General features: G+C 36.6%; 46 protein-coding genes, 2 tRNA genes and 4 pseudogenes (1 of these 52 running past the window's edge). 19 read left to right on the top strand and 33 right to left on the bottom strand.

Annotated features, from left to right (window positions below; translation table 11 throughout):
- Positions 1 to 111 precede the first annotated feature (111 nt).
- Positions 112 to 576, bottom strand: a complete 465-nt coding sequence (locus ACFINR_RS05530) for a hypothetical protein (protein ID WP_375653041.1) — start codon at positions 574 to 576, stop codon at positions 112 to 114.
- Positions 577 to 1065: 489 nt separating this feature from the next.
- Here ACFINR_RS05530 and ACFINR_RS05535 point away from each other — a divergent pair.
- Positions 1066 to 1343, top strand: a pseudogene (locus ACFINR_RS05535) (hypothetical protein).
- A 46-nt stretch (positions 1344 to 1389) separates the two neighbouring features.
- On the opposite strand, the gene ACFINR_RS05540 reads toward ACFINR_RS05535, so the two are convergent.
- Together ACFINR_RS05540 and ACFINR_RS05545 are read right to left on the bottom strand one after the other, a co-directional pair.
- A complete protein-coding gene (locus ACFINR_RS05540) occupies positions 1390 to 1710 on the bottom strand; it encodes an addiction module antidote protein (RefSeq protein WP_006589073.1) in 321 nt (106 codons plus the stop codon).
- Positions 1697 to 1999: a type II toxin-antitoxin system RelE/ParE family toxin gene (locus tag ACFINR_RS05545; RefSeq protein ID WP_006589072.1), complete on the bottom strand. Its 303-nt coding sequence runs from the start codon at positions 1997 to 1999 to the stop codon at positions 1697 to 1699. Before ACFINR_RS05545 ends, ACFINR_RS05540 begins: the two co-directional genes overlap by 14 nt.
- A gap of 159 nt (positions 2000 to 2158) precedes the next feature.
- Between ACFINR_RS05545 and ACFINR_RS05550 the strand changes: the two are divergent.
- From ACFINR_RS05550 to ACFINR_RS05565, 4 genes and pseudogenes are all read left to right on the top strand, one after another.
- A pseudogene (locus ACFINR_RS05550) lies at positions 2159 to 2825 on the top strand (lysozyme).
- Entirely contained in the window at positions 2822 to 3049 is a 228-nt protein-coding gene (locus tag ACFINR_RS05555; protein WP_375653045.1) for a hypothetical protein, read from the top strand. The pseudogene ACFINR_RS05550 and the gene ACFINR_RS05555 overlap by 4 nt, the downstream one beginning before the upstream one ends.
- On the top strand, positions 2982 to 3188 hold the full coding sequence (locus ACFINR_RS05560) for a hypothetical protein (RefSeq protein ID WP_375653049.1): 207 nt from the start codon (positions 2982 to 2984) through the stop codon (positions 3186 to 3188). Before ACFINR_RS05555 ends, ACFINR_RS05560 begins: the two co-directional genes overlap by 68 nt.
- Positions 3181 to 3400: pseudogene (locus ACFINR_RS05565) on the top strand (hypothetical protein). The gene ACFINR_RS05560 and the pseudogene ACFINR_RS05565 overlap by 8 nt, the downstream one beginning before the upstream one ends.
- A 166-nt stretch (positions 3401 to 3566) precedes the next feature.
- Here ACFINR_RS05565 and ACFINR_RS05570 read toward each other — a convergent pair.
- From ACFINR_RS05570 to ACFINR_RS05585, 4 genes and pseudogenes are all read right to left on the bottom strand, one after another.
- Positions 3567 to 4676: pseudogene (locus tag ACFINR_RS05570) on the bottom strand (tyrosine-type recombinase/integrase).
- Between the two features lie 533 nt (positions 4677 to 5209).
- Complete coding sequence (locus ACFINR_RS05575; protein WP_375613489.1) at positions 5210 to 6136, bottom strand: outer membrane protein; 927 nt, start codon at positions 6134 to 6136, stop codon at positions 5210 to 5212.
- Between the two features lie 561 nt (positions 6137 to 6697).
- Entirely contained in the window at positions 6698 to 6970 is a 273-nt protein-coding gene (locus tag ACFINR_RS05580) for a hypothetical protein (RefSeq protein ID WP_375612155.1), read from the bottom strand.
- A complete protein-coding gene (locus ACFINR_RS05585; protein WP_375653053.1) occupies positions 6964 to 9339 on the bottom strand; it encodes a mechanosensitive ion channel domain-containing protein in 2376 nt (791 codons plus the stop codon). Before ACFINR_RS05585 ends, ACFINR_RS05580 begins: the two co-directional genes overlap by 7 nt.
- Positions 9340 to 9519: 180 nt before the next feature.
- Between ACFINR_RS05585 and ACFINR_RS05590 the strand changes: the two genes are divergently transcribed.
- The 4 genes from ACFINR_RS05590 to ACFINR_RS05605 all read left to right on the top strand — a co-directional run bounded on the left by ACFINR_RS05590 (position 9520) and on the right by ACFINR_RS05605 (position 15322).
- Positions 9520 to 9897, top strand: a complete 378-nt coding sequence (locus tag ACFINR_RS05590) for a hypothetical protein (RefSeq protein WP_375613487.1) — start codon at positions 9520 to 9522, stop codon at positions 9895 to 9897.
- 91 nt (positions 9898 to 9988) lie between these two features.
- Positions 9989 to 12502 carry a protein translocase subunit SecD gene (secD, locus tag ACFINR_RS05595; protein WP_375632359.1) on the top strand — a complete coding sequence of 838 codons (2514 nt, stop codon included), beginning with the start codon at positions 9989 to 9991 and terminating at the stop codon, positions 12500 to 12502.
- A gap of 99 nt (positions 12503 to 12601) precedes the next feature.
- The gene (gene ybaL / locus ACFINR_RS05600; RefSeq protein ID WP_375613485.1) at positions 12602 to 14353 is read left to right on the top strand and encodes a YbaL family putative K(+) efflux transporter; all 1752 of its coding nucleotides are present in this window, start codon (positions 12602 to 12604) and stop codon (positions 14351 to 14353) included.
- A gap of 15 nt (positions 14354 to 14368) precedes the next feature.
- Positions 14369 to 15322: a YbhN family protein gene (locus ACFINR_RS05605; protein ID WP_375613484.1), complete on the top strand. Its 954-nt coding sequence runs from the start codon at positions 14369 to 14371 to the stop codon at positions 15320 to 15322.
- A 1099-nt stretch (positions 15323 to 16421) separates the two neighbouring features.
- Here ACFINR_RS05605 and ACFINR_RS05610 read toward each other — a convergent pair.
- Positions 16422 to 16497, bottom strand: a tRNA-Lys gene (locus ACFINR_RS05610).
- Between the two features lie 436 nt (positions 16498 to 16933).
- On the opposite strand from ACFINR_RS05610, the gene ACFINR_RS05615 reads away from it, so the two are divergent.
- Positions 16934 to 18502, top strand: coding sequence for a TerC family protein (locus ACFINR_RS05615; RefSeq protein ID WP_375653058.1), 1569 nt, complete (start codon positions 16934 to 16936; stop codon positions 18500 to 18502).
- 529 nt (positions 18503 to 19031) lie between these two features.
- On the opposite strand, the gene ACFINR_RS05620 is transcribed toward ACFINR_RS05615, so the two are convergent.
- From ACFINR_RS05620 to ACFINR_RS05640, 5 genes are all read right to left on the bottom strand, one after another.
- Positions 19032 to 19316 carry a DUF6990 domain-containing protein gene (locus tag ACFINR_RS05620; protein ID WP_375632360.1) on the bottom strand — a complete coding sequence of 95 codons (285 nt, stop codon included), beginning with the start codon at positions 19314 to 19316 and terminating at the stop codon, positions 19032 to 19034.
- A 250-nt stretch (positions 19317 to 19566) separates the two neighbouring features.
- Positions 19567 to 19713 (bottom strand): hypothetical protein, encoded by a 147-nt coding sequence (locus ACFINR_RS05625; protein WP_375653061.1) that lies wholly within the window; start codon positions 19711 to 19713, stop codon positions 19567 to 19569.
- 1891 nt (positions 19714 to 21604) lie between these two features.
- On the bottom strand, positions 21605 to 21898 hold the full coding sequence (locus tag ACFINR_RS05630) for a hypothetical protein (protein ID WP_375653065.1): 294 nt from the start codon (positions 21896 to 21898) through the stop codon (positions 21605 to 21607).
- Positions 21899 to 22270: 372 nt separating this feature from the next.
- The gene (locus ACFINR_RS05635; protein ID WP_375653070.1) at positions 22271 to 22462 is read right to left on the bottom strand and encodes a hypothetical protein; all 192 of its coding nucleotides are present in this window, start codon (positions 22460 to 22462) and stop codon (positions 22271 to 22273) included.
- 537 nt (positions 22463 to 22999) lie between these two features.
- A tRNA-Arg gene (locus tag ACFINR_RS05640) sits at positions 23000 to 23076 on the bottom strand.
- A gap of 263 nt (positions 23077 to 23339) precedes the next feature.
- Between ACFINR_RS05640 and ACFINR_RS05645 the strand changes: the two genes are divergently transcribed.
- Together ACFINR_RS05645 and ACFINR_RS05650 are read left to right on the top strand one after the other, a co-directional pair.
- Positions 23340 to 24113, top strand: coding sequence for an NAD kinase (locus ACFINR_RS05645; RefSeq protein ID WP_375612145.1), 774 nt, complete (start codon positions 23340 to 23342; stop codon positions 24111 to 24113).
- Between the two features lie 146 nt (positions 24114 to 24259).
- Positions 24260 to 25663, top strand: coding sequence for a DEAD/DEAH box helicase (locus tag ACFINR_RS05650; RefSeq protein ID WP_375620798.1), 1404 nt, complete (start codon positions 24260 to 24262; stop codon positions 25661 to 25663).
- A 59-nt stretch (positions 25664 to 25722) separates the two neighbouring features.
- Here the strand turns inward: ACFINR_RS05650 and gltX (ACFINR_RS05655) are convergent, their stop codons facing one another.
- From gltX (ACFINR_RS05655) to ACFINR_RS05685, 7 genes are all read right to left on the bottom strand, one after another.
- Positions 25723 to 27096 carry a glutamate--tRNA ligase gene (gene gltX, locus ACFINR_RS05655; protein ID WP_375653074.1) on the bottom strand — a complete coding sequence of 458 codons (1374 nt, stop codon included), beginning with the start codon at positions 27094 to 27096 and terminating at the stop codon, positions 25723 to 25725.
- A gap of 10 nt (positions 27097 to 27106) precedes the next feature.
- Positions 27107 to 28768: an NAD+ synthase gene (locus ACFINR_RS05660; RefSeq protein ID WP_375653079.1), complete on the bottom strand. Its 1662-nt coding sequence runs from the start codon at positions 28766 to 28768 to the stop codon at positions 27107 to 27109.
- A 119-nt stretch (positions 28769 to 28887) separates the two neighbouring features.
- Entirely contained in the window at positions 28888 to 30267 is a 1380-nt protein-coding gene (locus ACFINR_RS05665) for a class II 3-deoxy-7-phosphoheptulonate synthase (RefSeq protein WP_375653083.1), read from the bottom strand.
- A gap of 74 nt (positions 30268 to 30341) precedes the next feature.
- Positions 30342 to 31727: a glutathione-disulfide reductase gene (gene gor / locus ACFINR_RS05670; protein ID WP_375653087.1), complete on the bottom strand. Its 1386-nt coding sequence runs from the start codon at positions 31725 to 31727 to the stop codon at positions 30342 to 30344.
- A gap of 203 nt (positions 31728 to 31930) precedes the next feature.
- A complete protein-coding gene (locus ACFINR_RS05675) occupies positions 31931 to 32500 on the bottom strand; it encodes a DUF2059 domain-containing protein (protein ID WP_375612140.1) in 570 nt (189 codons plus the stop codon).
- Between the two features lie 106 nt (positions 32501 to 32606).
- A complete protein-coding gene (gene rpiA, locus ACFINR_RS05680) occupies positions 32607 to 33311 on the bottom strand; it encodes a ribose-5-phosphate isomerase RpiA (protein ID WP_375613478.1) in 705 nt (234 codons plus the stop codon).
- Positions 33312 to 33793: 482 nt separating this feature from the next.
- Complete coding sequence (locus tag ACFINR_RS05685) at positions 33794 to 36052, bottom strand: ComEC/Rec2 family competence protein (protein WP_375653091.1); 2259 nt, start codon at positions 36050 to 36052, stop codon at positions 33794 to 33796.
- 111 nt (positions 36053 to 36163) lie between these two features.
- Here ACFINR_RS05685 and gltX (ACFINR_RS05690) point away from each other — a divergent pair, with 111 nt between their 5' ends.
- From gltX (ACFINR_RS05690) to ACFINR_RS05720, 7 genes are all read left to right on the top strand, one after another.
- Positions 36164 to 37594, top strand: a complete 1431-nt coding sequence (gltX, locus tag ACFINR_RS05690; RefSeq protein ID WP_375653095.1) for a glutamate--tRNA ligase — start codon at positions 36164 to 36166, stop codon at positions 37592 to 37594.
- Positions 37595 to 37855: 261 nt separating this feature from the next.
- Complete coding sequence (gene gltA, locus ACFINR_RS05695; protein ID WP_375632366.1) at positions 37856 to 39151, top strand: citrate synthase; 1296 nt, start codon at positions 37856 to 37858, stop codon at positions 39149 to 39151.
- Between the two features lie 707 nt (positions 39152 to 39858).
- Positions 39859 to 40611: a transporter substrate-binding domain-containing protein gene (locus ACFINR_RS05700; RefSeq protein ID WP_375618360.1), complete on the top strand. Its 753-nt coding sequence runs from the start codon at positions 39859 to 39861 to the stop codon at positions 40609 to 40611.
- Positions 40612 to 41075: 464 nt separating this feature from the next.
- Positions 41076 to 41828, top strand: coding sequence for a transporter substrate-binding domain-containing protein (locus ACFINR_RS05705; protein WP_375612134.1), 753 nt, complete (start codon positions 41076 to 41078; stop codon positions 41826 to 41828).
- 79 nt (positions 41829 to 41907) lie between these two features.
- On the top strand, positions 41908 to 42630 hold the full coding sequence (locus ACFINR_RS05710) for an ABC transporter permease (RefSeq protein ID WP_375612133.1): 723 nt from the start codon (positions 41908 to 41910) through the stop codon (positions 42628 to 42630).
- Positions 42627 to 43334: an ABC transporter permease gene (locus ACFINR_RS05715; RefSeq protein WP_375612132.1), complete on the top strand. Its 708-nt coding sequence runs from the start codon at positions 42627 to 42629 to the stop codon at positions 43332 to 43334. Before ACFINR_RS05710 ends, ACFINR_RS05715 begins: the two co-directional genes overlap by 4 nt.
- Before the next feature lie 79 nt (positions 43335 to 43413).
- Positions 43414 to 44187, top strand: coding sequence for an amino acid ABC transporter ATP-binding protein (locus tag ACFINR_RS05720; RefSeq protein WP_375653099.1), 774 nt, complete (start codon positions 43414 to 43416; stop codon positions 44185 to 44187).
- A gap of 20 nt (positions 44188 to 44207) precedes the next feature.
- Here the strand turns inward: ACFINR_RS05720 and lpxB are convergent, their stop codons facing one another.
- From lpxB to ACFINR_RS05785, 13 genes are all read right to left on the bottom strand, one after another.
- Entirely contained in the window at positions 44208 to 45404 is a 1197-nt protein-coding gene (gene lpxB / locus ACFINR_RS05725) for a lipid-A-disaccharide synthase (RefSeq protein ID WP_375653103.1), read from the bottom strand.
- Positions 45397 to 46269, bottom strand: coding sequence for an LpxI family protein (locus ACFINR_RS05730; RefSeq protein ID WP_375612129.1), 873 nt, complete (start codon positions 46267 to 46269; stop codon positions 45397 to 45399). Before ACFINR_RS05730 ends, lpxB begins: the two co-directional genes overlap by 8 nt.
- Positions 46270 to 46271: 2 nt before the next feature.
- Positions 46272 to 47096: an acyl-ACP--UDP-N-acetylglucosamine O-acyltransferase gene (gene lpxA, locus ACFINR_RS05735; RefSeq protein WP_375609506.1), complete on the bottom strand. Its 825-nt coding sequence runs from the start codon at positions 47094 to 47096 to the stop codon at positions 46272 to 46274.
- Positions 47097 to 47120: 24 nt separating this feature from the next.
- Complete coding sequence (gene fabZ, locus ACFINR_RS05740) at positions 47121 to 47588, bottom strand: 3-hydroxyacyl-ACP dehydratase FabZ (RefSeq protein WP_375632372.1); 468 nt, start codon at positions 47586 to 47588, stop codon at positions 47121 to 47123.
- Position 47589: 1 nt separating this feature from the next.
- The gene (gene lpxD / locus ACFINR_RS05745) at positions 47590 to 48636 is read right to left on the bottom strand and encodes a UDP-3-O-(3-hydroxymyristoyl)glucosamine N-acyltransferase (protein WP_375612127.1); all 1047 of its coding nucleotides are present in this window, start codon (positions 48634 to 48636) and stop codon (positions 47590 to 47592) included.
- Between the two features lie 65 nt (positions 48637 to 48701).
- Positions 48702 to 51098 (bottom strand): outer membrane protein assembly factor BamA, encoded by a 2397-nt coding sequence (gene bamA / locus ACFINR_RS05750; protein ID WP_375653107.1) that lies wholly within the window; start codon positions 51096 to 51098, stop codon positions 48702 to 48704.
- A gap of 202 nt (positions 51099 to 51300) precedes the next feature.
- Positions 51301 to 52449, bottom strand: a complete 1149-nt coding sequence (locus ACFINR_RS05755) for an RIP metalloprotease (RefSeq protein WP_375613470.1) — start codon at positions 52447 to 52449, stop codon at positions 51301 to 51303.
- A 15-nt stretch (positions 52450 to 52464) separates the two neighbouring features.
- Complete coding sequence (locus tag ACFINR_RS05760; RefSeq protein WP_375613469.1) at positions 52465 to 53280, bottom strand: phosphatidate cytidylyltransferase; 816 nt, start codon at positions 53278 to 53280, stop codon at positions 52465 to 52467.
- A 752-nt stretch (positions 53281 to 54032) separates the two neighbouring features.
- Positions 54033 to 54593 (bottom strand): ribosome recycling factor, encoded by a 561-nt coding sequence (gene frr / locus ACFINR_RS05765; protein WP_375653110.1) that lies wholly within the window; start codon positions 54591 to 54593, stop codon positions 54033 to 54035.
- A gap of 37 nt (positions 54594 to 54630) precedes the next feature.
- Positions 54631 to 55350, bottom strand: coding sequence for a UMP kinase (gene pyrH / locus ACFINR_RS05770; protein WP_273790666.1), 720 nt, complete (start codon positions 55348 to 55350; stop codon positions 54631 to 54633).
- Between the two features lie 157 nt (positions 55351 to 55507).
- Positions 55508 to 56431 (bottom strand): translation elongation factor Ts, encoded by a 924-nt coding sequence (tsf, locus tag ACFINR_RS05775; RefSeq protein WP_375630041.1) that lies wholly within the window; start codon positions 56429 to 56431, stop codon positions 55508 to 55510.
- Between the two features lie 102 nt (positions 56432 to 56533).
- Positions 56534 to 57313: a 30S ribosomal protein S2 gene (rpsB, locus tag ACFINR_RS05780; protein WP_273788135.1), complete on the bottom strand. Its 780-nt coding sequence runs from the start codon at positions 57311 to 57313 to the stop codon at positions 56534 to 56536.
- A gap of 167 nt (positions 57314 to 57480) precedes the next feature.
- A protein-coding gene (locus ACFINR_RS05785) for a cell envelope integrity EipB family protein (RefSeq protein WP_375653115.1) crosses the window boundary here: on the bottom strand, positions 57481 to 57671 show its end. The gene runs 646 nt beyond the window's last position; 191 of the gene's 837 nt are visible here — the last part of the coding sequence; its start codon lies beyond the right edge, outside the window — the gene reads right to left on this strand; it ends in the stop codon at positions 57481 to 57483.

The raw sequence follows: 57671 nt of genomic DNA on the forward strand, positions 1-57671 counted from the left end.
ATTGTTTGATAAGCTCTAATCCTTCTTTCGATATCTTTCTCATCTGACGCTCCATAAAAAAAGCCCCACAAAAGTGGGGCTGGATAAAATGATGTTCTAATCAATCTCGCGTTAATTATAATAAAGTGGCTCGCTACATCCACGGGCGCCTATTTTTTCATCTTCTACATAACGAGAATGCGCAAAATTCCGTACAAGATGATCATTGTTAGAGCCACCAGTCCAATCGCCTCCTCCCAATATAACATTTATGTCTACACGTAAACTGCTTCCTTGTTCCCCTGTATGCCATTTAGTCACTGGATAACAACCAGACAAATATTGCCAAACATAACCGCAACCATCCTCACAACCGATATGCGAAATCATCCGTCTATTGTTTGTATCAACGTGTCCTCCAGACGTCTTAGGAGAAGGCGCTTGATTGCCTACAATACTGGTTGCTTGATTACTTCCATACATGCATGGCGAAAACTCATCACTCGTCAAAAATCTCTTATTAACAGACCAAAAATCAAAGGCATGATTCGCATAGCTACGAGTTGAAAATACCCGTAATTTGGCTTTAGGAGGCAAGCACATTTCATTCGTGAGAATAAGCAAGCCTAGTGAAGAGCAACATAACAGTAGCAATTCAAAGGCGGCTTAAAACGACAAAATAGTGAAAAGTACTGATCATTTTATGATTGTATATGCATTTAAATCGACAAAAAGGCACCGTATAAAGCAATTTGAACTTTTTTGACAGGGGAAAAATCCACTTTAGAAATACAAAACACTTTATACAGTCAAATTTGAGACAATTAGATCTATAGGTAAAATTAAGGTTTTAAACATGCGAATTTTACAACACCTGTTCTTAACAAAACCTAAACAACCCATGCAAAAAAATGGGTTGTAACAGTTGATTATATTCCTTACTGAGGACAAAATCAAAAAAGGTTTCATGGACTGTCCTGCTATCACCATTCAAAGACCAGATGGTACAGAAAGAGTGCTCCCTTCAACAAAAATTACATCCAGAGGATTGGCATGTTTGAGAGAGCAAATCTTTGGGGGTGTGCAATGAATAGCAGTGTCGACTTCTTATGCAATTTGTGGATAGCGTTGGCTCAATTTTCCAATCATCAAAGTGTTGGAGATGAGGATTTAACACGCTGGTGCAGGTCATGGGCGTGGTGGAAAAAGCTTTGATTTTAGAACTTCAAGATGAAGTGCCCAATTTTACAAAGATTCTGGCAGTTCTTACAGATTTCGGAGCTTCAGAGTTTCCCATGGCTATGAATCCTTTTTTGAAAGCTTCCGAACCAGATTTAGAAAGCCCCATTAAAAAGGTTGCTTAACTTAAAAACAGAACTCCCCTCCCCGTTATCAACAATGGGGAGGTAGTCAAGATGCTTCTTCTAAAGCTGCTTGTTCCTTACAATTATTTTGGATAGGTGTTAAGCTAATCTGCAAATTTAAAGCACTCAAAACACTAAGAAAAGTAGAAAGTCGTGGATCACCTTTATCGCTTAAAGAACGATAAAGAGACTCGCGATTTAGTCCTGTCTCTTGAGAAACAGTTGTCATTCCTTGTTTACGCGCAATAATACCTAATACATGTGCAATATAGCCACTATTTTTGGTTTCTAAAGCATCATCTAATAAGATCTTAAAGTCTTCAGGCGTATTAAAATATTCACTTACATCAAATTTAGTAATTTCCATGTTTCATTTCCTTTACTAATTGAAGGGCTTTTTCGATATCTTTTTGTTGTGTGGATTTATCACCAGCATTTAATAACAAAATGATTTGTTTCCCTTGTTTTACAAAATAAATCCTATAGCCTGGTCCATAATTTATTTTTAGTTCACCAATGCCACGGAAATATTTCACGTCTCCTAGAAGCCCATATTCAAGGCGGAAAATACGTGCAGCAATTTTCTTTTGCACTTGTTTGTCTTTTAACGAGTCTAACCACTCTGTAAAATAGTGTGTTTTTTTAACAATAAACATCTGTAGTTTATATGCTACAGAATAAATAATGTCAAATACATTCTTTTGTTCCAATGAACAAGCTACATAGGTTTTAACAAGCCATCCTTTCACATGGGAAAAATATCAATTTTTTAATCCAGCTCTGCTTTTTGCGGAGCTTTTTTTATGGAGAAGCATATGCGAAAAATATCATCAGAAGGACTTGCACTTATTAAACAATGGGAAGGTTTGCGTTTAAACGCCTATAAAGATGCCATTGGGGTATGGACAATAGGTTATGGACATACAAACAGTGCTGGAAAGCCTTTTATTTACGAAGGCATGACAATCACTGAAAAGCAAGCAGAAGAACTTCTTTGCCAAGACTTAAGACAATTTGAAAATGTCGTTGAACGCGCTGTTACAGTTTCATTAACGGATGAACAATTCGCGGCGTTAGTCTCCTTTTGCTATAATGTAGGAACAGGAGCCTTTTGTAACTCGACACTGTTAAAAAAGATCAATCAAGGTGAATATGAAGCTGTCCCTGCCGAGCTACAGAAATGGACCAAAGCAGGCCGGTAAGCGTCTTGAAGGTCTCGCACACCGGCGTGTGCCGGCAGAAACAGGCTTATGGGCGAAAGGGGCTTTTGTTTCCTCCAATTATCAAACAGTAGAAACGCAAGCACCAACGGGGGTTTTCAAAGCCGAAGCCCTTGCACCGATTATTGGTTCTTTTTCTGGGCTTGGAGGCTTATTAGCAGGAAATGGACCAATCCAATGGGCTTTGGCCACCATTATGGTTTTAGCCGCATGTGCTGGTATTTTCTTTGTTGCTAAACGCTTTCAGGAGCATCGTCTATGATCTTATGGATGAAAAGAAATCTGATGGTGACAGGCGCGGCTTTAGCCGCTTTTTTTATGATTTTAGCAAGAGCTTTTAATCTTGGGAAAAAAGCAGAGCAACAAAAGCAAACAGAAAAAGCTTTAAAAGCAGCCACAACCCGTCTTGAGGTAGAAAATGAAATTAATCAAAAAAGTGATGCTGATGTGCGTGCTGCTCTCTCTCGTTGGTTGCACGACAAATAAATATGCTTCTTCTTGTGTTGGCTGGTTGCCAATTTATTTAGACAAGAAAGATCTGAACGCCATCAGTTCCAATTTAGCAAGAGAGATCTTAAAGCACAATAATCTAGGTGAACGCTTGTGTGGGTGGAAACATAGCTAGAAAAAAATCCAAAAAACACACAGAGCTTACAGAAGCAGAAAAAGAAATCCTTCAAGAAATCATCATCACCTACAAAAGCGTAAAAATGATGTCTCGTTTGATGAAGTGGATAGCATTCATCCTCTTTTTGCTTATCCTTGATTTTGCACACCTTATGGATGCGATAGACAATATCTTTGCACATTATAAAACAGTGGCTAACCAAAAACTGAAAGCTTTACCCCCTCCCCGCTTTTAAAGCGAGGAAAGAGAGATTATATCGTAATCTATCCGCTAATCGCTTAAATGTTTCTTAGACACCTGACGCGACAATAGACATAACAATTATCAAGCCTCTCCAGATATAAAAGACGCCCATTGTTCTAAGAGGACACGGCGCTATTCTAAAAAATCCGTCCGCATGTAAGCCTTTGTCACTGAATTCCCAACTGAATACGCAAGAACAGATTCTGCAATTTCAAATGGTGTTGACGTTGTCTCTGCTATCCAGTCCCGCAGAATCGATCTGAAACCATGAAGTCTATAATCAAAACCTTTGTCTTTCATGAATTTAGGAAGTGCTACATCAGATATAGGCTTTCCAAAACTCTCAACAAATAAAAAACCATTTTTTTGCTTTTTCAATAACAGCAAGCGCTTCAGCTGTAAGCGGCACATGAAAATCAGAAACCTTTCCAACAATTATCTTCATATTTTCTTTTGGGATAATCCATATTGATCCATAAATCTCTAAATATGCCTGATTGGTATAAAAAAAACCGTCAAAATAAGAAGTTTTAAAGCTAGATGTGATACAAGCTCATCATTTTAAGATTGAAAAAACTTAGGCATTTCTTTCCATGGCATAGCTGGAATATTTGGGGTATTTTGAATAAACTTTTCTAATAAAGCTTTTGCTTTTAATTTCATATCCACATCTATACTAAGTGCCACCGCATGTTTTATAGCTATATTCAAGCGGGATAAAGCTTTACTTGCTGTTTCGTTTTTTGTCTTCCAAATGGGAGAAATGCATCCTTTTATATCAATTTGCGTCAGTTCAATGATTGGCGTATCACCAAGTTTAGGAAAAACATGTAACTCAAGAGGTGTTAACCAGTTTGCTGCTTTTACTTCATTTTTCAATTCGTTTTTTTTCGCTTCAAAAGTACTAGAGGCAATTTCTCGTAAAGAAATACCCCCTGCCCGACGCAAATTTTCTTTTTGTTTTCGGCGAATCGGGTCAATTCTTTGATCTAAAAGATCACGACAAGCTAAAGCTTTGAACAGTGCTTCTTTTAAAGATACATTGCGACAAGAGCCTAATCCCATTTCTCGTCGTCTTTTATTGAGGTCAAACCTAAAAACCCATCATCCTTGATCTGGTGTAGTTTTGATAAGCCATAAACCAGCTCTGTCAGCATATTTTCCTTTAGATAGATTTTTTACAGATAAGATAGACAGTCTATCACGTTCTTCGAACCACCTTTTAAAAACCACCTTTTGAATTGCACTTGGAGCACTTTCATCTGGTACCAAGATTATATATAAAAGGCAATTTAATAAATAAAATAAAATAAAAACAATTAGTTATTAAACAGAAAAAAGATAAACTGTGCTATCAGGTGATATTGTAGAGAGTTCTAAGGGAAGAAAAAATTGTTGCACAAACGTACACGCCGTCCGCACCACTCTATGTAAATTTTCTTTATTTTCTCATTACTTAGATAGTAAAAACTCTCTTTAAGTTTACTGTTTGCAACTCTATAACGGTATTATAAAGTGATAACTGTAATAATATGAAAGACGAAGCAATCCTTCTTTGCCAACAAATGTTTCAACCACACCTCGTGAACTAAAAATTTTTTATTCTTAACAATTAAGAATCTGAGTAACTCTTCCTTACCTCCTCATTCTCACTCAAAGTCAAAGCCCCCTTTTTTTTCACCATAAAATAGTGTTTACAATGCATAAAATTAAAAAATAAAGGCCCTATCAAAGAAATAGGACCTCTTAAATTTAAGCTCCTTTATCCTACAAAATTAGAATTTGTAAGCTATTCCTGCGCGAAAATCATTCGTCTTATACTTAACTTCAATCTCGTCTTTAAATTTCCTTTTACCAAAATCTGAGTAACGATATTCCGCACGCACAACAAGATGGTCTGTCATTGCAAAATCAACACCACCACCGAGAGTATAACCAATCATCGTTTTTGTTACATCCGATGTCCTATTAAATGGCTCACCTCCCGTAATTACTGTCGACAAAATATCCTGAAACTGTCCATAAGCAACACCACCAGCAATATAAGGCATCACACGCCCTGCAGAAAACCCAACACGCACCCGTGTAGCACCTGTCCATTTTTGTTTTAACGTATGATTAAAAGTTAAACTGTCTTTCTCTTCTTTATCCTCTGCAGAAGAGCGAGAAAAGCCTCTGCCCTGTCTCCTGACAATTTTTGCCTTTTTTCGACTTTTTTCTTCTGTATCTAATTCCTCAGTATCACTACCCGATCCTTCAGTGCCCAATCCTTCAGTTCCACCAGCACTCGATTCATCTGCATGAAATCTTGTTTTTGTATCCTTTTTTTCCGTTAAAATGATATCCGTATCAATCCCCATAATAAAATTATTACCGAGATCAAAATTAACACCCGCATAAAAACCACCTATAAACCCAGAAAGATCGGGCATATGCTGTTTCTCGACAGGTATCCATGGTTTACTTTTACTACCCTCATCAGGATAGAGAGGAATATTAACATCAGGCGCTGTTGCAGAAATCTTACTTGAAAAGCCACCAACTTGCCCCCCGAAATAAACACCTCCCCAAGAAAAAGGTGAAGAAGCAACAACTTCTGAGGCAACATGTACTGGCTCTTCGTGAGCCACCACATCTGCAGCCTGTACTATAGAAGGTGAAATCAAAGAAAAAACAGATGCTGTTATAAATTTTGTATTCATAAAATTATACCCCATTGCTAAATTTAAATATAATCAAAAATCACATTTAGAAAAACAAAGTTTTATAAAATCTTATGCTGCAAAATCGCATGTACTCCTTTATAGTTACATTTAAATCTATTACTATATTAATATATCATTACATCAAAATTTAATATTATCAAATAAATTTTAAAATATTATAATAATGATTACTTCAAATAATAAATATTTAATAAAAATACATATTATCTTGTCAAAAGGAGGAAATATAAAACATTTTGTATTAAAATTACCGCAAAAAAATCACAAAATAGTATATTTTATGCCTTTTTTTATGAAAAAATTCTAAAAATGATGTAATTATTTTTAGAAAATCGATGTTCATTAACAATACTATAAATACCTCAATATTCTTACATCCAAAATGCATACTGTAGATTCTACATAGTATAAAAAAACATCCATTTTATACTAAAATCATACCTTTTTTTTACCATTTTCTAAAGGATGAGATTATTAATTACACACAATATCATTATCCTTCTAAATCTTGTCCCCAAACAAAAATTCTCAATCATTTTATTTAAAAATTGCTCTTCCCCTACTGATTTCTATATTATCATCTGCCTTTATTGCAAAACGGTCTTTATTAGGAAAAGTTATAAAACATCCCTTCATACAAATTGTAATTGTTTGATGAGTATTTAAAGAAATTTTTGAAGGTATACTTCCTTCAACAACAATAAGAGATTGTATCTTTAAATCAGTATTCTTCACTGTTGCAGCAAAAGCTGTTATGGTAAAAATACTTAATAGAATAACTGTAATCAAAATATAAGTATATTTCAGCATTCTAAGATTCCTTCCTCAGCAAAACGCTTATATAGGCTAAATCGAAGAGCATTGGTTACATGAGAAGATGAGGTAATATTAGGCACATAAATAGCCAAATTAAAGGAAAAACTCTTACGATCAAATGCTGTAAAACTCACCTGTGGGATAGGATTTTTTAAAACGCCTTCTGTCGCAGAAGCAATCTCTAACAAAATTTCAGCAACATGCTCTGGAGCAACCTTAGATGATACAGTAACTGGTATATCAATTCGTCCTACTTTATTACGTCGTGTCCAATTACTAACGTTGTTATTAATAAGGCTTGAATTGGGAATAATAATCGTCTTACGCTGAATTGTCTCAAGTTCCGTTGCACGCACACTAATACGCTTAACAACCCCCCCTACTGATCCAGATTCTATATAGTCCCCTATTTTAAATGGTCTTCCAACTAAAATAATAAGTCCAGAGACAAAGTTTTGGACAATATTCTGTAAACCAAAACCTATACCAAGTGAAAGTCCTCCAGCAATAAGAGCGAAATTTCTAAGATCCAAACCTGCCATTGATAATCCGGTCAAAGCAGATACAACAACGCCTCCATAACTTATCACTGTTTTGATAGAATTACGTATACCAGAATCGAACTCTCCATGAACCAACACCACATTATCTAACCAACCAATAAATCGGCGAATAAGAAACCAGCAAACACAAAAAGAAATAATTCCTGTTACAAGAGAAATCAAAGAAAGACTAATATTTCCAATCTGAAAACCGGTCACCGATTGCCACAAAACTGCTTTTAAATCAGAATAGGAAAATCCAAACTGGACAGCAATTGGCATTGCACAAAATATAACAACAAATAAATTGAGAAAAACGCTCACAAAAACTCCCAATTGATTCATCGTTTTTTCTTCTAAATGAAACCTCTGCATCAAAAGATGACCAACCGTTGTTTTCATAAATTGGTCTTTAGTTCCAAGTGCTTGAGCGCTTTGTATTCCTAAATACATGAGAACTAAAAATGCTCCATCAATCATAATTTGCTGCGTAATAAAACGCGCAAGTCCAACGTAACCTAAAAAATTCAATACAAAGAGCAGTAACCCCAAGCCAATAAGAGGAATGCGTATATAAAATGGCCAAAAGTATGGCTCTTTTTTTTCTTCTTGAACACGCCTACGTCTAAACCGCAAAGGTACAAATGATATTATAAATAGCAATATCGCTACAAGAAAAACAGCAATAAAACTTTTAGCAATTGTTAAAGATAGAGGCGCTGAAATGATTTGATAAATACTATCAAGAACAGCGTCAAATGCCAAAATCCCCCCTAAAGACGTGAGTAAAATCACTAATTGATAAGCAGACGATGGTGCAATACTGAGAAGACGCACATGGGGCCTATTCGATGATAGAAGAACAACAGCTAATCGATTGATTAAAAATAATAAAATAATTTGACAACCTATCATATCAAAAACTGTTGTAAGCTTACCTGGATCTAAGTTAAAACTACGAAACAAAAACAACACAAGATAAACGCAAAGAATACATACAAGTGAAGGTAAGAGAACTGAAATAAAGGCGATCAATAAGCGTTGTAAATAAGATATTTCCTCATTAGACTTCGTAAAGTGGCAATACACATGAACAAGAACTTTTTGAGAAAAATAGGAAAGTCCCAAAGTAATAAAAAGTGGAATTAAAAAGCAAAGAAATAGTTGTAAAAACTTGAAGTAAAATATAAAATTCCACCAAGAATTTAACAACACAAGAAAATCTGATGAAGCCTCTTTTGTTTTTTGGGCGAGATGTTTAACCATCGGAATCGAAAACTCAAGCCTATACGTAAGCGTGCGTTTAAAAAGCTCCCGAGATTGAGAAATAGAAAGTTCAGCTATTCTATTTGCCGCTAAGAAAATTGCTTCAAAACGAAGCATGATACTGTTAATTTTAGCTTTTTGCTCTATCAAGTAGGAATATTCCTTCACTGAGCTTTTCAGTTTTTTCACGTCACGATGGAGCTCCATTAATTGATCAAGAAGTGTATTAATCTCATTAAGAGTAGGACGCAAAACAAATGCTGCCTCAATAGCACGTTCACTGATATCTTGTGCACGTAACCGTAATTCTTCTAAAGCACGCTCATCTTCTGGCTTTCTGTCAAAATCTCTTTTTAAAGTTTCAGTATTTTCTTCAAGAGTCTCAATAATCAACTGTTGTTGCTGAATAATTTCATCAACTGAATAAGAAGCTATCGTTTGTTCGACAATTGTATTTTGTGCCCCCCTATTACCCCATGCACCAGAATTAAATACAAAGATAATCCCCAAAAGAAGGAAAAGTATGTGGATGTTTTTTCTACAAAATGAATACATATCTACCTTATGAGCACAAAAGGGATTTTATTTTTCTCTTTTAAATATGGTATAAAGTAGATATTTTCAACTTTTATAGAATAACCTTATAAAAGCTTTCCCTTATCCTATAATACTGGTAATAAGATAAAAGAATGATAAATAAGCTGAACTCAATAAGATTAAAGAAGGCACTCTAGCATGTTTTTTTTGCACCTTTATTGCAAAAAAGAAGATTTTCTTCCTTTGACAACTTGGATTTTTCTATCCAGTTTAGGTGTATTCTTGACGAGCAACCTAGAAACACGTGCTTATTTAATCAAACAATCACACACCAATAATGTCATTAAAACGAATAGATTTGATTTACATCATAAGTGTGATCAGGTGAATGTTACCACAACTGAAAACAAAAAACTTGTAACACTCCATACAGAATCTATTTTTATGAGGACCTTTCAAAAAATCCTAACATTGGATTTCTTTTTAATAAAGATTCCAGCTGTTGACACACGATTTCGTAACGTTAAAACACAATATTTCTCAAATAAACGCGCTCCTCCCAATGAACATACTTAATTCTCTTCCTTGAATATAAAAACGATCATCTTATTTTACTTGTGCTTTTAACTTTGAATAACTGTTAGATTGCCTATTTACGGAATATATCATGCGTACACCTGGTTGGTTAACTACCCTTTATTGTTTTATTCTTTTAAGCAGCATTTATGTTGCCTTACCCAATTTATTTTCACACGAACAAGTTAAAAACTCGAAATTCTTACCCGACACCCGTGTAGCACTTGGTCTTGACCTTCAAGGAGGCTCTTCTCTCCTGCTCGAGGTTGATAGCAAAACGTTAAAACGCGATCAGTTACATATAGTTTTAAGCAATGTGCGCAATGTATTGCGTGAAAAACAAATCCGCACCTCAAGTGTGCGTATCGTTGAAGATAGCGTTATTGCCCTTATTTCTGACCCATCGCAAACTGAAAAAGCACTCTTTGCTTTGAAAACATTAATAACCCCCATACACAGTAGCTTTGGCACAACAGAACATAACATCACGATCAGTGCTCAAAATGAAACTCTCCGCGTCACATTAACAGAAGCTGGTATAAAAGACCGTGTCAGCAATGCTATCGAACAAAGCTTAGAAATCATCCGTCGTCGTATAGATCAAGTTGGTGTTTCAGAACCAGCCATCCAAAAGGTCGGAAATGATCGTATTATGGTCCAATTGCCTGGACTACAAGATCCAAAACAACTGCGTGATCTTTTAGGAACAACCGCTAAGATGAGTTTTCATCTTGTTCCTTCTAATGTGGACCCCAATAATCCCCCTATAGGTGTTTCTATTCTCCCTGGATACACTGATGCAACACAACATTATGCAATTTATGATCAAATTGCTTTAGATGGAAATGTCCTGAAAGATGCCCGTGCAGGTTTTGACCCCCAAATACCAGGACGTTCCATTATTTCATTTACGCTAGATTCCGCTGGCGCAAAAATATTTGCTGATATAACACGACAAAATATTAACCGTCCTTTTGCCATTGTTCTGGATAATAAAGTTTTAACCGCTCCGACCATCAATAGTGTCATTCCCAATGGACAAGGTCAAATTACAGGAAACTTTGACCCCAAAGAAGCCTCAACTCTGGCTGCTCTGCTTCGTGCTGGTTCCCTCCCCGCACCACTCACGGTCATTGAAGAGAGAACCGTAGGTCCAAATCTTGGTGCTGATGCTATCCAAATGGGACTTTACACCGGCATAATTGGCTTTATTCTTGTTGCAATTTTTATTTTTCTTCTCTATCGTATTTGGGGATTAATTGCCAATATAGCACTAGCTCTGCACACAATTTTAACATTTGCTGCACTGAGTCTTTTGGGAGCTACGCTTACGCTGCCTGGTATTGCTGGTATTATTTTAGGCATCGGTATTGCCGTTGATGCTAATATCCTTATCAATGAACGTATCCGTGAAGAAAGTCGAAAAGGTGTGGGTGCTTTTGCAGCCCTAGATCGTGGATTTAAACACGCTTTTGCAACCATTGTTGATGCAAATGTTACAGCAATTATAGCGACCGTCTTACTATTTTGGTTCGGGACCGGTCCCGTTCGTGGTTTTGCCGTAACAATGTTGCTTGGTATTATCATCTCCATGTTTACAAATATCACCATTGTACGCATCATCATGATTTGGATCGTTCGTAAATGGAAGATTAAAAAATTGCATATTCACTCTGCTTTCAACATCATGCCACAAAACACAACTTTCCACTTCATGAAAGCACGTTTCATTGGTATTGGCGTCTCAATTGTTTTATCAATGGCTTCAGTTTTTCTCTTTTTTAAGCCTGGATTGAATTTTGGTATTGATTTCATTGGCGGAAGCCAAATGAGTATTACCACGAAAGGACCAGCAGATCTAGCAACTCTGCGTTCCAAGCTTTCTACTCTTAATATTGGTGAAGTTACCTTGCAAAATATTGATAACGAAAATACCGTATTAATTCGCATGCAGAAACAAAGCGGTGGCGAAGCACAACAAACCACCGCCATTGATAAGGTCAAAACAGCTGTACAAAATATCTATCCCGATACCACATTCGATCAAATAGAAGTTGTTGGTCCCAAAATTTCAGGTGAGCTTGCCACAGCTGCTTTTACTGCTGTTATTCTTGCGGCTATTGCCATGTCTCTCTATATATGGTTACGCTTCGAGTGGTTCTTTGCCATTGGAGCAATTATCACTCTCATTTTAGACACCACAAAAATGATTGGCTTTTTTGCTTTATTTCAATTTGATTTTAATTTAACGGCTATCGCCGCACTCTTAACAATTGTTGGATATTCTATAAATGATAAAGTTGTCGTCTATGATAGGATGCGCGAAAATATGCGTCTTTATAAAAAAATGCCGTTGCGCGAGCTGATTGATCTGTCAATTAATCAGGTTCTTGTACGTTGTTTTTTTACATCAGCCACAACAATTCTTGCGATGCTCCCCATGGCGATATGGGGTGGAAGTGCTGTTCATAATTTTGCATTACCCATGGTCTTTGGGATTATTATTGCAACATCATCCTCTATCTTTATTGCTGCTCCTATTTTACTCCTGCTAGGAAATTGGTGGCGTGAGCGAAATAATCGTGCAAATATCAAAGTGAAATAAAAATGCCCTTTAATGCGTATGGTACATCTCGCCTCTCTTCTCATAGAAATATAGTCGTTTTCATTCATTCGCTTTTTGATCAAGAATAGTAAATAATCCATGCTCCACGACACACCACTTATCACAACTATTGTTGCAGGCTTATGTTTAGCATTTCTCTTGGGAATGATTGCTAGCCGTTTACGTATTTCACCCCTTGTAGGCTATTTGTTAGCTGGTGTTATTGTGGGACCCAATACAGGCGGATTTAAAATAGATTCCGTCATCATTAATCAACTTGCTGAAATTGGTATTATTTTGCTGATGTTTGGTGTTGGGCTCCACTTTTCATTAAAAGACCTTTTATCTGTCAAAGCTATTGCTGTCCCCGCTGCTATTGCACAAATGGCATTTTCTACTTTTCTAGGTTTGTGCCTTGGTCTGATTATGGGATGGGGCTTTAGTGGTAGTTTGATTTTCGGTCTTGCTTTATCCATAGCAAGTACCGTTATCCTGCTACGTGCTTTGCAAGAGCGTCATCTTATTGAAACAGAAAAAGGACGCATTGCCGTTGGATGGTTGATTATTGAGGATTTAGCAATGGTCCTTATACTTGTCCTCATCCCTTCCTTGGCAAGTGCCCTCAGCAATACCAAAAAAGAAGCGTTGGATCCTCTTGTTCAATGGTTGGATTTAAGTATTTGGGGTATTTTTGGTCTCACCATCCTGAAGGTAATTGTATTTATTGCACTTATGCTCGTCATTGGGCGACGCGTTATCCCATGGCTTTTAAAAATGAGCGCACAATCGGGATCACGTGAATTATTTCGTCTTAGCGTCTTTGCTATTGCATTAGGAGTAGCTTTCGGAGCCGCTCATTTATTTGGAGTTTCTCTTTCTCTTGGTGCTTTTTTTGCTGGTATGGTCATGAGCGAATCAGAATTAAGCCACCGTGCCGCGGAAGAATCTTTACCACTGCGCGATGCTTTTTCTGTTCTCTTTTTTGTTTCTGTAGGCATGTTATTTGACCCCGAGAAACTCTTAACTCATTTTTTCCCTCTCTTAGCAACCTTATTCATTATCGTAATCGGAAAATCTGCTGTTGCCTTTTTCATCGTTAAAGCTTTTCGCTATTCTAATGCAACAGCTTTGACTATTTCTGCAAGCCTTGCCCAAATCGGAGAATTTTCCTTTATCCTTGCTGGTTTAAGTTTAAGCTTAGGACTTTTAAACAATGACGCTCATGATTTAATTCTTGGAGGAGCAATTTTTTCTATTTTGCTCAATCCTCTTGTTTTCATTGCCTGTAATAAAATTAAAAAACGTCTAGAAAAAAATTCTGCATCTTCACAAAATACCCAAACAATTATTGATATTGATCCACAAGATCCTGACCAAGATTTTTTACCGATGACCTTAAAAAACAACCATATCGTAATTATTGGCTATAGTCGTATCGGTAAGTGTGTTGCATTATCTTTAATAAATAGAGGTGAACCTATAGTGATCGTAGAAGAATCAAAACGCCTCTCTGATAAAGCGATTGCAGATGGCTTTGAGGCTATTTGCGGCAATATCATTCAACAAGAAATAATGAACGCAGCAAATATAAATAATGCACATAAAGTTGTTATTACAATGCGAAGTACCATTGAAGTAGGAGAATGTATCGTGAATATCCGTGATATGAAGAAAGATATCCAGATAATCACACATGCATTATCCGACACAGAAACAACATATCTCATTGATTTAGGTGCTGATGTTGTAGTAACAGATGATGAAGAAATTGCCAATGGCATTATAGAGTATATAACAGAACGAAGATCTGTAAGGAATATGCTCAATCATGAAAATTTACAGAAAACATAAAATGGATACAGAATCGTGAAAATAAAGCAATTTATATGGCCATTGATTGGTATCTTAGCAATGCTGGTATCTATTCGAATTCTTTACATGAAGCTCTCTGCCATTTCATTTGGGGATGTATTGGAGCGCTTGAGCAATTTAAATGCACAGCACTGGTTATTAGCCTGTTTATGTTCTCTCCTAGCTTATGCTGCTCTTGCTGGATATGATCGAATTGCCTTGCAACATCTAGGCCATAAAATTTCTTGGATTTTTATCGCTATATGTTCATTTACAACCTACGCTCTTTCACACAATATCGGTGCTTCAGTTTTTTCTGGTGCCGTTGTACGCTATCGCGCCTATAAAATGAAAGGATTAAACGGAACAGAAATCGCAATATTAGTAGGTTTTTGCTCTTTTACTTTTGTAATCGGCACAATCTTACTTTTGGGAATCGTTTTGGTACTGCAACCCGAAATTATCACCCTCATTCATAAAGAACTTCCTGAATGGCTCGGAACAACGGCTGGAGCAATTTTACTCAGCTGTATAGCACTTTATACGTTTGGCAGCTGGCTTCAGTTAAAGCCCTTACGCTTGGGGAAGAAAATTCAACTTTCCTATCCACGATTGAAAATTGTTATTCAACAGCTTCTCATTAGCCCTCTAGAGCTTTTAGGAGCAGCAGGAATTATATATGCTGTTCTCCCACATAACGCAGATATTCATTTTATCTCTGTTCTTGGTGTTTTCCTAGCATCTTTTACGATAACTCTTCTCTCTAATGCTCCAGCAGGAGGAGTAGGAGTTCTTGAAGCTCTCTTCATAACAGGCATGCCCAATATAAATCCAACCGATGTTATTGCAGCACTTATTGTCTTTAGAATGTTTTATTTGATTATACCGCTTATCCTTTCATTATTTGTGGTCGTCATTTTTGAGGCGCAACAATATTGGAAAAGAGCCCCCAAAACACCACCTGAATAAATAAAAGGCTATCAATGACTTCTTTTTTATGTACCTATAAAAGAACAAAACACCATCGTGTTGCCAATTTACATATCTTTTTTAAGAAACCTCTCTCAACGCTCTTCTCCATTACACAACAATACCCATAAATGGTATAATAGTAAAGCTATTGTTGCACCATCATCTTTATACTTAATAAAAGAGCAAGCCTGCGCCATTATACTATTTTTCCAATGTTATGATAACTTTTAGCACTTAAGAACATTAATAAGAATTATTTTTATGCCTTTCTTCAATAGTCTTTATCCACACGTTAATCCCATTTATGATGCAAAAATGAATGATTTTAATTAATTCATTATAAGAGGGATTGAAACAAAAGAAGTTTATGATAGTAAAGTTTTTTTTAAATAAAGAATAATCAATTCTTTATAAATCAATATATTATAATGAATCTGAGTAGCTTTCTTAATATTTATATTTTTAGAGGTTTAGCTAACGGAAAGACAGCATAGCGTAACCACACAGCTTAATATTTTAAAACTTTAAGCCTCATTAAAGTTTATTGTCTTTCGTTTAACAGGTATCAGCTTTAAACAATTAAACTAATCTAATTTTATTACTTGTATGTCCAGCTAACTACTTTATTTTATCTTGATTTACCCTCTTGGAATACTGATGATTATTATAGAAGTTTTTTGTTTAAGCGGGAGAGTTATCAAAAAATATCCACACTGCTGACACAACTAAAGTGTAAAGTTTCTTCTGTCTTTAAACAATATGCTAAAAATCCAAAAAAATTTAATCAATTTATATTAAAAGAAGTGAAAACTGTTGATTTTTATACCCCTTTAAATAACACAATTGTCGGTAAGAAGCTTCTCCTTACCAATTGCAACTTTAAAAAAAGAAACAATACGCATTAAAAGATCTTCAAATGTCCTTTGGAAGTTCTTTGAGTCCCCTAAAAAGTACAAACACCGATGACTAAGCTATATCAACAATCTTCACTTTTAAACAAACAGATATGGGGAAATCCTACTGCCCAATTTTATTTAGCAACTCGTACCTTAAAAAAATTACGCAATCAATAAGTTATTTACGGTATAAAATAAAATGGTGGGTGATGAGGGGATCGAACCCACGACCCGCTGATTAAGAGTCAGCTGCTCTACCGACTGAGCTAATCACCCATAAGCTTCTCAAAAGACGAGAATGAGCGTTTCTATAACGCTCCTAAGGATAGATGTCCAGATATTTTGTTGTTTGTTATATAAACTCATTGTCTGTAAGGTTAAAAATATGATATTCACCACTTGATCTTATATAAAAATAAACCCATTATAAGAAGCTTTATAAATAAATGTTCTGATTGTTATACAGAACCTATAGTTAGAGGATTATCGAGCATAATGCCCGAGCGAAAATTAGAGGAACCTTCTTGTGGTTGTAAGCGGGATGGGGCATCATTTTGTTTTATCAACAATCACATGTATTCAAGCAATATTGTGCTGTTTTTTTCTTTGAATATAAGTTTTTTACATTCAATGTTCATGATCCAATATACGAATAAAAGCCTATGAATTTTTTTTGTCAATCGCGCGCTTTTAAGCTTCTAAAAGGTAAGGAATGATGGAATGGATCACTGATCCCCATGCGTGGTTTGGTTTGATCACGCTGGTTTTTCTCGAAATTGTTTTAGGAATAGATAACCTTATCTTTATTGCAATTTTAGCTGAAAAATTGCCACTGCATTTGCGTGACCGCGCACGCTTTATAGGTCTTACTTTAGCATTAATTATGCGGCTTTTCCTTCTTACCGTTATTGGATGGGTTATGAGACTCGATAGGGTCATTCTTTCACTTTCATCTTTTGTATTTAGTTGGCATAGCTTTATTTTAATCGGTGGTGGAGCCTTTTTGCTCGCAAAGGGAACGCTAGAATTACATGAAAGGTTAGAAGGAGTATCACATGAAAGAAAAACAGGCGTTGGTTATGCTGTTTTTTGGCAAGTAATCGTCCAAGTCGTGGTGCTGGATGCCGTTTTTTCACTAGACAGTATTATTACCGCAACAGGTATGATTGCAAAAGAGCAGGCAGCAGTTATGTATATCGCAGTCATAGCTGCTATGGGAGTAATGATGTGCGGATCTGGTGCTCTTATGCGTTTTATTAATCGTCATCCCACTATTGTAATCCTTTGTCTTGGTTTTTTGATGATGATTGGTTTTACTCTCATTGTTGAAGGATTTGGTTTTCATATTCCAAAAGGGTATTTGTATGCTGCTATTGGTTTTTCTGTTCTTATCGAAGCTTTTAATCAAATTGGACGTCGTAACCGTGAAAAAATGATTAAAACGAATGATCTACGCAGTAGAACAGCTGATGCTGTTTTGAGACTCTTAGGAGGAGGAAGCAAAGATAGTCACCTTGCTGAGACTGTAGATGTTATTGCTGAACAGGCCGCAGCTTCTGAGTTGTTTAGACCAGAAGAAAAGGAGATGATTCGTGGTGTTCTCGATTTAGCTGATCGCCCTGTTCGCTCTATCATGTCGCCGCGTAATGAAATTGAGTGGTTAGATTTAAATACTGATGAAAATGAAATGCGTGAAGAATTACAAAAGGTTAAACATAGCCGCTTAATTCTTGCGCGTGAAAAAGTGGATGAATTTGTTGGCGTTGCGTTGACAAAAGATCTTCTTTTGAATTTGGCTGAGGGGAAAAAGATTAATTGGAAAAAAGCTATGCGAGAACCCCTCGTTGTTCATGAAAATACAAGTGTTTTACGATTGATGGAGCAATTACGTCATTCTTCGATTCAGCTTGCAATTATTGTTGATGAGCATGGATCTTTTGAAGGAATTGCAACACCAACCGATATTCTTGAAGCTATTGCAGGAGACTTTCCTGATGACGATGAAGAACTCATGATCGCAGAACAACTTGAAAATGGCAGTCTTCTTGTTGAGGGATATGCTGATATCCGCCGTTTAAGTGGTTATCTTGGGCGTAACCTTGTGGATGAAGCAGATCGTTATACGACTCTGGCAGGCTTTATGCTTTGGCAGTTTGGTCATTTACCAAATGAGGGAGAAAGCTTTGAAACTGATGGTTTACACTTTAAAGTGATTGAAATGGAACGCAGAAACATATCTAAAATCCTTATTTCTCCACTTGTATCACCAGAAAAAAGCTAGTTCTTTTTACAAGCAAAATGAATAAAAAGATTTTTTTATGATTAAAAATTGAAAAGAATAAGCAGTTGATAACTCAATTGCATTTCATTATTTTTATATTTTTTTTAAGCGTAAAATAATGACATACAAAAGTTATATTATCAATGAACTTTCCATTATAAAAAATTTTCATTGATGATTGACGAAAAGCTGGGAGAGAGAAAATGGTGCAAAATTATTTGTCAATGGTCATTAATCTCAAAACAATGAATATATACAATATATTGATTTATAATAATTATTTATTACAATATTACCTTCACATCAAGAAAGCCTCTTTCAAACATCAGATTTCCGCCAATGGATAAAACTCCACCATTGTTGAGTTCACTCAACTGATGATGGCATCTTTAAACCAGACTCTGGCTCCTATAATCTTTTTAGATCTTCTTGATATTTCTTAAGGAGCTATTCCTTAGCTTTTGTTTCGATAAATTTAGCTATTTTTTTCCTTGCAAGAATGAAACTCCACCTCTCTGGAAAGCTCTTATTAAGAACTTTGTTTTTCTTCCAGATGGTTCATATTTTTTACTACTTTTGCAATGAAAGCGTAGCTGAGTTGCTTAGATTTGACTACTTCTTTGACTAAAGCCAATGCACGTTCAAAATGAATCTGTTGGGTATTTTCATCAAAGCCTAAATGATCCTCTGCACTGAAACTTTGATAATAAGATTGTAAGGTTGCAACATCACCCAATAAAGCCAGTGCACCAATATGAAGTAAGCTATAATCAGCATAATCTACCTTGATAACCTTATGTACCTCCAACTTCATTCTTTCGCCAAGATGGTGCTCCATATCTGAAATAAAAGCATTTATGAAGATCAATTCTTTCTATCGCCTATTTCAAGACATAATCAAGCTTAATTCCAACCAATCTGCATATATTCCTTCTTCACAAACTCTCAACCCCTTTTTATAAAAATCAAGTTGTAGATCTTGTAAGTGCTGAGAATTGATAGGGATCAATTACCATACAGGCAGCAGCTAAAATACCAGTACTAATCGAAACTCCAACATCAACTTACTGATAACCTTTGATAATTGCGTCATTATAAAGAATTTGTACTTCACAATCTGGTAGTTGATAACGTGCTGAATAATTATCTACCTCTTTAATTTTTTCAACAGACCAATCAAGATTTTTGAAGAACACTGTTGCACTCTCCATGATTAAAAAATTCTTTGCTCTACCTCAAAAGAGGTTGTATCCATATCAAAAGTCAAAAGCGAAGCAGATTTTTGCAAACAAAAGTGATAACGCCGTGTAAGAGAAGAATCTTATCAATAAGGTCTTTGGTGATTTCTTTTGCAACGTCTAAACGAGATGGAATCTTATTCATAAAAAATATAATAAAGTCAATAGTTTGCGTGAAATTATTCTATATGAATCCCATTTAAAATCTACACTTTTATACGTGATTTAATTAACCATTTTCATAAACAATTACCATGTATGGATAGACCATAAAACGCATGTAAACATTCAAATGAAGTGAACGCAGCTATCATTCATAACAGTTCATAAATTTTATGATACGTTTTTATCACACACAAATCGCATTATTAAAAACGTAATCGTTTGAAATTATCGATAACATAAATTGCATGCGTTTAAAAAATGGTATGGGGTTTACTCTTTTTTTGAGCTAAACCTTAAAAGAAATAATCATTTGAAACTATCATAGAATAGGTTTTAATTCATTAAGGGCACATAAAAGGATTTAAAGACAAGTCGATTTTAAAGCGCCGCTTACTAAAAAGTTAGTCAATAATAAGCAGACATTATATAGATACTATCATCACAACAGGTAATGAAATTGATAATGTTATGTCGTAGAAATCAAAAGATTTTTAATGATATAATGCAGGAAAACAAGCAAAAAACGTTTTAAAAGTTACAGTTTTAAAATACGAAACCAAATGAAGTCCCCTCAAATTTGAGGATACTTATTAAGACAAAGATAAGTAGATAAATTTCAAAAGGATTGCAATCATATTACAAAGGCATGGTGTTTTACTCAATTTTGAGTCAAAAGCGACAATGTTTAAAGAATGCTCTATTCTAAAGTTAACGAACTCGAATTTGAGCTGGTTAATTTTGCCAGCCCAAATATAGAGCGGCTTATTTGCAGAGAAATTAAGTTTAAATGCAAAGTGAAAATACGCTTATGAGAACCTCACTAAATGAACGTTTAAACGTTTAGAGACATAAAATGATATCTCTATAAATACGTTTGAAACCTAGATTTATAACAGTTTAAAAGCCTTAGATTTTATAAAAAGCGGTTGTTTATTGTCTTATGAAAAGCTGCTTTTAAAAACCAATGTTCGTAAATGTAAACAACGGGTTTTGTTACAAATATTCACTTAATACGCATTTTCTCTTGATTGTCTTGATATGAACCTACCAAGCGTTGAGACATTTTGATAATGTACTTTGTGTCAAATGACCACTTCAAAAATGCGAGCGTTATTCTTAATACGCTTTATAGCCATACATAAAGTGTTTATAGGTTCTGTAATTCAAATGAGTGATTAAAGATCATATCTGTCATTTACGTTCCTTTTGATCAGTTTTAATCAATAGAATAGAGCGTTTGCAATATGATACGTTTTGTATACATACATTCATTATTGACTTCTTTTGTATGATCTGTAGTACCTCTATTTAAAAGCAGCGTCATATCAATTGGCACAGCTTTCTTTTATGATGCGTTTATAACCATCAAAGAAGCACCCTCCACGTCTGTCATTTATTCTGTTTATCAATCTTGATAACATCATCACTTTCATAAACCTCTCAATTTATGGGAACCGAATATAAATCGCTATGTCTTTTTATTCTTGCATTGCCATATACATTACTTCTAATCACGATATAATCAGGAGATCTTGGCATTGCCATAAACAGAGCCGTAGACCTTAGTATGACACCCCACGCTAGCATTGCCGTAAACCTTGCCTATAACAACCGCATGATCATAAACCGCGGCATTGCTATGAATACGTGCACTACCGGATAATTTTGCATTCCCATAAACCCGCGCTTAATGATAAACTCAAACGTTATAAGAAAGATGAGCATTGTCATAAACATGAACACCAAAATACACATGGGTTTTATCACATATAAGGGTATTGCCATACACATAGCCACCAATGGCAGCATTGCCATAGCCCCTTATATTTTCATAAACACAACCAGATTTTACAACACAGACATTATCAGCAACCCAGCAATTACCATCATGAGAGAGATTGCTTTCATTTTCAATAAAAGCCATCCAGATCGCTTTTTTTACATCACCAAAATCGTTTAAAGCACGAATGCGATAATATATATATATATACATGACCAGTCACGAAATCCATTTGATTGATCTATTCATATTTTGGATGGTTTTTTCTGATTAACAGGAGCGGTTTCATTTGCAATGAAAGAAATAACGGAGGTGTTTTTTGATATAGTTATCATAATTAAACCTGTATGTTTTTAAAAGTTTTGAACAGACATTAAGCCAGCTCCAAACCAAATGTTTGTTGCATCAAGCGCTCTGTTCAAACTAATAATAACATATTCATTACCTAGTAGTAGAATACCAACTTCTACACCTGCATAAAGCGAAGCAATAATCCGCCCATATGGCTATGCTGTATGACTATAATAGAACCCAAAACCATCATTGCTACACTCGCAACACCAGCAGCAAAACGGATCAAAAGGACTAAGTGTTAACGCCATGAAAATAATTAAGTGCACTCATCACTATAGCTGCACAAGATAGTATGCGAGGAGCAAGAAATATAATCCCAATTCTGCCAAACGTAAAGAACATACTCCCAACTAGATAACCACCATAATTAGTGTTCGGTATATAAGAAAGTTGATTAAAGCTAAACAATCCCTCATCCAACATAACTGGCAATATTGGTGTATAGAGAAATCACCAGATACCCATATCAAAACCATATCGAATACAGCATTTTGAAACAATTCAAATCTTGACGGTTGTTTTTTCCCCCTTATTATTCCTTTAACTGGTGATATTCCTCATCCGCGTTCCATATCACCATAACAGCCTTTAACTCCAAAAATAGAATAAAAGCAAATTTAGCTATCTATTTTAATGCTCAAAACAATATATTTAGCGATCTACTATCAACATCGCCAGATCAGTTTTACAATAACATATTGAATTAATATGTATTTTTATGTTATAAATGTTTATAGTTAAATTGAAAGCATATTTAGATAACCTTGCTTTTTTATCTCGATATTCAAAATGACTAACCGAAAAATTATATACGCAGCCGTAAATTTTACTTCTCTTAAAATCATTTGCTTATTCGCTGCAAAACTTAATAAACAACTCAAATAACCATTTTCATAAAAGAGGAAATTGGCTTCTTTTTAGGTAATCTTGTTATTTAGGATGATATGAAGTTGAAGAATTTGGTGCACCCGACAGAATTCGAATCTGTGACCTCTGCCTTCGGAGGGCAGCGCTCTATCCAGCTGAGCTACGGGTGCTTCACACTGATTATTAAAATCAGTTATGGTCTTTTAACTAATCATACTCTTAGCTTCAATGCTAAATTATCATTCTAATAAAAAAATTACTCGTTTGTAATTTATCTAACGACGCATTCCTTTTACTTTTTAATGATACTTTACCTTGAAATAACTTCTCTTTATTCAATGCTCTTTTTATTATAAAAAGAGCTTTTATTACAACTTCAAAACTCTCAAAAATAAGTTACAACATAAATTATAAGTATCAGGATAATTTTTAAATGGCTACATTACCAAGTCGCTTTCATTTTATTTCCGCAGAAACTGAGGAGGCTATCAAAGCTACCCATAAATTAATTTCCGTTTATGGTCATTCTTCTCTGGAAGAAACTGATATTGTTGTTGCAATCGGTGGTGATGGGACAATGTTACAAACCGTACGAGATGTCATGAACACAGGCAAACCTATTTATGGTATGAATCAAGGTTCTGTAGGATTTCTTATGAATGAATTTCATGAAAAAAAATTGCCCAATCGTATTGCTGCCGCACATAAAAAAGAAATCCATCCCCTGCGCATGATTGCAAAATCTGAATGTCAAGATTCTATCGAGGCGCTTGCAATTAATGAAGTATCCCTCTTTCGGCAATCTTATCAAGCGGCAAAAATTCGCATCACCATTGATAACAACGTACGCATGGAACAATTAAGTTGTGATGGTGTCCTCGTCGCTACACCAGCTGGATCAACCGCCTATAATTTATCAGCACAAGGACCTATCTTACCTCTTATGGCTCCCCTTATGGCCCTCACTCCCGTTAGCCCTTTTCGCCCTCGGCGTTGGCATGGAGCTTTGCTTCCCGATACAGTAACAGTGCGCTTTGATATGCTTGAACCTGACAAACGCCCTGTAAACGCTGCTGCAGATAATATTGAAGTTAAATCTGTCCATTCAGTTACTATTTCAATGGCAACAGAAGTAACAGCTTCAATCCTTTTTGACTCAAATCATTCATGGGATGAGCGCATTTTATCAGAACAATTTCGCTATTAATGATTGTATTATGCGTTTTATATGTATATGATTGTTATAGTTAGTTTTTTTTGTGAAAACATCTTAACACTTTTAAAGAGTGTAAAATATTGGTTATAATCATCATTAGATAGCGCAGTTAAAATCACAGAGCAGTTGATAAAAAAATGATACCATCTTTAAACAGTTTTGATGATTTAGGTCTTTCCGCAAAGGTTATTAATGCAGTGAAATCAGCGGGGTATACAGCTCCGACACCTATTCAAAGTGAAACAATTCCGCATGTCCTTCAAAGAAAAGACGTTTTAGGAATCGCCCAAACGGGAACAGGTAAAACCGCCTCTTTCGTATTGCCTATGCTCACTCTCCTTGAAAAAGGTCGTGCAAGAGCACGAATGCCCCGTACACTCATCTTAGAACCAACAAGAGAAATTGCAGCTCAAGTTGAAGAAAATTTTGATAAATACGGAATAAATCATCGTTTAAATGTTGCTCTTTTGATTGGTGGAGTTTCTTTTGAACTCCAAGATCGCAAACTTGAACGGGGAGCTGATGTTCTTATAGCAACACCAGGGCGCCTTCTTGATCATTGCGAGCGCGGTAAACTACTCCTGATGGGCGTTGAAATCCTTGTGATTGATGAAGCTGATCGCATGTTGGATATGGGCTTTATTCCTGATATTGAACGCATCTGTAAACTAACCCCTTTTACGCGTCAAACTTTGTTCTTTTCTGCAACAATGGCGCCAGAAATTACAAAGCTAACGAAACAATTTTTACATTCTCCTGTATCTGTTGAAGTTACAAAAGCTTCCTCAACAGCTACCACAATTACACAACGGCTTGTCAAATCTGGAAATAAATCATGGGATAAAAGAGCGGTTTTACGAGAGCTTATCCAAAATGAAGGTGCAGAGCTTCAAAATGCAATCATTTTCTGCAATCGAAAGAGAGATATCTCTGAACTTTTTAGATCGCTCATCAAACATAACTTTAATGTAGGGGCACTTCATGGAGATATGGACCAATATTCGCGCATGAACACCCTAGCTGATTTTAAAAATAATAAACTTACACTTCTTGTTGCTTCTGATGTTGCTGCCCGTGGACTCGATATTCCAGCTGTAAGTCATGTATTTAACTATGATGTTCCTACACATGCTGAAGACTATATCCATCGAATTGGTCGTACAGGGCGTGCAAATCGCAGCGGAAAAGCTTTTACAATTGTCACAAAAGCTGATCAAAAATATATCAATGCCATCGAAGAAATGAGTAATGAAAAAATTGAATGGCTCAATGGAGATCTCTCAACTTTAATAGCCGATGATCAAACAGAAGATATTGTTGTAAAGAAAAAATCTTCAAAACCATCAAAGAAAACTGCTCCCAAAGAGACTGTTGCTCACACTAAAAAATCTGTAGAAGAGAATAAAACAGAATATATCAAAAATGCAAATAATAAGGAGAAGCCATCTGAGCAACAACGCTCACGAAAAAATAAGAATTACACGCCCATTGGGTTTGGTGATGATATTCCTGCTTTCATGCTTATAAAAACGTGTAAATAAACCCGTTCTTTACTCTCTTTAAGAGTGAAATGAACGAAATACTTTTAAAAAATCCGCTCTTATTTCCTAGAGAGCCTTTCTGTTACCTTTTCACGCCCTAAAAGCTGCAAAATTTTTCCCATTTCAGGTCCATGATCCATGCCCGTAAGTGCCTGACGTAATGGCATAAATAAAGCTTTTCCTTTTCGACCTGTTTTTTCTTTTAATGCTGTTGTCCAAATTTTCCAACTTTCCTCCTTCAAAGCACCTTCAGGTAAGAAATCGAGTGATTGGTGCACAAAAGCACGATCCTCTAGTGCTACTGTATCAAAATTCTGTTCATCATGAATGATTTTCCACCAAAAAACAGCATCATTGACTTTATTAATATTGCTTCTTATCGCGTTCCAGAAATATTCCGCCTTATCTCCCTCAATAGAAAGTTTTTTAAGGCGCATTTTTACTTCCTCATAGGTTAACTCATGGACAAGATGACTATTCAAAGCAAGAAGATCAGCAATATCAAATTTTGCAACGGATCTTGACGTATCTTGGAGATTAAAATGCTCTAAAAGCGCAGCTTGATTGGGATAGGGATGCACATTTTGCGATGTCCCAATCAAAACGGCAAGGCATTGAACAGCTATAGATTCAAATCCTTCTTCCCGTAGAGAACGAATAGAAAGATCATTATTACGTTTTGAAAATCCTTTTCCTAAAACTGTCGCCAATAAATTGGTATGAGCAAAAACCGGTAATTCTGCATTAAGAGCTTTAAAAAGAGCAATTTGAGCGCCTGTATTTGTAATATGATCATCCCCACGAATAATATGCGTAATAGCCATATCTACATCATCAACAATAGACGGCAATGTATAAAGATAGGTTCCATCTTCACGAATAAGAACAGGATCTGAAAGAGAAGCTAAATCAATCGTCTGCTTTCCCTTTATTGCATCATTCCAGCAAACTTCTGTTCGCTTTGTGTGTAAAGGATCACTTTCAAAATTAGGAAGAAGAAAACGCCAATGGGGTTTACGACCTTGTGATTCAAAGTTTTTTCTCTCTTCTGTTGTCAACTTCAATGCTGCACGGTCATAAACAGGAGGCAATTTGCGTGAAAGCTGGATTTTACGACGCCGCTCTAATTCCTCTGTTGTCTCATAACAAGGATAAAGAAGGCCACGTTGTTTGAGAATTTCTGCCACTTCATCATATCGATTAAATCGCTTGGATTGGTAATAAATTGCATCTGGTTGAATACCAAGCCATTCAAGGTCAACAGCAATAGCATCGATATATTCTTGTTTAGAACGTTCAATATCTGTATCATCATAGCGTAAAATAAATTCTCCCTTATACGCTTGCGCATAAAGCCAGTTGAAAAGCGCAATACGGATATTGCCAATATGAATATAACCTGTTGGAGAGGGAGCAAAACGAACTTTAACCATAAAATAATACTCAATTTTTATCGCGAAAATGATTGACTATAGGATAGCGACGATCGCGTCCGAAATTTTTGTAACTGATTTTTACACCAGGCGCAGATTGACGCCTTTTATATTCGGCACCATAAAGAAGCTGTTCAACTTTCGCAACAGTTTCTCGTGAATGTCCACGTTTAACAATATCACAAATACTCATGTCATTTTCTACAAGAGATTGTAATATATCATCTAAAATAGGATAAGGCGGAAGAGAATCTTCATCTTTTTGATTTTCCCGCAGCTCTGCAGAGGGTGCTTTTTCTATAATATTGGATGGAATGATCATTCCTTCTGGTCCTCTCAAATTGTGCAAGTGATTTTTATTGCGCCACTCCGCTAATGCATAAACCTGCATTTTATAAATATCTTTAAGAGGATTAAACCCGCCATTCATATCCCCATACAGTGTTGCATACCCCACAGCCATTTCTGACTTATTGCCTGTCGTTACCACCATTGAGCCGAATTTATTTGAAAGCGCCATTAAAAGTGTACCGCGTATACGACTTTGAAGATTTTCCTCTGTGACGTCAGAGGGTAACCCTGAAAAAACAGGTGCCATTGTCTTTAAAAAAGCCTCAACAGGTTGTGCAATCGGTATGATTTCATAACGACATCCCAAAAGATCAGCACATTCTTTGGCATCTTTTAATGATTCTTGCGAAGTATGATGATAGGGCATCATAATGGTGCGAACCCTCTCAGCACCAAGAGCATCCACCGCCATTGCCGTACACAGGGCTGAATCAATTCCTCCTGAAAGACCAAGAATAACATCCTTAAAGCCGTTTTTATTAACGTAATCTTTCAACCCCAAAACACAAGCTTGATAATCAGCCGCTAATCCATTGAGAAGACTTTCATTAGGACCTGAAATACAGTGCCATCCCGTCGTTGTTTTTTGCCAATGGCTTAAAGCAATATGGCTATCAAAGTGTTTCATTTGAAATATCTTTTTGCCTTGTCCATTCAAGGCAAAAGACCCACCATCAAAAACGAGCTCATCTTGACCACCTACTTGATTAGCGTAGATAATTGGCACTCCAGATTGTAGAGCCTGTGTATGAACAACGTCTATACGTTTTAATGTTTTATTACGATAATAAGGAGATCCGTTAAGGACAAGAATAATTTCCGCTCCTTTATCTTTAAGCTCTGTACTAAGAGAGGAATCATTCCAAAGATCCTCACAAATGACTATTCCTAATTTAATTCCATGATAGACAATAGGCTGAGGACGTGGACCTGAAGAAAATAAACGCTTTTCATCAAATTCAGCATAATTAGGTAAATCAAACTTCAAACATTCGGCAATGACTCTCCCTTCATCAAGAACCATGACAGCGTTGTAAATATTACCATTGCGCCTTAATGGAAGACCAATGACAATTCCTGGTCCGCCTACGGTTATCTTTGCTAATTTCTCAACAGTCTCTTCACATGTTTTTGTAAAAGCAGGTTTTAGAACAAGATCTTCCGGCGGATAAGCACTTATAAAAAGTTCCGTGAATAAAACAAGATCAGCCCCCTCTTCTTTGGCCTTTTGATGCGCCATGACAGCTAAAGAAAAATTCCCCTCAATATCACCGACAATAGGATTTAATTGGGCAATTGATACCCGAAAATCATTTTTCATAAGCCTTTGTATCATTTCATCAGTTTAGCAACCACAACTTTATTCTTCATCATCGGAAACATCATTTTTTAAAATTCTTTTCTGCCATAATGACCTAAAAATATTAGGCAAATTTTTGCCTACCCCCCAGCAGCAATTGCTAACGAGTCAGTCACGCGATTTTTTTTAAGGAGTTCAGCAACAAGAAAAGCCAATTCTAACGCTTGATCTGCATTTAACCGTGGATCACATTGCGTATGATAACGATCAGATAAATCGTCCACAGAAATGGCGTGCGCCCCTCCTGTACATTCAGTAACATCACGACCTGTCATCTCAATATGAATGCCTCCTGGATAAGTTCCCTCTCCACGATGCACTGCAAAAAAATTCTCTACTTCTTTTAAAACATAATCAAAAGGACGCGTCTTATAACCATTGGCAGTAATTGTATTGCCATGCATTGGATCACATGACCATATAACCGCACGCCTCTCGCGTTCAACGGCACGGATGAGTTTAGGCAGATAACTTTCAACTTTATCATAACCAAAGCGCGTAATGAGAGTAAGCCGCCCCAACTCGTTTTCAGGATTTAAAATATCAATTAATTTTAAAAGCTCATCAGGCTCAATGGAAGGACCACATTTTAATCCTATAGGATTCTTAATACCGCGACAATATTCAACGTGAGCATGGTCAATCTGACGCGTACGGTCACCAATCCATAACATATGACCAGATGTTGCATACCAATTTCCTGAAGTTGAATCAATCCGAGTCAAAGCCTCTTCATAACCAAGCAACAGTGCTTCATGACTGGTATAAAAAGATGTTTCACGCAATGAAGAATGTGTTTTGGATGTAATCCCTATAGAACGCATAAAATCAATTGCTTCAGAAATACGCTCTGCCAATAATTCATAACGTTCTCCCTGCGGACTGTTAGAAACAAAACTCAACATCCATGTGTGAACATTTTCTAAATTAGCATAGCCACCTTGTGAAAAAGCACGCAATAGATTAAGTGTTGCCGCAGATTGGCGATAAGCCATAGACATCCGTTGCGGATCTGGAATACGAGAACCGGCTTCAAATTCAATGCCATTAATAATATCCCCACGATAAGCAGGAAATTCAACTCCCTCTTTTCTTTCAATATCAGAAGAGCGAGGCTTTGCAAATTGACCAGCAATACGACCAATTTTAACAACCGGTTTAGAACTACCAAAGGTCAAAACAATCGCCATTTGCAAAAATACACGAAAAAAATCACGAATATTATCAGCTTCATGTTCTGCAAAGCTTTCGGCACAATCACCACCTTGCAATAAAAAAGCTTGGCCTTTCGCAACGGCTGCTAATTCATTTTTTAAATCACGTGCTTCACCGGCAAAAACTAAAGGAGGATACCTTCTCAGTTTTCGCTCAACATCTTCTAACATAGACTTATCCGGATAAGTCGGAACTTGTTTAATTGGCCTTGTTCTCCAAGTGTCAGGCGCCCATTCTTTTATCATTACACTCTCTCTAAAGATTAATCTTACAGATTAGCATATCAAAAGCTTTTTACCGCAATATATGCTGTTTAACTTTATATTTTCTTCCCATTTTCATATATATAACTTGGTTTATACATCGTTACCAATTCTTCTGCCATCGTTGGATGCACTGCCATCGTCTCATCAAAGATATCCTTCGTCAGCTTACCCTTGAGAGATATCCCTATAAGCTGAGCCATCTCACCAGCATTTTCCCCTAAAATATGAGCGCCCACAACAATACGGCTTTCACCATCAACAATGAGTTTCATAAGCATTTTCTCTGAACTACCAGAAAGAATATTACGCATAGGACGAAAAACTGTACGATAAATTTCAAGACGCTTATAACGCTTTACCGCCTCCTCTTCTGAAAGACCAACCGTTCCAATCTCTGGCTGTGAAAAAACTGCTGTTGTAATTAAATCATAATCAGGTGTTGTTGGAATATTTTCAAATGCTGTCTTAACAAAACACATTGCATCATGAATCGCAACGGGTGTTAATTGAATATGACCTGTTACATCACCAACAGCCCAAATATGGGGGATATTTGTTGTCATTTTCTCATCAACAACAACTGCACCAAATTCATTCACCTTAACACCTGCCCGCTCAAGTCTTAAACCCGTTGTATTTGGTACACGCCCCGTAGCCAACATAATCTGATCGGCTCTGATTATTTTCCCATTTGATAAAACAACTTCATAACAATTTTCTGCAGCCTGCACTTTAGAAATTGTTATGCCATAGAGAATAGAAATCCCTTTTTCAATCATTGCATCGCTGAGCAATTGCCGCAAATCATGATCAAAATTACGAAGGATTAAATCACCACGATGAAGGAGTGTTGTTTTTACACCTAATTCATGAAAAATATTAGCAAATTCAACACCAATATACCCTCCACCAACAATCACTATTGATTTTGGGAGTTGATTAAGGTCAAAAATCTCATTAGAAGTAAGGCAAAATTCACCGCCTTCTATGGACGTATTTGGTGCAAGTTTTGCCCCTGTTGCAATCAAAATTTTTTCTGCACTTACCCGCTCACCCGTGGCAGAAAGCTCTAATGTGTGATCATCTATAAAAGTAGCACGACTTTCATAAATATGCACATTGTTATTTTCTAATCCCTTACGATACAACCCTTCTAACCTTGATATTTCTTTATTTTTAGCTGCAACCAACTTTTCCCAGCTAAAAATTGGATCCACATATTCCCACCCAAAACCAACACTTTTCTTAAATTCTTTTACATATTGTGATGCATAAACATAAAGTTTTTTGGGAACGCAACCACGAATAACACAAGTGCCCCCTATACGATATTCCTCTGCTATAGCGACCCGCTTGCCAAGACCTCCAGCAAGCCGTGCTGCACGCACTCCACCAGAACCACTTCCAATAACAAATAAATCAAAGTCAAAAGAGCCCACGAATTATTCCTTCTTATACATCTGCAAGAGTAGGCTAAGATCTTTTATTATCAAATGAAAGTCTTTTTTTCTTTTGAAGAAGCCTTTTTTATAAAGCAGTATTCTAAAAAGACTTATTCTCATTAAAATATTTAAAACGGCGGGAAAACCGCCGCTATTAAAAAAATCAGAAATTGCCCATTGTTGTCATGATATCAATCAAGCTATTTTTTATTTTCTGAAGATTCTGATTTTATAGGCATATTTGTAGGCATAGTAGAATTATTCAAATTAAGTGTTTCAGACATCTCTTTTTTCACATTTTCTACAAGATCCCGCATAAGAGCAGTACGCCATATATCAAATGCTGAATAAGAATCACGTGCAATATTGGGGACTTCTGTCAAAAACTTTTTACCGGTATCAGAATTATAAAATGTTGTTATCGCATCAAGCTCTTTTTGAGTAAAATATTTTGCATATACATGAGCAATCTCTTTTTCTAGATCAGAGCGCCTTTTAATTAAAGCAAGCGCCTGCTTATCAACAATATCAGAAATAGCTGTTGCCAAATTCGGATCATCGCTAATCAGTTCATTTTTGAAATCATGGACCGCATTTGGTAAAAAGCTATCAAATTGATCCGTTGCATGAATAGCTCTGATTGCCTTTCGCGCTGAATCTAAATGTTGATCACTCACACCTTGTGCATAAGCCATGCCAACATTCACAACAAAAATAGCAATTGCACTAAAATATACGACAAAACGCTGAAAAGAAAATATTATTTTCATTTAATGATTACCCCGATCGCTAATTATAATTTTAATTCGTTATTCTACCTAAAATCTTTAAGACCCTTTTTTACTGTGCTAACATATCATCATGTAAATGCCTTTTCTAAAAATCAAACGGTTCTAAAACTTTTATTTGACCATCAGCCATAGCGACAATTGCACGTGAAGCCAACCCCAAAAAAAGGCCATGCTCAACAACACCAGGAATAGCAAGAAGTGCATCCGATAATGGTTTTGGTTGCAAAATGCAGCCCCAAAATGCATCAAGAATAAAATGGCCACCATCTGTTTCAAAAGGATTTTTTCCATTCATTCGCAATGCAATTTTTCCAGAAAGCCCTAAATCATCAGCGACTTTTTCAATGGCTCTGCATGTTGTGTGGATACCAAATGGATTAACTTCAATTGGTAGTGCAAAAGCACCAAGTCTTTTTACCACCTTTGTTTCATCCGCAATGACAAGCATTGCACGAGATGCCGACGCTACAATTTTTTCATACAACAATGCTCCCCCTCCCCCTTTAATGAGCATCATCTCAGGACCAATTTCATCTGCTCCGTCAATATCAAGATCCAGCTCAGGTATTTGTTCTAAAGTGCTAACAGGCACTCCAAACTTATGACAGAGTTGTTCAGAATATTTTGAAGTAGCAACACCAGTCACCCGCAAACCATCCGCAACACGCTCACCTAGAAGATGAATAAATTCATTGACTGTCGAACCAGATCCGATACCAAGCCGCATACCATCTTCAACAAACTCAAGCGCTTTAATAGCTGCCATTTTTTTTAACTGCTGAACATTCATGAATGACTTTGCCTTCTATCCGTATAAGCAGCATTTATCACCCCTATTACCACCGATAATAATGATAATAAAAGATAACCTCTTGACGCAATCTATTCAAATTGACTATCATCTCTTGCTTGAAGAGATGTTACTCGTTATAGAAATATATGATAAGAATAAAATAGAATAATCAACAATTATCTTTTTTATTTCTTTGAGAATATTTGTTAGCATTTTTCTCATTCAATAAGAATTTTTGATTTATTTTGTGCTATCAATAGGATGCACAAAGATGCACATATCAATTTTTTTGAAAAAATTAAAATGATCAGATATAAAAAATCATCTATTTCTAGAAAACTGTAGATTATTATCTCATTTCAATAACGTTGATAAACTTACCAATTTAAATACCGTAAAATATTATGAGAAAAGTCTTCTGTTATTTTTTGTTTTGTCATTATCCAAATGTGAAGCAAAATATGACTGATTATATGTTTTTATGAATGCTGTCTGTGCATATTCCATGGTCTATGAAACCCTAGCGAAGACCAAATAATATCTCCACCTTTGGTCATCATAACGCTTCCTCGTGATAACAATTGTTGAGGTATAAATACTATTTTTGCCTTCTTGTAACAAGTTGGATTATGCATCACAAATGTCTGAATGAGAATATCTGCCTCTACACATTGATCTGTTTCTCTCTGTAAAACGATCACTTTTAATCCATTATCCAATAAAGATGTACATACATGATAATCACAAATAAATTGTCCGTGTAACGAAGGACCATATTTTGTTGGTTTAATCGTTTCATTCACACGAAATGACTTTTTCCATATGGATGTCGTGAACTTAGAAATATGGTAACGATCAATATATAATTTTTTATCATGAATAACGCCCACGAGGCGCATATTATCTGCTATAATCAGTTGTACAGGTGAATGCAATACACAAATAGAAATACCTGCCAAAATAAACAAACTAAAAAAGAGCCGGATGGGTGTTTTGCAAAAAGTCAGTCCAACCAAGCCTATGCTCAATAAAACTAACGCTGATAACGGCATAAAACCAGGATTCAAATCAGGAGAAATAGCCTTGATAGCATGTGCAATCTTTATTACAAGATCAACTCCAAAACCCATAATTTGAAGAGGAAGCCATTCGAATCCTCCTAACATTACAAGAACTGCGATTAATCCAAAGGGAATGACAAAAATTGAGATGACAGGCAAAGCAAAAGCATTACTGATAATGCTCAACGATGCCATATTAGAAAAATGATAAGCAGCATAAATTCCACTTGCACTCCCTGCAACAAAGGAAGAAGCACATGTTGAAAGCATCGATAAGAAAACAAAATTTATCACTCCTCCTCCAACATAAGAGGGAGTTGTTTTTCTTTTAAGAAAAAATGACCTTCCACTCCACCAATCAAAAAAAGCGATCAAAGCAGCAGTCGCAGAAAAAGACATTTGAAAGCTAGGACCTAATATTTCATGGGGTGTCATCGCTAGAGTTATCAACCCTGCAATGGAAAAATTACGCATTGTTATAGCAGAGCGATTACACAATATAGCAACCAACATAACAGCAATCATCACAAAACTTCTTTGCGCTGATATTGCTAAGCCCGACAATAACAAATAAAAAGCTGTTATCATAAAAGCAACGATAGCAGCAAATTTTTTACTGGAATAATAGGAAGAAAAAACTGGAAAAAATGCTAAAAAACTACGGATACTCAAAAGAACTATGCCGCTTAACAACGCCATATGTAAACCTGATATTGATAAAATATGAGCTAATCCAGCTGTACGTAATGCTTCATTTGTCTCATTTGAAATACCAGCACGCTGCCCTGTTATGAGGGCAGCTGCAACACTCCCCTTTTCTCCTTCAAGGGCTATACGGATTCTTTGTGTCATCTTCGTGCGTAAATTTTCAATTTTCTGTAGAATGATAGCGAATATTCCATCAGGCTGCGAAACGGATATTTTTCTTGGTTTTCCTAAATAAACGCCTTGTGCTCCAATTCTTTTAAAATAATTATGAAAACTAAAATCGTAGCCTCCTGGACGCACCGGCCCAGAGAATGCACGAATCTTAACTTTTCCATGCAGTCCATCACCAATCGCTAAGCCAGATGGCAAATATCTTGCCGATAAACGAACACGATGAAGACTATGGCGTAATACAGGATTTTCTGTATTCAAAATATCCAAAACTAAACGAAATCCTCCTTTGGCACCTGACTCAATAGAAACAATTCTTCCCGTCAATGTAGTGACAATGTCACTGCTTAGCATGGGTGTTGCAATACGCCACGTTTCTATTTTTGCCGCTAAAGCACCCAATATAATACAAAACAGAAACCCCACGGGAATCCACATTTTTCGATAAAAACGTGCAACATAGAATATTCCCAGAAAAATACTGACCAACGCCCCCAATTGTCCCCAACTTGGTTCCCACTCTAAATGAAAATAGAAAATGATTCCTAGGGCAAAAAAAACTAAAATCAGCGAAAAAAGGATACCAAAAGAAACTTCTTTATTAATACAATCTTCTAACCATTTGCGAAAAAAAATGATTACTTCTTTTAAGAGTGTCAATAAAAAAAGTTTTTGTTGGTTATAGCTACCGTTCTTTGCATCATCATATCTAGAAAAAACACTCTGCCCTATCTGACATGGCTTTTTTCCTTCTGTAACAGATTTTTCGGATAAACCCTCTTTACTTTTATAAAACATCAGTCCCCCACTTTAACTCGCAATACGGCTATTGCACGCCCCATCACTTATGCTAACATGACTTTTCTATAAAATTCCATAAGTAATATCTTAGTTTAAAGGAAAATATTCGTGTCTGTTATTACTCGTTTTGCCCCTTCACCCACTGGCTTCCTTCACATTGGTGGTGCTCGTACTGCTCTTTTTAATTGGCTTTATGCAAAACATACCGGTGGAAAAATGCTTTTACGAATTGAAGATACAGACCGAGAGCGTTCAACAGAAGCAGCTGTAAAGGCTATTATAGATGGCTTGCACTGGATGGGTCTTAGTTATGATGGCGCCCCTATTTCGCAATTCGAACGTGCAGAACGTCACCGCCAAATCGCTGAACAGTTGGTCAAGAATGGCAAAGCATATTATTGTTATGCTTCACCTGAAGAGTTAGCTGAAATGCGTGAAAAAGCCCGTTCAGAAGGGCGCTCACCACGTTATGATGGACGTTGGCGCGACCGTGATAGTTCTGAAGCTCCTAAAGGTGTTAAGCCTGTTATTCGCATCAAAGCCCCTCAAGATGGAGAAACGATTGTACATGATCGTGTTCAAGGTGATGTCCGTTTTCCTAATAAAGATCTCGATGACTTCATTATTTTGCGTTCTGATGGTTCGCCTACCTATATGCATGCTGTTGTCGTTGATGATCATGATATGGGCATCACACATATTATACGTGGTGACGATCATCTTACCAACGCAGCCCGACAAACGATTATCTTTAAAGCAATGGGATGGGACATTCCTGTTATGGCCCATATTCCTCTTATCCATGGTGAAAACGGTGCAAAATTATCAAAGCGACATGGTGCGCTCGGTGTTGATGCCTACCGAACAATGGGATATCTTCCTGCTGCTTTGCGCAATTACCTTGTCCGTTTAGGTTGGAGTCATGGTGATGACGAACTGATGTCACTTAAAGATATGATTTCTTGGTTTGATATTGAGGATATTAACAAAGGTGCTGCTCGTTTTGATCTCAAAAAGCTCGATTCCATCAACGGACACTATATGCGTATGAGTAATGATCAAGAACTTTTTGATGCCGCTCTTAATATTCTACCAGAAACCGATAGGGGAGCACAAATTATTGAAAGACTTGATGAAAAACGCCGTGTTCAATTTTTAAAAGCAATCCCGCATTTGAAAGAACGTTCAAAAACACTGTGCGAACTGATTGACAATGCCTCCTTCATTTTTACGCAACGACCTTTACAACTTGATGAAAAAGCTCAAATGCTCTTAGATAAAAATGGACGAACCATTTTAAACGATCTTTATCTTGCTCTGAAAGCGTGCCCCTCTTGGGATACAAAAACTCTAGATGAAACACTTCGCTCTTTTGTCCAAACACAGAATCTCAAATTTGGATCTATCGCCCAACCACTTCGCGCAGCTCTTACAGGATGTGCAACATCACCAGGTGTTTTGGATATTCTTATTTTATTAGGACGCAATGAATCCCTTCATCGCATCAAGGACCAACTTATCACAACAATATGCCCATGATGTGCACTGAGTATATTTCCTCAAATAAGGATCTATACAGATATCTCAACGCGCCCTAAAAGAGTTTTTTATGTTATATCATTGAAATACATTTCTTATTGAGTAATAATGATCAATAAGGAAATATTTTTAGATTGCATGTACTCACTTTTAGAGGCAATCTACCCTTAAATAAGTAAGAAAAGCTTCAGTTATACATCCCCCACTCTGATGAAGCAGAGTCTTAATTTTTAGAAGTGAAGGATCTGAAAGGAATACCGAATGTCTGAGAATAACGCATATATTATTGTGAATGATAAAAAAGTAGAGCTTCCCTTGCGTAAAGGCACGAGTGGACCTGAAGTCATTGAAATTGCTTCTCTCTATAAAAAAACCGATATTTTTACTTATGATCCTGGTTTTACTTCAACAGCTTCTTGTGAATCAAAAATTACTTATATCGATGGTGATAAAGGCATATTGCTTTATCGTGGTTATCCTATTGATCAATTGGCTGAAAAAGGAGACTTTCTCGAAAGTTGTTATCTTTTACTTTATGGTGAACTCCCAACACAGCAAGAAAAAAATGAATTTGATCGATGTATTATGCAGCATACCATGGTCCACGAACAATTTGCACGCTTCTTCCATGGCTTCCGTCGTGATTCTCATCCTATGGCCGTCATGGTTGCCTGCCTTGGCGCTATGTCTGCGTTCTATCACGACTCTATTGATATTACAGATCCTCACCAGAGAATGATTGCTTCTGTTCGTCTTATCTCAAAAGTTCCAACGCTTGCTGCTATGGCCTATAAATACAGTATTGGACAAGCATTTGTTTATCCACGTAATGATCTTAGTTATGCTGCAAATTTCCTCCATATGTGTTTTGCTGTTCCTTGTGAAGAATATAAAACAAACCCTGTGCTTGCTCGGGCGATGGATCAAATCTTTATCCTTCATGCAGATCATGAACAAAATGCTTCTACATCTACGGTACGTCTTGCTGGATCCTCAGGTGCTAATCCGTTTGCCTGTATTGCAGCAGGTGTTGCATGCCTTTGGGGACCAGCACATGGTGGTGCCAATGAAGCATGCCTAAAAATGCTACAAGAAATAGGTTCTATTAAAAGAATTCCTGAATTTATTGCACGTGCAAAAGATAAAAATGATCCTTTCCGCCTTATGGGCTTTGGGCACCGTGTCTATAAAAATTATGATCCACGTGCAAAAATCATGCAAAAAACCTGTCATGAAGTTTTAAAAGAACTCAACATTCAAGATGACCCTCTTCTTGATATTGCAATAGAGCTTGAAAAAATTGCCTTAAGTGATGAATATTTTATTGAGAAAAAGCTTTATCCCAATGTTGATTTCTATTCCGGCATTACATTAAAAGCTCTAGGTTTTCCAACTGAAATGTTTACTGTCCTTTTTGCATTGGCGCGCAGTGTCGGGTGGGTGGCACAATGGAAAGAAATGATTGAAGACCCTGCACAAAAAATTGGTCGTCCTCGACAACTCTACACAGGCTATGCTATGCGTGACTATGTTCCTATAGATGAACGTGCAAATTAAAAAAGAGATCAATAAAGCTTCAGTTTACTGAAGCTTTATTGAGAGTAATCAAAAAACATCCTTTAAGAATTTTTATAAAACGTAATTTTAAAACTCTTTCTACAGAGATAACATCATCATAAAAATTTAGTAAAAAATTCTAAGTTTTAGCTCTGTAAAGAAATTGAGAGTACTTTTCTGCGAATTAGCCAAACATTTAGCAAAAAGAAATTGAAAATTTTACCTTATAATCCTCATTATCCTTTAATGGAAATGTATTCCCTATCATTCCCCCATGTTTAAAAGCCCTATTACATATTAAAATCTAGCAATGTCAGAATTTTTCTTTCTATCTTCTTCAGATAAAATTGCAAAAAGCTTACATTAAGTGCTTCTCTAATTAGAATAAAAACACTTTTACATTTTGTCCTGTTAAAAGCTGAAATTTTCTTTGTATTTAAGTTGATAGTTTTTCTTTTAAAGATAAATTATTGATTTTTAAATAAAATTATTAAAAATTACCCTATAATCAATAAGAGGTGACTTTCTTTCCTGTATTTTTTATTCCCATACTTGATAAAAAGAAATTATTTTTTTGATAATGATATTCAGCATAATGATAGCAAAATGAACATAGATAAATTTTTTACATTGCTCCAAAAGAGCTTACAGATTATAAAAATTCATGATGGTTTCATATTTGCCAGCTTATCTAATAGGAGAACATAATGAAATTATTAGCAGGAGCTCTTATAATAAGCGCGACACTGTTTACCCTATCGGCCAATTCTCAAACGCTGAAAATTGCAAGCGATGCTTCTTATCCGCCATTTAGTTATATTGACTCAAATAACAAACTGCAAGGGTTTGATATTGATATATCTTATGCGCTTTGTAAAAAAATGAATGTTGAATGTACTATTGTCACACAAGACTTTGAGGGGATGATTCCCGGTCTTCTTGCCAAAAAATATGATGCTATCGTTTCTTCCCTTTCTCCTACAAAAGAGCGCTTACAAAAAATTGATTTTACAGATCCTTACTACAACACAGCACTCGCTGTTATCGTTACCAAAAATTCGGAAATTAAAGAAATCTCAACACAAGCCTTTAGAGGTAAAAACCTTGGTGTACAATCAAATACAACACAAGCTGCATATGCGGAAGATCATTATGCCTCTGAAGGAGTTAATATCAAACTTTATCCTACAGCAACAGAAGTTAATCGTGATCTTTTAAGCCATCGGCTTGATATCATCATCTTTGATAAATTAAAAGCATTAAATTGGCTTGAAAATGAAGGAAAAGACTGCTGTCTCCTCTTGGGAACTCTAAAAGAAACAAATTTTCCTATTGCAATTGCACTCCGTCAAAATAATAATGATCTTAAAAACAGTTTTAATAAAGCAATAGAAGAAATCCGCGCCGATGGAACCTATGAGAAAATTATGAGAAAATATTTTACTTTCGATATCAATTAGATATCACTATGAATTAAAACTCAATCTGTATATTTAAGGGGTATCTTTAACTCTTTATTGAACATGCAGGTATAATTGGAAATTCGGCATTTTTATAAGAAAATTTACATTTATCAAAATAACTTTTAATTGCTCCTTGAGATCTAAACATTTTGTAGAATCTAATGACAACAATAAGGTTGTATTTTTACCGTATCAAAATCTAATTTTTTTATGTTCAAATTTAATAGCCTTATTTTCAAGAAAAATCCTCAGTTTTTACTCATGAAATGATTCAAATCAATCATTTCGTGAAAATTAAGCTATCATACAAGCAATAAGATATTTATTCTTTTTTTATCAATAATGCCCAACATAATGATCTAAAATAAACATCAATAAATTTTTGAATTGCTCCCAAAAAGCTTACAGATTATAAAAACATAATGATTTCATATTGCCCGCTTATCCAATAGGAGAACATCATGAAACTATTAGCAGGAGCTCTTATAATAAGCGCCGCACTATTCACCCAATTGGCTGATGCGAAAACATTAAAAATTGCGAGTGAAGGCACCTATCCTCCCTTCAGTTATATTGACTCAAATAATAAATTGCAGGGACTTGATATTGATATATCTTATGCACTTTGTAAAAAAATGAATGTTGAGTGTACTATTGTTACACAAGACTTCGAGGGAATGATCCCTGGACTTATTGCAAAAAAATATGATGCTATCATTGCTTCCCTCTCTCTCACACAAGAGCGTTTACAAAAAATTGACTTTACAGATCCTTACTACGATACAGCACTGGCTGTTATTGTTACCAAAGCTTCGGGAATTAAAGAAATCTCGACAAAAGACTTTAGAGGTAAAAATCTTGGTGTGCAATCAAATACAACACAAGCTTTCTATGCAGAAGATCATTTTGCCTCTGAAGAGGTGAAAATCAAACTCTATCCTTCCACAATAGAAGTGAATCGTGATCTTTTAAATCATCGACTTGATGTGATCATTGTTGATAAATTACAAGCATTAAATTGGCTTAAAAATGAAGGAAAAGATTGTTGTCTCCTCTTGGGAACTCTAGAAGAAACAAGATTTCCTGTTGCAATTGCAGTCCGTCAAAATAATAATGATCTTAAAAATAAGTTCAATGAAGCAATAAAAGAAATCCGTTTGGATGGAACTTATGAAAAAATTATGAGAAAATATTTTACAAGTGATGTTTATTAAATATCAATATGATATTTTAATGAAACCCGTTGGTTATTGCTAAAAAATATTATCTAACTCTTTCATGAGGAATACAAGAATGATTGAAAATTTAGCATTGCTATCATTTAGCAATGGTGGATGGGGAGCAGTTATACTTTCCAGTGCAGGAATGACTTTGTCATTGGCATTATGTTGTGGACTTCTAGGATTTCCTCTAGGACTTCTCAATGCAGTGATGATTCGATCCAATATTAAGATGGCCAAAGCTATGGCACGCCTCTTTTCAACGATATTTCGTGGGCTACCAGAGCTTTTAACTTTGTTTTTAGTTTACTACGGATTACAAAGCCTTATTCAAAATTTATTTGACTATTTTAGTTTTGAAATCATGTTCAGTATCAATGCTTTTGTTGCTGGTGTTCTTGCCCTTAGTATGGTTCTTGCAGCTTTTTCTTGTGAAGTTTGGCTTGGAGCATTTAATATTTTTGATAAAGGTCAATATGAAGCAGCTAAAGCTTTAGGACTTTCACGGTCAACCACATTTTTTCGTATTGTCTTCCCTCAGCTCATCCGAAATGCCTTGCCAGGACTTTCTAATAATTGGCTTACTTTACTGAAAGATACATCCCTTGTTTCTACCATCGCGCTTGTTGACCTCATGCGACAAACGAATCTAGCTGTCGCTGCTACCAATAAACCCATGCTATTTTATTTTGTAGCATGCTTACTCTATTTGTTATTTTCAGCGGTTTTTACTGCAATCTTACGCCATTTGGAAACATACACTCAAATAGGCTATAAAAAGGTGCTAAGTCAATGATTCCTGAGTGGCTTTATTTTCTTTTTAATCCTGATCTTTTAAGTCATTATGGACCCAAATTTATTAATGGCTTTATTGTTACTGTTGAACTTGTTTCTATTTCTTGTTCTCTAGGCCTTTTTCTTGGTATGATTATCGCTTTTGCACGTCTATCAGAGAATACATTTTTACAATATTTTGCAAATGCTTATGTCTATTTTTTCCGTGGCTCTCCTTTATTAGCTCAACTCTTTCTTTTTTATTATGGGCTTGGTTCAATGAACAGTTTTTGGCAACAAGTGGGGCTATGGTGGTTTTTTCAAAACGCGTGGTATTGTTGTCTTTTTATTTTTACACTCAATTCTGCTGCCTATCAATCTGAGATCTTTAAAGGAAGTTTTCTATCCGTAACAACTGGACAACGCGAAGCATCAAAAGCTTTAGGTTTAAGCAACTCTGTCACATTTTTTAGAGTTATTCTTCCACAAGCAATGATTGTAGCATTACGCCCCTTAGGAAATGAGTTGATTTTAATGATTAAATCCAGTGCTGTTGCCTCACTTATTACTGTTTATGATTTAATGGGGGTTGCTAAACTCGCTTATTCACGGACTTTCGATTTTCAAGTTTACGTTTGGGCTGCTCTTATCTATCTCTTTATCGTTGAACTCATTCATCGTTTTATTGTTTTTATCGAGCAGCGCCTCACTCGATATTTACGGTAAATAAAATGATCATAAAAAACAGTATCAAATCAAAATGTTGAATTAATCAAGTTCTTCATCAATGAAAGAATAAAATAAGATGAATTTGAAAAATAATAAATCGATCTCTCCCAGTAAAAACCCTGTGATCTCTATCCAAAATCTAAATAAATGGTATGGAAACTTTCAGGTCCTACATGATATCAACTTTAATGTTCAAGCTGGTGAACATATCGTTATTTGTGGACCTTCCGGATCAGGAAAATCAACATTAATTCGTTGTATTAATCAATTAGAACAAGCACAAAAAGGTTCAATCTGTATCCATAACGTTGATATCCATACTGCCCCTGTACAACAGCAAAAAAATGTTCTTCGTAAGATAGGAATGGTCTTTCAGAATTTTAATTTATTTCCCCACATGAGCGTTATACAAAATTGTATTTTAGCACCTATGACAGTTCAAGGGCTGTCCAAACAACAAGCACAAGAACGGGCAATTCGTTACTTAACGCATGTTGGTATTGAAAAACACTGTGAAAAATATCCTTTACAACTTTCTGGTGGGCAACAACAACGTGTTGCGATTGCCCGTGCACTTTGTATGGAACCTGAAGTCATGCTTTTTGATGAACCAACCTCTGCTCTTGATCCAGAAAGTGTGGGAGAAGTTTTGGACGTGATGGCTCGATTGGCAGATACAGGAATTACAATGCTTTGTGTTACCCATGAAATGGGCTTCGCACGTAAAGTCTCAGAAAGAATACTCTTTCTAGAAAATGGAAAAATTGTTGAAGATACAGAATCTGAACAATTTTTTACCAATCCTAAAAGTCAACGTGCTTGTGATTTTCTTGCTAAAATTAAATATTAATCATTAACATATTGCTTTATTTATACAATTTTATTCCTATTTTTTAAAAGAGTAATAATTGTTTGTGCACCAACAACCCCCGATGGTACTTCAGTTTTCATTTTCTGTTCTACCATCTCAAAGGAATCAAGTTGAGCCTGTCGCAATAAAGGATTAGCCAAAAGTTGTTCTACCTGTCTTGCTAACATGCCAGGACGGATTAATTCATTCAAATATTCCGAAACAATAGGCTTATCAGCAATAATATTTGGAAGAGCAGCACTCCATAACATCATTTTAGGAAAAATAAATAATTTAGAAAAGAAATCAAGTTTATAGCAAAGAACCATAGGAACTTTTGCTAAGGCTAATTCAAGTGAAACAGTTCCATGTGCAGCAAGAGCAACATCTGCTTGTGCAAAAGCACGCCATTTTTCATCTTCACCAACTACAATTTCTATCTTGCTTTTCCAGCCCTGCACAAAGTCCCAGATTCTATCTACCAAATGAGGTAAGGTTGGTAAAATAATACGTAAATGAGGAATACGTTGTACAAGAATCTCTACTGTTTCTCGAAAAATAGGCATTAAGGAACGAATTTCTGAATTGCGTGATCCTGGCAAAATAACTAATGCAGGCGATAATGTTTGTGTATCGATCAAATTTCTTTGTTCTAATTGGCTTTTTTTTTCTGACTGAACGCTCAAAAGGGGAGGATATGTCAAAAGACGATGTCCAACATAAGTCGTGGCAGGGCCTCCCAAATCTTGCATAATCTTTTCTTCAAAAGGAAAAACCGCTAAAACATGATCAACAAATCCACACATAGCTTTTGCACGCTCTGGCCTCCATGCCCAAACGGTTGGTGCAATATATTTAATGATAGGAATAGAAGGCGCTAAAGCACGTACCTTTTTTGCAATACGATGCGTGAAATCAGGACTATCAATAATAATTAAACAATCAGGTTGTTCTTGTGCAATAAATTTGGATAAATTGCGAATATGTAGCAACAACAATGGTAGTTTTTTCAACACCTCCTTTAAACCTATTAAAGCAATATCATGGGAATCAAAAAAGCTTTTTAAGCCTAATGCCTTTAAATGGCTCCCCCCAACACCAATCAAATGAATATTGCATCCTATCTGTTGTGATAAACAAGAAATTAAATCGGCCCCAAGTAAATCACCAGATTCCTCACCTGAAACCACTGCAATCTTTAAGAAACAATTATTCATGACCAAACTTTTCAAATGTCTCTATAAATAAAGAATATTTGTTGGCTTTTTCTATTGTTGTTTTCACTGATAATATTAGACTTCTATTTGCCTCCACCGCAACACCAGATAAACCACTCTTTGCAATATTCATTATTGTCGCGGGCCCAATTGATGGCAAATCAACGCGATTATCCTGTTGTGGTTTTGCGCATTTTACAAGAATGCCACCTTTAAGGGGAATTTGCCCTCTTTCTCGCATTTCACAAATACGCCACAACATATTATCAGTTCCCTCAGCGCCCTCTAGAGCAACCACCCTTCCTTGGACAACGACAACGGCTTGCCCGATATCTAATTGACCTAAAAGCTTTGCTGCTTCTACTGCTAAAAAAATATCTTTTTTCTCTTTTGGAGTAGCGCGCCGTACTGTTAAATTAAATTCTATGGGAGCTAAAAGATCTGGGACTATTTCGTGAGCACCAATAACACAAAAACCGTGTGCTTCAATAACCCGTATAAAAGCTTTTAATAACGCATCATCTCCCCTCTTCAAAGCTCCGATTAACTTAGGAAGAGCTAAAAATGTTGTCCAGTCCAGTCGCAATTGTTTAAGAAGTGGACGCTTTTTCACACCACCTGCCAAAACAACATTATATACACCAGCCTCTTTTAAAATTTTAACGAGTCGTGCTAGCTCTACAATTGATAGCTCGCAATGCTCATAGCGATAAAGAACAGAATCTGCCTCACCATGCAAAAGCACAAGAAAAGGATTTTCTCCATTCTTCTCAAGAGTCTGCGCAACAGTAATCGGTAGAACACCATTTCCTGCTATAATAGCAGTACGGCCGGAAAGAAAACTTCTGGCTCCCCAAATAGGCATTTTTAATCCTTATGTTCTTTTATTCTAACACCTTCAAATTTTGGTGTGCAATAAAAACGCTTTCCTTCTTCTTTAATAAAATTAACAACTTCAGAAACAGACTGAGAAGAAGAATAGAAAGAAGCAACATCACTGACACGCTCTTTAAATGGTTTGCTATGATCAAAAAGCATAGCAACCGCATGACGGAGTGCATGAATATCTTGACGCTCAAGTCCTGCACGCTTCATGCCAATAATATTGAGTCCAGCAAGTTTTGCCTGCACACCAACAGCTGTTCCATAAGGTATCAGATCACCAACCAGTGCAGATACGCCGCCGATAAATGCATGATGTCCAACACGAACAAATTGATGAACAGCAGCACCACCACCAATAATCACATAATCACCAATAGTAACATGACCAGCAATCATTGCGTTATTGGCAAATGTTACATGATTGCCTACATAACAATCGTGAGCGATATGCGCATAACAAAAAAATTGGCAATTATCACCAACAACTGTCATTCCTACACTCGAATCGGAACCCCTATGCATTGTTACACCTTCACGAATCGTACAATTCTTACCAATAAAAAGAGTTGTAGCCCCTCCTTTATGTTTATTATTTTGCGGATCTGCCCCCAAAACGGCATGAGAAAATACTTTACTCTTGGCTCCTAACGTTGTCTTTCCCATTATTACAACATGACTTGTCAAACTACATTCATCACCAATAACAGCCTCTGAACTAATATGGCAAAATGGTCCAACGCGTACATTCTCACCAAGCTGCGCTCCCTTCTCCACAAGAGCAGTTGGATGGATTTTCGTACCGGACATTTTTAAATTCCCATCAAATATCGTTTATTCTTCTTCGACAATCATCGCAGCAATTTCTGCTTCAGCGACGCGGACATCTTCTACTTTTGCAACACATGAAAAACGTCTCATACCAGATCTTTTTTTCAAAAGCTGAACATAAATCTTGAGCTGATCACCAGGCATAACAGGCTTACGAAATTTCGCATTATCAACCGTCATAAGGTAAACTAAATTTGTTTGCTTATTGCCTAAATTTAAAAGTGCTATTGCTCCTGCCGTTTGTGCCATAGCTTCTAAAATCAAAACTCCAGGCATAACAGGCTTTGAGGGAAAATGTCCCATAAAATGTGGCTCGTTAATCGTTATATTTTTAATACCAATCGCTTCTTGTTCACCATCAATATCAACGATACGATCAATTAATAAAAATGGATAACGGTGCGGTAATATTGATAATAGTTTTTCAATATCGACAGCCTCTAAGTTTTTAGTTTTTTCACTGCTGATCATATCAGCGTTTCTCCTTTTTAACTTTTCCCATACTGCGCAATGCCGCTACTTCACGAAACCATTGTTTAAATGGTCGCGCTGGACTACCTCCCCATTTTTCGCCATCCGGAATGTCATTCATAACACCACTACGAGCAGCAATCTGAACAGATTTACCTATTATGATGTGATCAGCTACTCCCACACTTCCGCCCAGCTGAGACATATCCCCTATAGATGTACTTCCCGCAATGCCACATTGAGCGGCAATAAGACAATAGCGGCCAATTTTTACATTGTGGGCAATTTGTACAAGATTATCAATCTTGCTTCCTTCACCAATAACAGTATCTTGAAATGTTCCACGATCAATTGTCGTGTTCGCACCAACTTCTACACCATCCTCAATAATAACGCGACCAAGCTGTGGAATTTTTTCGATTCCAGAAACGCCCCCAACATAACCAAAACCATCTTGCCCAATGCAAACACCAGGGTAAAGCTGAACCTTATCACCTATTATAGAACACTGAACTGTTACCTTAGGAGCAATATAGCAGTCACATCCAATACGGCAATTTTCACCGATAACAGCTGTGGATGAAATAAGAGTTCCTGCACCAATCTCAACATTTTTACCAATAACAGCTCCCGCTTCAATACACACATCATGTGCCAACTTAGCCGTTGGATGAATATGCGCATGCGATGAAATCCCCTTCTGCCCCAACCAAGGCATTGGCTTTACAGAATCTGGAAACAAAATACGACCAATCTGAGCAAAGTCACGCTGTGGTGTGGATGTCACCAAAATTGCCATAGTTTCGGGAACTTTAAAAACAATCTCATTCGTACACAAAACAGCAACAGCAGAACTGTCCAGTAAAGCATCAGAAAACTTCCGATGCTCTACAAAAACAAGCGAACCTTCCACAGCACTCTCAAGTGAAGAAAGAGTATTGATAACTTTATGAGAAAACTCTGGATTAAGAAGCTTTGCACCCGTCAACTCAGCAGCATTTGCAACTGTCAATCGTCGGGACGGCGTAAAAAAAAATGTATCCGCCATCAAAACACTTTCTCTCCCAGCTTAAGCTATTCTCTTCAAGTTTTTCCTTCTTAAAATCGCTCAAATCAGAACTTCGTAGAAATACCAAAGTTCAATTGTTGCAAACGATCACCTTCCTGCTTCGTTATTGGCCAAGCATAATCAAAACGCAAAGGACCAAACGGAGAATCCCACATCAAACTCACACCTGCAGATGAACGCCAAGCACTTTTGGTATTGGTAACAGACGGTTCACCCTTAAAAACGGCTTTATAATTATTGCCATAAAGCGTGGCAATATCTGCAAATAAAGCACCGCGCAACCCAAATCCTTCAGGAACGACAGGGATAGGGAACTGTACTTCAGCAGTCGCATTCATATATGTCGTTCCCCCCAAGAAATAAACCTCACCCTTACTAGAAACCTGACGCGGACCTATTCCATTATATTTGAACCCTCGAATCATATCAGAATTTACTTTAAACATATCGAAAATACGAACACCATCTCGGCCCATTCCGTGGATATAACCACCCCCAAAGGAAAGCAAACCAACAATATCCTTCTGGTCAGAAAGAGTCTTGTACATCATCGCCTTACCCGTGGTCTTCAAGAACTTTGCACTCCCACCAAGCCCTGCATATTCCTGAAGCAGATGCACGTACCACCCATCATGGGGGGATCTCATATCATCAATCGTATTATAGGTGAAACCATAACTAATTGATGAACGTTTCCAAGGGCTGTGTTTTGCAGCTTGAACAATCGCACCAGAATATTTCCCATATAATTCTATTATGTCACTCTCTTTGTCAAAATCATACTCTCCGCCAAAATCATATTCTTCCTGCACATAAGAATAAGCTACATTAGCAGATAATTGATTATTAATAGGTAACGAAAACCGCAGCGATCCACCTGTCTGCCGTACATCATAGGCTTTATCAGCACGATAAGTACTACGAAAAACATCAACACCAGCAGATAAACGATACCCTAAGAAATAAGGATCAACAAATGATAAATTATAATTACGAGATTTTTCTTGCCCCGCACCTAATCCTAAACGAACATATTGACCACGTCCCCCAAGATTACGTTCAGTAACAGAAACTTCAAGTGACATACCAGGACTTGTTCCCCCTGTTGTATACCCTCCAGAAAGAGAGAGATCTCCTGTTGAAGCTTCAACGACATCTATTACCAAAACAACTTGGTCAGATTGATCTGTAGGAACCATTGAAATATTAACGGCTTTGAAGAAACCTAAACTTTCTAGACGACGTTTTGCCCGCTGTAATAAAGTTTGATTGTAAGCATCTCCTTCGTTTAAATCAATCTCACGGCGAATGACATAATCACGCGTTTTCTCATTGCCACGTATATCAATACGTTGAATATAAGCACGTGTTCCCTGTTCAATATTATATAAAATTGAAATTGTATGATTTGCTAAATTACGATTTCCCCGCGGTTCAACTTTAGCAAAAGCATATCCCGAATCAGCAACTTTGTTATTAATAGTTGCAACAGACTGTTCAATATCTTCTGCACTATAAACATTACCTGGCTGGGTTTTAAGTATCCTTTTCACAGATTGAACGTCAATTCCATCAACATCACTTTCAACCTGAATATCGCTAATTTTATAGAGCGCACCCTCATCAAGAACGAAAGAAATTTTATACGTATTGCTTGCTGCATCAAAAGTTGCTTTAGAAGAGACTACACGAAAATCTGCATAACCACGGTTATAATAAAAGCGACGTAAAGCTTCTTCATCAACAGCGAGGCGCTCTTCACTGTAAACATCACCTCCCAATAACTTCGAAAAAATTCCCGAAGTTTTTGTTGAAATCACATCACGCAAACGGCGACTTCCAAAGACATTATTTCCCTTAAAAGTGATATCACCAATCTTTGTTTTTTTCCCTTCAACGACATTAAATACCACATTAACCCGCCCTTTTCCAAGGTTAATCGTTTGAACGTTAACAGTGATATTATTACGACCAAGAGTTTTATAAGCCTCACGAATTGTATTTATATCAGCAGAAAGCTTAGCAGAATTAAAAGGCTCATTCGGTTTTAAAGAAATAAACCGCTTAAGATCTGGGTCTTTAAAAGATTTATTTCCTTGAAACAATATTTGATTGACAACCTCATATTCTTTTACGAATACAACCAATTTATCACCCACCGGATTTATTTTAACATCATAAAATAAACCCAATTCGAAAAGGTTCTTCACAGCACTATCAACATCACCACTGGAAACACCTTGCCCAACCTTAATCCCCATATTGTCTCGAATCGCCTGAGAACTTACAAACTTATTCCCACGAACCTCAATAGAGCGGACTACAGACGCTTGTATTTCTCCGACCGCAGCAATTGACATAAAAACCGTTGCTGGGGCAATCATCCCCATCTTTAACACCAATACAGATGCTGCATTTAAAAACTTTGAATTCGTAGTCATTGGCTTTTTTACCTTACTCTCGTTCCTTGGACATGATGCCTTAAAAGCTAACTGCCATAACAACCTTTTTACAGCGAGACTTTTCATTCCTTAATTACTCATTATAATGTACAACGCCACAACATTTTGTAGACATGGTAAACAACCTTCAATTTGTTTTTGCTATTATTACTTAATTTATAAAGCGTTTTCCATAATTTAATTAGCTAAACCAACAAAAATAATCATTAAAAAAGACAAAGATCATAAAAAGGAGAAGAATGGAAAAACCTAAACGAAAAACGATTCCCTGAATTTTAGCAGATATTTTCCTCCCAGTAATGACCTCAATGACATGCAATAAAAGATGCCCACCGTCAAGCGGTAGAATCGGAAAAAGGTTAATAAGCCCAACACTTATTGAAAGAAAAGCTGCCAAATTCAACAAAGAGATAAAACCTGTCTCGCTCACTTTCCAAGCAATTTTAACGGTTTTAGAAGGTCCACTTAGCCGACAACGATCCTCTTTGCCTCCTATTAAACGACTCATAAAAAGAACGGTTTGAGTGGCGATAAACACAGTACGGTCTGACGCTTTTCTTACAGCTGTTACAAAACCATAGCGAATATGTTTTATATAAGTTGGATCTAAACGTGCAGGATTATTTAAATCAACAGGAACACCTACACCTATCATAGCACTTCGTGTTCGATTACCAAATCCATCATCTCGCTCAACGACTTTCGGGGTAATCATCGTTGTAAAGACTCGCCCCATGCGTTCTATTTTAAACTCTATGGGTTCTCTTCCGTGAAAAGCTACATAATTCATCAAATCTTCAAAGCTTTCAACCCGTCGTCCATCCATTTCAACAAAACGATCACCTAATTCCAAACCGGATTGAAGAGCAGGGCTATCTTTTACCAAAGAACCAACAACGGGCTCAATGGCTACACGACCATAGATAAAGAAAAAAAATGTTAGAATAACAACAGTAAAAAGGGCATTGAAGAAAGGACCGGCAAAAACAGTTGCTGCTTTTTTCCAAGCATGCGCACTAGCAAATGAACCATCAACAATCAGAGATGATTGGGATGATTCCGTATCGATTTTTTCCTCATCCCCAACAAATTTTACATAACCTCCTAAGGGGATAAGTGCTAAACGCCACTTCGTGCCATGCTTATCTGTATAACTCGCTATTTCTGGTCCAAATCCAAGCGAAAAAATTAACGCCTTAATACCACACCACCGACCAATGAGATAGTGCCCAAATTCGTGCACAAAAATGATAATCATAATGATGAAAAGAATACTCAAACTTCTTAAAAGAAAATCACCCATAGTGACGATATGATTTAAAAGTTCCAAACTATCTTCTCCCAATTAGATCATACTAAAAAGATTAAAAGGCGCATCCATATCAGACATAAATGAACCAATTAAATAAAGAAGAAAAGCTGCCCCTACCAATCCATCTATACGATCCATAAAACCACCATGTCCAGGCAATAAAGAACTAGAATCTTTAACAGAAAACCGTCTTTTGAGCCATGATTGCCCTAAATCACTCAATTGTGAAACAATTGACAAAACAAGTGTAAGGAGTGGCACAAAAAAACTGGCTAAATTTATATCAAAAAATCCAAAAGCAACCCATATACCACCGAAAACTCCGACAAATGTACCACCAAGTGCTCCTGACCATGTTTTATTAGGAGAAAATTGTGGTGCTAATTTAGGGCCCCCTAATGCACGTCCGATAAAATAACCACCAATATCTGTTCCCCACACTATCGTAAATAAGAAAATAACAACTTGGAACCCCAACATTTCATGATCCCGTAGAAAGCATAAAGCAACAACAGGAAAAGATGCATATAAAAAACCACAAAAAACCCAACCACTCTTTTTTATAGATATAATAGCTAACACTGTAGCTAAAACGATTAAAACACAAAAAATCAATGAAGCAGATACACTCAATACTAAAAAAAAGCCAAAGATTAAATAAAAGATACTTGCTAATATTTTTTGTAAAATACACCATTTCTCTTTAGTAATACTCATCCACTCATAAAGAACAAAACCGCCAATACACCATACAAATAAAAAAAAGAAGTTTCCTCCCAACCATGTTAGATACAACGCAATAATGCCAAAAACAAAAGCTGTCAGAATACGATAAACCAAATTAGACAAAACAACATCCAAACAATAAAAATAGAAAATACAAGCTCTAAAATTAACGCAAGAAAAACTCCCCTACGCAGTATTTTTATCTCATACCTGTATAATTTCTCTTATAATTTATCATAAATAATTCAGTCTACTAAGATAGCGCTTATGAAACTAATAATCAATGAAAACAGCTTCAAAAATCTCCGTCAAAATTATAAAATATTTTTTTAATATTTTCTCAAATATAAAATGAAAAAGCAGTTACCTCTGCCCCATACAAATTAACTAATATAGGTTTCGTATAAAAACACTTTTCTATCAACTATTCGTCATTAAAAAATGAATTACGCCACATAACATCTGCTTGATCAATTATACTCACATGTTTTATAATGAGAAATAAGAGAAAGGTTAGACTTGTTTTTTTGCATTATATTCTTTCCTCAACCTTCATCTTAGAATATTTGAATAATTTCTAATAATGCTTTCATTATGCATTTTAACAAAGACGTGCTCAACTAAAAACCCGCACCATGCTGTTAAATAGTGTCTCCCAGCAAAGGGCATGATTTATCACGCAGACTAAAAAATAAAAACATCTGCCCTTTCAAATCAGTCTCTCCCATATCAAATCAGTCTCTCCCATATCAAAATGATAGAACACCTTCCTGCATCACACCTTGCTACCACAGAGCACACCACTCCCTACAATTATCCCTAGAAACAATTTACAGGCTGGGAGTAAATATCCTTTTTCTAGTGACAAAATCGTCTTAAACGTGAATAATTTCAGATTCTTTTACGGCTAAAATTTTATCAATATCAGCAATAGTTTCATCCGTGAGTTTTTGAACTTTTTCAGACAAACTATGGGCTTCATCTTGTCCAATTTCACCATCTTTTTCTAACTTTTTCAAATTGTCCAGACCATCCCGACGAACATGACGTGTAGCAACACGCGCTTGCTCTGCATAGTGATGCGCAATTTTTACAAGTTCTTTACGGCGCTCTTCATTCAACTCAGGCAAAGGAATACGTAGATTCGTACCATCAGTTATGGGATTTAAACCAAGACCAGAATCGCGAATAGCGCGCTCTACAGCTCCGACCATCGTTTTATCCCATACAGAAACAGAAAGCATCCGAGGTTCGGGAACAGAAATATTAGCAACCTGATTTATATGCACAACAGAACCATAAGATTCAACGGTCAACGGTTCTAATAAACTGGCCGATGCACGTCCAGTCCGCAAACCACCTAATTCATGTTTAAAAGCCGTAATGGCACCATCCATGCGACGTTTCAGATCATCCATAATTGATGTAACATTCATATTTCTGTCTCCTTCAATTGTCCTTTGAAGCTTACCCTTATTCCGATACTATTGTAAAGCGTCCTGTTCCATTCAAGACCTTAGCCAAACCGCCTTTTTCATGAATGGAGTACACAATAATCGGTACATTGTTCTCACGTGCTAAAGTGACCGCCGTTGAATCCATAACAGATAATCCCCATTGCAAAACTTCAACATGTGTTAATTGGTCAAAACGCTTAGCCGTAGGGTCTATTTTGGGATCTGCTGAATAAATACCATCAACTTGTGTTCCTTTAAGAAGGACATCCGCACCAATTTCTGCTGCACGTAAAGTAGCAGCAGAATCAGTGGTAAAAAATGGATTTCCTGTACCACCTGCAAAAATAACAACTTTTCCCTGATTCATATAAGCTATTGCTTTACGTTGCGAGAAACTTTCACAAATTTGTGGCATAGCAATCGCAGAGAGTACAACAGTTTCAACCCCTAATTTTGTCAAAGATGTTCGCAATGCTAAAGAGTTAATAGCAGTTGCAAGCATTCCCATATGATCACCTGTCACTCGGTCCCCACCATGCGAAGCAACAGCAACGCCACGAAAAATATTTCCCCCACCGATAACAACCGCAACTTCTATCCCCATTGTGCGCACTTCTGCAATATCAGCGGCAATACGGTCTACAACAGAAACATCAATGCCAAAATTCTGCCCTCCCATAAGAGCTTCACCAGAAGCCTTTAAAAGAATACGTTTATACGGAAGTGCTAATGCCATTAATAATCTCCCCAAAAGCCCATTTACTTTTTGCTTTTGACATCACGAAGGGCACCACTTTTTTCACGTGACGCCCTCTCAACAATTACATTGTTCCCCTCAGAGATTCTACAACCAATGATATGACTTTAAATCTCTGATCAAGAGTTTGCAATAACTAGCCTTTTACAGCAGCAGCAACCTCTGCAGCAAAATCAGACTCCTCTTTTTCCACACCTTCACCTAATGCAAAACGAATAAAGCCTGTAATTTTTGCTGGAGCACCAATTGATTTCTCAGCATCCTTTAGAGCGGCCTCAACAGTTATATCAGGATTCATAACAAAAGCTTGAGAAAGCAAAACAACCTCTTCAAAAAACTTACGCATACGTCCTTCTACCATTTTTTCAATGATATTTTCAGGTTTTCCAGACTGACGCGCTTGATCTGAAAAAATTGCTTTTTCTCGCTCAACAGCAGCAGCATCAACATCTTGTGCTGTAAGTGCTAATGGATTGGTTGCCGCAATATGCATCGCGACCTGCCGACCAAAAGCAAGAGCAGCTTCCTTATTTCCTGTTGTTTCAATCGCAACCAAAACACCAAGTTTTCCAAGCCCATCAGCCACACTATTGTGTATATAAGTCGCAACAACACCATTCTCAACAGACAATTTAGCGGAACGACGAAATGTCATATTTTCGCCAATTGTACCAATTGCATCTTTAATCGTAAGCTCTACAGTCTTCTCAGAACCTGGATAAAGAGAAACAGAAACAGATTCAACATCCCCTGGCGTATCTAAGGCAGCAGTTGCTACTTTACGCACGATGTCTTGGAATCCATCATTGCGCGCAACAAAATCTGTTTCAGAATTAATCTCAACCAAAACTGCATGTGAATCTTTTGATACGACTCCGATTAATCCCTCAGCTGCTGTACGACCAGCCTTTTTATCTGCTTTAGCTATTCCTTTTTTACGAAGCCAATCAACAGCAGCTTCCATATCACCATTGGTCTCTGCTAGGGCGGCTTTACAGTCCATCATACCAGCGCCAGATAGTTCTCGAAGTTCTTTTACTTGTGCAGCAGTAATGCTCATATTTGCCTCTTTATTTTATAACAGTGAAAGCGTGCAAAATCCCTCTGCACGCCTATAACTTCTTCTTTAGACAATAAAAGTACCTTAATTAGGCATTTTATATTATTCAGAAACTTCTGAAACTGCATTTTCTTCCAAAATAGGCTCCACAGGTGCATCAACTTGAGCTCCTAAATCGATACCCATTGCTCCTTGCTGGCGTGCAATACCATCAAGAGCAGCACGGGCAAAAAGATCGCAATAAAGAGAAATTGCACGTGAAGCATCGTCATTACCTGGTATTGGATGTGTTACGTCATCGGGATCACAATTGGTATCAATAATAGCAATCACTGGAATACCTAAACGTTTTGCTTCTTGGAGTGCAATATTTTCTTTATTCGTATCGATAACAAAGATAAGATCTGGAACAGAACCCATATCTTTAATACCACCAAGCGCACGATTAAGCTTTTCACGATCACGTTCAAGATTTAAACGTTCCTTTTTAGTAAAGCCTTGCGCTTCAGCAGCAAGAATTTTGTCAAGCTTCCGCAAACGATGGATCGAATTGGAAATCGTTTTCCAGTTTGTGAGCATGCCGCCAAGCCAACGTGCATTAACGTAATACTGGGCAGAACGATTCGCCGCATCTGCGATAATGTCAGATGCTTGTCGTTTCGTACCAACAAAGAGAATACGACCACCACGCGCTACAGTATCTGAAACAAGTTTAAGTGCTTGGTGTAAAAGTGGAACGGTCTGAGCAAGGTCAATAATATGAATATTATTACGCTGACCATAAATATAGGGAGTCATTTTGGGATTCCAGCGATGAGTCTGGTGACCAAAATGCACACCGGCTTCTAAAAGCTGGTGCATAGTAAAATCGGGTAGTGCCATAAATCTTATCCTTTCCGGTTCAACCTCCGCGGAAAAAGCAGGAAGACCTGCTACCGGCGGATGCTTGCTAGAAGTTTCTCACAGATCATTTGCAAACACCCAGACTCCGCGTGTGGAATAGCGCAAACATACTAATATTTGATTCTTTTTCAAGTTATTTTCTTTAATCATTTAATATTTGCATTTTCACATTGATTAAGATCTTTTCCAAGTTCCAAGAATTCGAGACTGTTCAATTTTGCACGCACTGAAAAAGTTCCATAATCTATATGAAGATCACGCATGACACCATTCTCATGTAAGAGAAAACTGCTACGATAAACCGGCAAACCATCTTTATTTTCTCCATCATCAAAAT

The sequence above is a fragment of the Bartonella sp. AP19HLJMH genome, from assembly GCF_042196245.1.
In the GTDB taxonomy this organism is placed as follows: domain Bacteria; phylum Pseudomonadota; class Alphaproteobacteria; order Rhizobiales; family Rhizobiaceae; genus Bartonella.

Coding starts and splice junctions, on each gene's coding strand:
- ACFINR_RS05645 (WP_375612145.1), top strand. CDS start 23,340: ATGGCTACATTACCAAGTCGCTTTCATTTTATTTCCGCAGAAACTGAG.
- rpsB (WP_273788135.1), bottom strand. CDS start 57,313: ATGGCACTACCCGATTTTACTATGCACCAGCTTTTAGAAGCCGGTGTG.
- ACFINR_RS05720 (WP_375653099.1), top strand. CDS start 43,414: ATGAATTTGAAAAATAATAAATCGATCTCTCCCAGTAAAAACCCTGTG.
- ACFINR_RS05685 (WP_375653091.1), bottom strand. CDS start 36,052: ATGTTTTATAAAAGTAAAGAGGGTTTATCCGAAAAATCTGTTACAGAA.
- lpxB (WP_375653103.1), bottom strand. CDS start 45,404: ATGAATAATTGTTTCTTAAAGATTGCAGTGGTTTCAGGTGAGGAATCT.
- fabZ (WP_375632372.1), bottom strand. CDS start 47,588: ATGATCAGCAGTGAAAAAACTAAAAACTTAGAGGCTGTCGATATTGAA.
- ACFINR_RS05615 (WP_375653058.1), top strand. CDS start 16,934: ATGATGGAATGGATCACTGATCCCCATGCGTGGTTTGGTTTGATCACG.
- ACFINR_RS05650 (WP_375620798.1), top strand. CDS start 24,260: ATGATACCATCTTTAAACAGTTTTGATGATTTAGGTCTTTCCGCAAAG.
- tsf (WP_375630041.1), bottom strand. CDS start 56,431: ATGAGCATTACTGCTGCACAAGTAAAAGAACTTCGAGAACTATCTGGC.
- secD (WP_375632359.1), top strand. CDS start 9,989: ATGCGTACACCTGGTTGGTTAACTACCCTTTATTGTTTTATTCTTTTA.
- ACFINR_RS05705 (WP_375612134.1), top strand. CDS start 41,076: ATGAAACTATTAGCAGGAGCTCTTATAATAAGCGCCGCACTATTCACC.
- ACFINR_RS05555 (WP_375653045.1), top strand. CDS start 2,822: ATGATCTTATGGATGAAAAGAAATCTGATGGTGACAGGCGCGGCTTTA.
- ACFINR_RS05575 (WP_375613489.1), bottom strand. CDS start 6,136: ATGAATACAAAATTTATAACAGCATCTGTTTTTTCTTTGATTTCACCT.
- ACFINR_RS05545 (WP_006589072.1), bottom strand. CDS start 1,999: ATGTTTATTGTTAAAAAAACACACTATTTTACAGAGTGGTTAGACTCG.
- ACFINR_RS05715 (WP_375612132.1), top strand. CDS start 42,627: ATGATTCCTGAGTGGCTTTATTTTCTTTTTAATCCTGATCTTTTAAGT.
- frr (WP_375653110.1), bottom strand. CDS start 54,593: ATGAATGTTACATCAATTATGGATGATCTGAAACGTCGCATGGATGGT.
- ACFINR_RS05710 (WP_375612133.1), top strand. CDS start 41,908: ATGATTGAAAATTTAGCATTGCTATCATTTAGCAATGGTGGATGGGGA.
- ACFINR_RS05675 (WP_375612140.1), bottom strand. CDS start 32,500: ATGAAAATAATATTTTCTTTTCAGCGTTTTGTCGTATATTTTAGTGCA.
- lpxA (WP_375609506.1), bottom strand. CDS start 47,096: ATGTCCGGTACGAAAATCCATCCAACTGCTCTTGTGGAGAAGGGAGCG.
- ACFINR_RS05635 (WP_375653070.1), bottom strand. CDS start 22,462: ATGTTGGATGAGGGATTGTTTAGCTTTAATCAACTTTCTTATATACCG.
- ACFINR_RS05665 (WP_375653083.1), bottom strand. CDS start 30,267: ATGATAAAAGAATGGGCGCCTGACACTTGGAGAACAAGGCCAATTAAA.
- ACFINR_RS05700 (WP_375618360.1), top strand. CDS start 39,859: ATGAAATTATTAGCAGGAGCTCTTATAATAAGCGCGACACTGTTTACC.
- ACFINR_RS05630 (WP_375653065.1), bottom strand. CDS start 21,898: ATGTATATATATATATATTATCGCATTCGTGCTTTAAACGATTTTGGT.
- ACFINR_RS05590 (WP_375613487.1), top strand. CDS start 9,520: ATGTTTTTTTTGCACCTTTATTGCAAAAAAGAAGATTTTCTTCCTTTG.
- ACFINR_RS05560 (WP_375653049.1), top strand. CDS start 2,982: ATGAAATTAATCAAAAAAGTGATGCTGATGTGCGTGCTGCTCTCTCTC.
- ybaL (WP_375613485.1), top strand. CDS start 12,602: ATGCTCCACGACACACCACTTATCACAACTATTGTTGCAGGCTTATGT.
- ACFINR_RS05730 (WP_375612129.1), bottom strand. CDS start 46,269: ATGCCTATTTGGGGAGCCAGAAGTTTTCTTTCCGGCCGTACTGCTATT.
- ACFINR_RS05580 (WP_375612155.1), bottom strand. CDS start 6,970: ATGCTGAAATATACTTATATTTTGATTACAGTTATTCTATTAAGTATT.
- ACFINR_RS05585 (WP_375653053.1), bottom strand. CDS start 9,339: ATGTATTCATTTTGTAGAAAAAACATCCACATACTTTTCCTTCTTTTG.
- rpiA (WP_375613478.1), bottom strand. CDS start 33,311: ATGAATGTTCAGCAGTTAAAAAAAATGGCAGCTATTAAAGCGCTTGAG.
- bamA (WP_375653107.1), bottom strand. CDS start 51,098: ATGACTACGAATTCAAAGTTTTTAAATGCAGCATCTGTATTGGTGTTA.
- gltX (WP_375653074.1), bottom strand. CDS start 27,096: ATGGTTAAAGTTCGTTTTGCTCCCTCTCCAACAGGTTATATTCATATT.
- ACFINR_RS05660 (WP_375653079.1), bottom strand. CDS start 28,768: ATGAAAAATGATTTTCGGGTATCAATTGCCCAATTAAATCCTATTGTC.
- ACFINR_RS05625 (WP_375653061.1), bottom strand. CDS start 19,713: ATGGAGAGTGCAACAGTGTTCTTCAAAAATCTTGATTGGTCTGTTGAA.
- ACFINR_RS05620 (WP_375632360.1), bottom strand. CDS start 19,316: ATGAAGTTGGAGGTACATAAGGTTATCAAGGTAGATTATGCTGATTAT.
- gltA (WP_375632366.1), top strand. CDS start 37,856: ATGTCTGAGAATAACGCATATATTATTGTGAATGATAAAAAAGTAGAG.
- ACFINR_RS05540 (WP_006589073.1), bottom strand. CDS start 1,710: ATGGAAATTACTAAATTTGATGTAAGTGAATATTTTAATACGCCTGAA.
- pyrH (WP_273790666.1), bottom strand. CDS start 55,350: ATGGCATTAGCACTTCCGTATAAACGTATTCTTTTAAAGGCTTCTGGT.
- lpxD (WP_375612127.1), bottom strand. CDS start 48,636: ATGGCGGATACATTTTTTTTTACGCCGTCCCGACGATTGACAGTTGCA.